Annotated in this window: 46 protein-coding genes (1 of these 46 running past the window's edge); 30 read left to right on the forward strand and 16 right to left on the reverse strand. The window is 70.0% G+C overall.

Features of this window, described 5'->3' with window-relative positions:
• A partial coding sequence (locus tag SPR02S_RS40750; RefSeq protein ID WP_019062791.1) for an MFS transporter occupies positions 1-1,370 on the reverse strand: 1,370 nt, incomplete at its 3' end.
• A gap of 110 nt (positions 1,371-1,480) precedes the next feature.
• On the opposite strand from SPR02S_RS40750, the gene SPR02S_RS40755 reads away from it, so the two are divergent.
• The 6 genes from SPR02S_RS40755 to SPR02S_RS40780 all read left to right on the forward strand — a co-directional run bounded on the left by SPR02S_RS40755 (position 1,481) and on the right by SPR02S_RS40780 (position 7,385).
• Entirely contained in the window at positions 1,481-2,284 is an 804-nt protein-coding gene (locus SPR02S_RS40755) for an SAM-dependent methyltransferase (RefSeq protein ID WP_019062792.1), read from the forward strand.
• Between the two features lie 225 nt (positions 2,285-2,509).
• Positions 2,510-3,523: a substrate-binding domain-containing protein gene (locus SPR02S_RS40760; RefSeq protein WP_019062793.1), complete on the forward strand. Its 1,014-nt coding sequence runs from the start codon at positions 2,510-2,512 to the stop codon at positions 3,521-3,523.
• Positions 3,524-3,562: 39 nt separating this feature from the next.
• The gene (locus tag SPR02S_RS40765) at positions 3,563-5,977 is read left to right on the forward strand and encodes a sensor histidine kinase (protein WP_019062794.1); all 2,415 of its coding nucleotides are present in this window, start codon (positions 3,563-3,565) and stop codon (positions 5,975-5,977) included.
• An 11-nt stretch (positions 5,978-5,988) separates the two neighbouring features.
• Entirely contained in the window at positions 5,989-6,420 is a 432-nt protein-coding gene (locus tag SPR02S_RS40770) for a roadblock/LC7 domain-containing protein (protein WP_019062795.1), read from the forward strand.
• A 1-nt stretch (position 6,421) separates the two neighbouring features.
• Positions 6,422-6,781, forward strand: a complete 360-nt coding sequence (locus SPR02S_RS40775) for a DUF742 domain-containing protein (RefSeq protein ID WP_019062796.1) — start codon at positions 6,422-6,424, stop codon at positions 6,779-6,781.
• Positions 6,768-7,385, forward strand: a complete 618-nt coding sequence (locus SPR02S_RS40780) for a GTP-binding protein (protein ID WP_019062797.1) — start codon at positions 6,768-6,770, stop codon at positions 7,383-7,385. Before SPR02S_RS40775 ends, SPR02S_RS40780 begins: the two co-directional genes overlap by 14 nt.
• Here SPR02S_RS40780 and SPR02S_RS40785 read toward each other — a convergent pair.
• Positions 7,366-8,874, reverse strand: a complete 1,509-nt coding sequence (locus SPR02S_RS40785; protein WP_019062798.1) for a M81 family metallopeptidase — start codon at positions 8,872-8,874, stop codon at positions 7,366-7,368. The genes SPR02S_RS40780 and SPR02S_RS40785 overlap by 20 nt on opposite strands.
• Positions 8,875-9,010: 136 nt before the next feature.
• Positions 9,011-10,210, reverse strand: a complete 1,200-nt coding sequence (locus SPR02S_RS40790) for an ROK family transcriptional regulator (protein ID WP_019062799.1) — start codon at positions 10,208-10,210, stop codon at positions 9,011-9,013.
• 180 nt (positions 10,211-10,390) lie between these two features.
• Between SPR02S_RS40790 and SPR02S_RS40795 the strand changes: the two genes are divergently transcribed.
• The 6 genes from SPR02S_RS40795 to SPR02S_RS40820 all read left to right on the forward strand — a co-directional run bounded on the left by SPR02S_RS40795 (position 10,391) and on the right by SPR02S_RS40820 (position 18,137).
• Positions 10,391-12,148: a peptide ABC transporter substrate-binding protein gene (locus SPR02S_RS40795; protein WP_019062800.1), complete on the forward strand. Its 1,758-nt coding sequence runs from the start codon at positions 10,391-10,393 to the stop codon at positions 12,146-12,148.
• A 3-nt stretch (positions 12,149-12,151) separates the two neighbouring features.
• A complete protein-coding gene (locus SPR02S_RS40800) occupies positions 12,152-13,111 on the forward strand; it encodes an ABC transporter permease (protein ID WP_019062801.1) in 960 nt (319 codons plus the stop codon).
• A gap of 26 nt (positions 13,112-13,137) precedes the next feature.
• Positions 13,138-13,986 carry an ABC transporter permease gene (locus tag SPR02S_RS40805; RefSeq protein ID WP_052347127.1) on the forward strand — a complete coding sequence of 283 codons (849 nt, stop codon included), beginning with the start codon at positions 13,138-13,140 and terminating at the stop codon, positions 13,984-13,986.
• Positions 13,983-15,653: a dipeptide ABC transporter ATP-binding protein gene (locus SPR02S_RS40810; RefSeq protein ID WP_019062803.1), complete on the forward strand. Its 1,671-nt coding sequence runs from the start codon at positions 13,983-13,985 to the stop codon at positions 15,651-15,653. Before SPR02S_RS40805 ends, SPR02S_RS40810 begins: the two co-directional genes overlap by 4 nt.
• Positions 15,650-16,585: an ROK family protein gene (locus tag SPR02S_RS40815; RefSeq protein WP_019062804.1), complete on the forward strand. Its 936-nt coding sequence runs from the start codon at positions 15,650-15,652 to the stop codon at positions 16,583-16,585. The genes SPR02S_RS40810 and SPR02S_RS40815 overlap by 4 nt, the downstream gene beginning before the upstream one ends.
• Positions 16,586-16,739: 154 nt before the next feature.
• Positions 16,740-18,137, forward strand: coding sequence for a glycoside hydrolase family 43 protein (locus SPR02S_RS40820; RefSeq protein WP_019062805.1), 1,398 nt, complete (start codon positions 16,740-16,742; stop codon positions 18,135-18,137).
• Between the two features lie 56 nt (positions 18,138-18,193).
• Here the strand turns inward: SPR02S_RS40820 and SPR02S_RS40825 are convergent, their stop codons facing one another.
• Positions 18,194-19,156 carry an ABC transporter substrate-binding protein gene (locus SPR02S_RS40825; protein WP_019062806.1) on the reverse strand — a complete coding sequence of 321 codons (963 nt, stop codon included), beginning with the start codon at positions 19,154-19,156 and terminating at the stop codon, positions 18,194-18,196.
• A 364-nt stretch (positions 19,157-19,520) separates the two neighbouring features.
• Between SPR02S_RS40825 and SPR02S_RS40830 the strand changes: the two genes are divergently transcribed.
• From SPR02S_RS40830 to SPR02S_RS40845, 4 genes are read left to right on the forward strand one after another with little or no spacing between them, the layout of a single operon-like run.
• Entirely contained in the window at positions 19,521-22,025 is a 2,505-nt protein-coding gene (locus SPR02S_RS40830; RefSeq protein WP_019062807.1) for a sensor histidine kinase, read from the forward strand.
• A complete protein-coding gene (locus SPR02S_RS40835; protein WP_019062808.1) occupies positions 22,022-22,498 on the forward strand; it encodes a roadblock/LC7 domain-containing protein in 477 nt (158 codons plus the stop codon). Before SPR02S_RS40830 ends, SPR02S_RS40835 begins: the two co-directional genes overlap by 4 nt.
• Before the next feature lie 36 nt (positions 22,499-22,534).
• Positions 22,535-22,990 (forward strand): DUF742 domain-containing protein, encoded by a 456-nt coding sequence (locus tag SPR02S_RS40840; RefSeq protein WP_019062809.1) that lies wholly within the window; start codon positions 22,535-22,537, stop codon positions 22,988-22,990.
• Positions 22,977-23,576: a GTP-binding protein gene (locus SPR02S_RS40845; RefSeq protein ID WP_019062810.1), complete on the forward strand. Its 600-nt coding sequence runs from the start codon at positions 22,977-22,979 to the stop codon at positions 23,574-23,576. The genes SPR02S_RS40840 and SPR02S_RS40845 overlap by 14 nt, the downstream gene beginning before the upstream one ends.
• Positions 23,577-23,642: 66 nt before the next feature.
• Here SPR02S_RS40845 and SPR02S_RS40850 read toward each other — a convergent pair whose 3' ends face one another.
• The 3 genes from SPR02S_RS40850 to SPR02S_RS40860 are packed head-to-tail and all read right to left on the reverse strand — an operon-like array spanning position 23,643 to position 26,145.
• On the reverse strand, positions 23,643-24,311 hold the full coding sequence (locus SPR02S_RS40850; protein WP_019062811.1) for an ABC transporter permease: 669 nt from the start codon (positions 24,309-24,311) through the stop codon (positions 23,643-23,645).
• The gene (locus tag SPR02S_RS40855) at positions 24,308-25,018 is read right to left on the reverse strand and encodes an ABC transporter permease (RefSeq protein ID WP_019062812.1); all 711 of its coding nucleotides are present in this window, start codon (positions 25,016-25,018) and stop codon (positions 24,308-24,310) included. The genes SPR02S_RS40850 and SPR02S_RS40855 overlap by 4 nt, the downstream gene beginning before the upstream one ends.
• Positions 25,015-26,145, reverse strand: a complete 1,131-nt coding sequence (locus SPR02S_RS40860; protein WP_078623151.1) for an ABC transporter ATP-binding protein — start codon at positions 26,143-26,145, stop codon at positions 25,015-25,017. The genes SPR02S_RS40855 and SPR02S_RS40860 overlap by 4 nt, the downstream gene beginning before the upstream one ends.
• A gap of 189 nt (positions 26,146-26,334) precedes the next feature.
• On the opposite strand from SPR02S_RS40860, the gene SPR02S_RS40865 reads away from it, so the two are divergent.
• The 3 genes from SPR02S_RS40865 to SPR02S_RS40875 all read left to right on the forward strand — a co-directional run bounded on the left by SPR02S_RS40865 (position 26,335) and on the right by SPR02S_RS40875 (position 29,769).
• Positions 26,335-26,577 carry a hypothetical protein gene (locus SPR02S_RS40865; RefSeq protein WP_019062814.1) on the forward strand — a complete coding sequence of 81 codons (243 nt, stop codon included), beginning with the start codon at positions 26,335-26,337 and terminating at the stop codon, positions 26,575-26,577.
• A 166-nt stretch (positions 26,578-26,743) separates the two neighbouring features.
• Complete coding sequence (locus SPR02S_RS40870) at positions 26,744-27,586, forward strand: dolichyl-phosphate beta-glucosyltransferase (RefSeq protein ID WP_019062815.1); 843 nt, start codon at positions 26,744-26,746, stop codon at positions 27,584-27,586.
• Positions 27,583-29,769, forward strand: a complete 2,187-nt coding sequence (locus SPR02S_RS40875) for an ArnT family glycosyltransferase (RefSeq protein WP_019062816.1) — start codon at positions 27,583-27,585, stop codon at positions 29,767-29,769. The genes SPR02S_RS40870 and SPR02S_RS40875 overlap by 4 nt, the downstream gene beginning before the upstream one ends.
• Before the next feature lie 101 nt (positions 29,770-29,870).
• Here SPR02S_RS40875 and SPR02S_RS40880 read toward each other — a convergent pair whose 3' ends face one another.
• The 3 genes from SPR02S_RS40880 to SPR02S_RS60980 form a co-directional block, all read right to left on the reverse strand.
• Positions 29,871-30,605 (reverse strand): FAD:protein FMN transferase, encoded by a 735-nt coding sequence (locus tag SPR02S_RS40880; protein WP_026151314.1) that lies wholly within the window; start codon positions 30,603-30,605, stop codon positions 29,871-29,873.
• A 1-nt stretch (position 30,606) separates the two neighbouring features.
• Entirely contained in the window at positions 30,607-31,062 is a 456-nt protein-coding gene (locus SPR02S_RS40885) for an FMN-binding protein (protein WP_026151315.1), read from the reverse strand.
• 84 nt (positions 31,063-31,146) lie between these two features.
• The gene (locus SPR02S_RS60980; protein ID WP_019062820.1) at positions 31,147-31,305 is read right to left on the reverse strand and encodes an Arc family DNA-binding protein; all 159 of its coding nucleotides are present in this window, start codon (positions 31,303-31,305) and stop codon (positions 31,147-31,149) included.
• 60 nt (positions 31,306-31,365) lie between these two features.
• Here SPR02S_RS60980 and SPR02S_RS40895 point away from each other — a divergent pair, with 60 nt between their 5' ends.
• Entirely contained in the window at positions 31,366-32,556 is a 1,191-nt protein-coding gene (locus SPR02S_RS40895; RefSeq protein WP_019062821.1) for an RNA-guided endonuclease InsQ/TnpB family protein, read from the forward strand.
• A 28-nt stretch (positions 32,557-32,584) separates the two neighbouring features.
• On the opposite strand, the gene SPR02S_RS40900 is transcribed toward SPR02S_RS40895, so the two are convergent.
• Positions 32,585-33,922, reverse strand: a complete 1,338-nt coding sequence (locus SPR02S_RS40900; RefSeq protein ID WP_026151316.1) for a ferredoxin reductase family protein — start codon at positions 33,920-33,922, stop codon at positions 32,585-32,587.
• 150 nt (positions 33,923-34,072) lie between these two features.
• Here SPR02S_RS40900 and SPR02S_RS40905 point away from each other — a divergent pair, with 150 nt between their 5' ends.
• Positions 34,073-34,762 (forward strand): response regulator transcription factor, encoded by a 690-nt coding sequence (locus SPR02S_RS40905; protein ID WP_026151317.1) that lies wholly within the window; start codon positions 34,073-34,075, stop codon positions 34,760-34,762.
• The gene (locus tag SPR02S_RS40910; protein WP_019062824.1) at positions 34,759-36,201 is read left to right on the forward strand and encodes a sensor histidine kinase; all 1,443 of its coding nucleotides are present in this window, start codon (positions 34,759-34,761) and stop codon (positions 36,199-36,201) included. The genes SPR02S_RS40905 and SPR02S_RS40910 overlap by 4 nt, the downstream gene beginning before the upstream one ends.
• 177 nt (positions 36,202-36,378) lie before the next feature.
• On the opposite strand, the gene SPR02S_RS40915 is transcribed toward SPR02S_RS40910, so the two are convergent.
• Positions 36,379-36,984 (reverse strand): GOLPH3/VPS74 family protein, encoded by a 606-nt coding sequence (locus tag SPR02S_RS40915; protein WP_019062825.1) that lies wholly within the window; start codon positions 36,982-36,984, stop codon positions 36,379-36,381.
• A 369-nt stretch (positions 36,985-37,353) separates the two neighbouring features.
• Between SPR02S_RS40915 and SPR02S_RS40920 the strand changes: the two genes are divergently transcribed.
• Genes SPR02S_RS40920 through SPR02S_RS40945 form a run of 6 tightly spaced genes read left to right on the forward strand, consistent with a single transcriptional unit; the run spans position 37,354 to position 52,295 of the window.
• Positions 37,354-44,307, forward strand: a complete 6,954-nt coding sequence (locus SPR02S_RS40920; protein ID WP_026151318.1) for a type I polyketide synthase — start codon at positions 37,354-37,356, stop codon at positions 44,305-44,307.
• A 2-nt stretch (positions 44,308-44,309) separates the two neighbouring features.
• Entirely contained in the window at positions 44,310-48,878 is a 4,569-nt protein-coding gene (locus SPR02S_RS40925; protein ID WP_026151319.1) for a type I polyketide synthase, read from the forward strand.
• Positions 48,875-49,177: an acyl carrier protein gene (locus SPR02S_RS40930; RefSeq protein WP_019062828.1), complete on the forward strand. Its 303-nt coding sequence runs from the start codon at positions 48,875-48,877 to the stop codon at positions 49,175-49,177. The genes SPR02S_RS40925 and SPR02S_RS40930 overlap by 4 nt, the downstream gene beginning before the upstream one ends.
• Before the next feature lie 3 nt (positions 49,178-49,180).
• Positions 49,181-50,020, forward strand: a complete 840-nt coding sequence (locus tag SPR02S_RS40935; RefSeq protein ID WP_019062829.1) for an alpha/beta fold hydrolase — start codon at positions 49,181-49,183, stop codon at positions 50,018-50,020.
• On the forward strand, positions 50,017-51,216 hold the full coding sequence (locus tag SPR02S_RS40940) for a glycosyltransferase (protein ID WP_019062830.1): 1,200 nt from the start codon (positions 50,017-50,019) through the stop codon (positions 51,214-51,216). Before SPR02S_RS40935 ends, SPR02S_RS40940 begins: the two co-directional genes overlap by 4 nt.
• Positions 51,213-52,295: a class I SAM-dependent methyltransferase gene (locus tag SPR02S_RS40945; protein ID WP_019062831.1), complete on the forward strand. Its 1,083-nt coding sequence runs from the start codon at positions 51,213-51,215 to the stop codon at positions 52,293-52,295. Before SPR02S_RS40940 ends, SPR02S_RS40945 begins: the two co-directional genes overlap by 4 nt.
• A gap of 32 nt (positions 52,296-52,327) precedes the next feature.
• On the opposite strand, the gene SPR02S_RS40950 is transcribed toward SPR02S_RS40945, so the two are convergent.
• From SPR02S_RS40950 to SPR02S_RS40960, 3 genes are all read right to left on the reverse strand, one after another.
• On the reverse strand, positions 52,328-52,924 hold the full coding sequence (locus tag SPR02S_RS40950; RefSeq protein ID WP_019062832.1) for a P-loop nucleotide/nucleoside kinase family protein: 597 nt from the start codon (positions 52,922-52,924) through the stop codon (positions 52,328-52,330).
• Positions 52,921-54,216, reverse strand: coding sequence for an MFS transporter (locus SPR02S_RS40955; RefSeq protein ID WP_019062833.1), 1,296 nt, complete (start codon positions 54,214-54,216; stop codon positions 52,921-52,923). Before SPR02S_RS40955 ends, SPR02S_RS40950 begins: the two co-directional genes overlap by 4 nt.
• 111 nt (positions 54,217-54,327) lie before the next feature.
• Positions 54,328-54,975 carry a bifunctional 4-hydroxy-2-oxoglutarate aldolase/2-dehydro-3-deoxy-phosphogluconate aldolase gene (locus SPR02S_RS40960; protein ID WP_019062834.1) on the reverse strand — a complete coding sequence of 216 codons (648 nt, stop codon included), beginning with the start codon at positions 54,973-54,975 and terminating at the stop codon, positions 54,328-54,330.
• 143 nt (positions 54,976-55,118) lie between these two features.
• Here SPR02S_RS40960 and SPR02S_RS40965 point away from each other — a divergent pair, with 143 nt between their 5' ends.
• Positions 55,119-55,904, forward strand: a complete 786-nt coding sequence (locus SPR02S_RS40965) for a DeoR/GlpR family DNA-binding transcription regulator (RefSeq protein WP_019062835.1) — start codon at positions 55,119-55,121, stop codon at positions 55,902-55,904.
• A gap of 208 nt (positions 55,905-56,112) precedes the next feature.
• Here SPR02S_RS40965 and SPR02S_RS40970 read toward each other — a convergent pair whose 3' ends face one another.
• A complete protein-coding gene (locus SPR02S_RS40970) occupies positions 56,113-56,877 on the reverse strand; it encodes a sugar isomerase domain-containing protein (RefSeq protein WP_019062836.1) in 765 nt (254 codons plus the stop codon).
• A 118-nt stretch (positions 56,878-56,995) separates the two neighbouring features.
• Between SPR02S_RS40970 and SPR02S_RS40975 the strand changes: the two genes are divergently transcribed.
• Positions 56,996-57,671, forward strand: the 5' portion of a protein-coding gene (locus tag SPR02S_RS40975; protein ID WP_019062837.1) for a MurR/RpiR family transcriptional regulator. Its footprint extends 209 nt past the window's final position; 676 of the gene's 885 nt are visible here — the first part of the coding sequence; its start codon is at positions 56,996-56,998; its stop codon lies beyond the right edge, outside the window.

Below are 57,671 nucleotides of genomic sequence, written 5' to 3' on the forward strand. Positions count from 1 at the left end.
GCGACCTGCACGGCGTACAACGACCCCGACGCGCCCCCTGACCCGTCCTTCGCGCCCGCCAGATACACGCTGCCGAGGATCGCGACCCCCAAGGTCGCCCCGAGCTGCTGGACGGCGTTCAGCAACCCCGCCGCCGACCCCAACTCCTGTACCCGGAGCGGCTTGAGCGCGTGGGTGAAGAACGCGGGGGTGAAGAGTCCGGCACCGAGGCCGACCACGGCGAGCGCGGGGAGCAGCCAGGTGGGAAAGGCGCCGGGGGCCGCACAGCGGTACGCGGTGATCGCGCCCAGCATTCCGGTCAGCAGGACCCCGAGTCCGACGAGCATCACCCGCTGCCCGTACCGCCGTACGAGATGCGCGCCCGCCGCCCAGGACGAGACCGCCAGCCCGACCGACCAGGGGGCAAGGCTCAGGCCCGCCCTCAACACGCCTGCGCCCAGGCCGAGTTGGAGTTGGAGCACCACGACCGTCATGAGTCCGTTCGTCACCGCGAAGAAGGACGTGGAGGCCACGAGGGCGGCGGTGAAGCCGGGGCGGGCGAACAGGCACGGTTCCACCAGTGGGCTGCGTCCGGCGGCCGCCACACCGCGCTGGTGCAGTGCGAAGGCGGTCAGGGTCAGCAGGCCTGCGGTCATCGCTCCCCAACTCCCGGCGGACAGGCGGGAGATGTCCGCGCCGATCAGCGGGAAGACCAGAAGTCCCGTGCCGGTCATGGCCAGGAGGGTGCCCATGACGTCGAGCGTGGGGCGTTTCGGGGCGCGGTTCTCCGGCAGTCGGGGGGACAGGGCGAGGACGACCAGGGCGACCGGGATGTTGACCAGGAACACCGCGCGCCAGGAGGAGTTGAACAGGTCGGCGTGGGTGAGGACACCGCCGAGCACCGGACCGCAGACCGCCGCGAGGCCCATCACCGGGCCGATGCTGCCCAGCGCGCGGGACATTTCGTCGCCGGAGAACATCGCCTTGATCAGCCCGATGGTCTGCGGGATCACCAGAGCCGCCGACGCTCCCTGGACGGCGCGGAAGGCGATGAGGAAGCCCACGCCCGGCGCCAGCGCGCACGCGAGGGACGCGACAGCGAATCCCGCGACGCCCAGCACGAACAGCCGTCGCCTGCCCGCGATGTCGCCGAGCCGACCCCCGCTGATCAGCAGCACCGCGAACGGCAGGGTGTACGCGGTGGTGAACCACTGGATGCCGGACACCGGCCCGCCCAGATCGGCGTGGATCGCGGGCGCGGCCACCTGCACGACCGTCGCGTCGAGCAGGTTCATCGCCTCGGCGAGAAGCAGGGCGACGAGTGCGGACCAGCGCCTGGGGTAGGACCCGTCGGGAGTGAACGGCCTTGGGAGCGTGCGGAGTTGTCTCATGGCCGAAGCGTGGAATCACGGGGGCACCCTTCCCAGCCAGGCCCCCGGGATCGAGGATTTCCTCCATCCATGGCACCCCTGACGGCGAAATCTCACACAAGGAGCCCACGTTGCCCGAGTCCAGCCGCATCGACACCGACACCGCCCACTCCGCGCGGATCTACGACTACATCCTGGGCGGTACGGACAACTACCCGGCAGACCGGGAGGCCGGCGACGCGATGATCCGGGAGTGGCCGGCCATGCCGGTGCACATGCGGGCCAACCGCGACTTCATGCACCGTGCCGTGCGGTACCTCGCCGGGGAGGCGGGGATACGGCAGTTCCTCGACGTCGGCACCGGTATCCCGACCTCGCCGAACATCCACGAGATCGCGCAGACGGCGGCCGCGGACTCCCGGGTCGTCTACGTCGACAACGACCCGCTCGTACTCGCCCTGTCCCAGGGCCTGTTGGACAGCACGCCCGAGGGCCGGACCGCGTATGTCGAGGCGGACATGCTGGACCCGGCGGCGATTCTGCGCACCCCGCAGTTCCGCGAGACGCTCGATCTCGGTGCGCCGGTCGCGCTGACCGTGATCGCGATCGTGCACTTCGTGCTGGACGAGGACGACGCCGTGGGCATCGTGCGCCGGCTCCTCGAACCCCTGCCCTCCGGCAGCTACTTGGCGATGTCGATCGGTACGGCGGAGTTCGCGCCGGACGAGGTGGGCCGGGTCGCCCGTGAGTACGCGGCGCGCGGGATGCCGATGCGGCTGCGTACCCATCCGGAGGCCGAGGAGTTCTTCGCGGGGCTCGAACTCGTCGGGCCGGGTATCGTCCAGGTCCACAAGTGGCGTCCGGACGGCACGGACACCGAACCGATCAGGGACGAGGACATCGCCATGTACGGAGCGGTGGCCCGCAAGCCATAACCTTCCGTTCTCCCGTACGTAACCTCCCCAACCTCCTTACGACGTCGAGATGATCACAATGCGGCAGCAACAACTCACTCCATGTCGCTGCTCACTTGACTACCAGCGGTCACACACGATTGGCTCCGGGCCAGCGGGAGTAACCCGGTCGGCGCACCTCTTACGGCTCCGGGCGCGCTCTCCCCGTCCCCGAGCTCGGCCGCACAGCGAGGTGCCGCACCGCCCATGAACACTCCGCCCCCACCTCACGCCTCCCTCCGTCTCATACGCGGCACGGCGCTGACCTTCGCCGCGGCCACCTGCCTGCTGCTCTCCGGCTGCTCCGGGACCGGCGGTTCCGGGTCCGGCACGGACACGGCCGGTGCCGCGAGCACCGGCCGGCTCAAGATCGCGCTGGTCACCCACGCGAGCAAGGGCGACGCCTTCTGGCTGCTGGTGCAGAAGGGCGCCGAGGCCGCCGCGGCCAAGGACGGCGTCGACCTGACGTACACGAGCGACCCCGACGCCACCGGACAGGCCGAACTCGTACGGGACGCGGTCCGGGACAAGGTCGACGGCATCGCGGTGACACTCGCCAAACCGGACGCGATGAAGGCGCCGATCGCCCAGGCCAAGGCCTCGGACATTCCGGTGGTCGGCCTCAACTCCGGTATCGACTCCTGGCAGTCGGAGGGCGTCCTGGAGTTCTTCGGGCAGGACGAGAGCGTCGCGGGCCGCGCCGTCGGCCAGAAACTGGACGCCCTCAAGGCCAAGCACGCCCTGTGCGTGATCCACGAGCGGGGCAATGTCGCCCTGGAGGCGCGCTGCGCGGGCGTCAAGAAGGCGTTCACCGGCGAGACCGACATCCTCTACGTGGACGGCACCGACATGGGCGCCGTGTCCACGGGGGTCACGGACCGGCTGAAGCAGGACCCCAGCATCGACGAAGTGGTCACGCTGGGCGCCGATTTCGCACTGGCCGCGGTCAAGTCCGTGAAGGCGGCGGGCAGCAGTGCCAAGGTCGCGACCTTCGATCTCAACCAGGACCTGGTCAAAGCCGTGCAGAGCGGGAACATTCAGTTCGCCGTCGATCAACAGCCTTATCTGCAGGGCTATCTGGCCGTGGACTCGTTGTGGCTGTACAAGACCAACGGCAACATCAGTGGCGGCGGGGCGGCTCCCGTGCTCACCGGCCCGGCGTTCGTGACGAAGACGAACGTCGGCGCGGTCGCGAGGTTCGCGGCCAACGGAACGCGCTGACCGGACACTTCGTACGAGGATGTAGCGAGGACGACCACGATGTCTCCACGGACAGGTGCCCGGCGCCGCGTCGGTTCCATACGTCTTTCCCTGATCCTGCTCGCCCTGGTACCCAGCGTCACGCTGGCCGCCATGTGGGGCGTGACGACGACCCAGATGTTCACGGAGGGGCTACGGCTGCGCTCGCAGACGGAGTTGAGCCGGTCGACCGGCGCCATGGGCACCGAGGCCGCGCTCGCGCTCCAGAAGGAGCGCAGTCTCTCGGCGGCGTGGATGGCGGATCCGCACGGCTCCCAGGCCGCGTTGGAGGCCCAGCGCGCGGTGACGGACAAGGCGGTGGCCCAACTCGTGGGCCAGACGGACGCGATCAAGAAGGCGCCCTCCCGCATCAGGGACCGGATGTACTCGGTCGTCGCGTCGGTGGACAGCCTGGAGTACTACCGCAGCCAGGTGGACAAGCCCACCGACATCACGCCCCAGCAGGTGCTGGACCAGTACACGTCGATCATCGACGACCAGATCCAGGCCTTCCAGGAGCTGTCCCAGGTCGACGACGGCGACCTCACCTCGCAGGCGGAGCCGCTCGTCGCGCTGGAGCACGGGGCGGAGTTGGTCTCCCAGGAGGACGCGCAGCTGACCCTGGCCTGGCCCTCCGGGCACGTCGACAACGCGGCGTGGGAGCAGTTCGCCGAGTTGGTGCACGCCCGGCGCTGGCTGGTGGACGACCAGATCGCCACCGGGTTCCAGGGCGCCACCAAGACGAAGATCGAGCACGTACTGCAGAGCGTCGAGTGGAGCACCCTGGAGTCCACGGAGGACGCGGTGCTCAAGGCCGGTACGGCGGGCAAGGCGGATCCGGACGACGGCACGGCCGGCCGGATCACCCTGCCCGCCGAGCAGAAGCAGTGGAACGCGGCACTGACCGAAGTCGGCGACCAGTACACGACGTTGATTCGGCAGCAGACGTCCGGACTCCTCGACCGCAGCTCCGCCAAGGCGCACAGCCTGCTCCTCACCGCCGCCACGCTGAGCGCGGTCGGACTCGGCGCCCTGCTGGTGTGCGTCGTCATGTCCTGGCGGATCACCCGCTCCCTGTCCCGCCGGCTGCGCGGCCTGAAGATGGCCACCCTGAGCCTCGCCGAGGACCGACTGCCCGACGTGGTCGCCCGGTTGAACCGGGGCGAGAAGATCGACGTCGAGTCGGCGACCCCTCCCCTGGACTACGGCAACGACGAACTCGGCCAGGTGGCCCAGGCGTTCAACACCGCGCAGCGCACCGCCGTGCACACCGCGGTCGAACTCGCCGACACCCGAAGGGGATTCCAGAAGGTCATCCTCGGCATCGCCCGGCAGAGCCAGAACCTGGTCAACCTCCAGCTCACCAAGCTCGACCAGCTGGAGCGCCGGCACGACGACCCCGAGGTCCTGCGCGGCCTGTACGAACTGGACTCCACGGCAAGCCAGTTGCGTCGCTACGAGGAGAACCTCGTCGTCATCAGCGGCGAGCAGCCGCGCCGCAGCTGGACCGAGCCGGTCGCCCTGATCGACATCCTGCGCAGTGCCGTGGGTGAGGTCGCCGAGTACCAGCGGGTGGAGGTGCACACCGAGGAGGAAGTGTGCCTGGCGCCGCCCGCGGTCGCGGACGTGATCCACCTGCTGGCCGAGCTGATCGACAACGCGACCGTGTACTCCCCCGCGCCCAGCCCGGTCGGGGTACGGGCCGCGATGGTCGCCAAGGGGCTGGTGATCGAGGTCGAGGACCGCGGGCTGGGCATGTCGGAGGAGGACTACGCCTCACTCAACGAACAGCTCGCGGTGGCCCCGCAGTTCGACGTGGTCGCGCTCGCCGACGACCTGCGGCTCGGCATGTTCGTGATCGCGCGGCTCGCCACCCGGCACGGCATCGCGGTGACGCTGCGCTCCTCGCCGTACGGCGGCACAACGGCGATCGTGCTGATCCCGCACGAGGTCGTCGTACCCGAGGTTCCCGAGACACTCGACCGGTCCGCTCCGGGGGCCTTGAAGGACACCGGCGTCGCCGAGCGGGTCGTGGCGGAAGAGGGAGTGCGGGCGGACGAGTCGGCCGTCCGGGTGGCAACCGCCTTGGCGGGGCGGGCAGTTGACACGCCGAGTCCCGCGTCCGAGGACCGTCCGGTGATCCCTCCGGCACGGTCGCCCGAGGCCGAGTCGGTGACGGCAGGGCTCGGCGGGCTCACCCCCTTGCCGCGGCGGGTGCCACAGACCAGTCTGGCCAGTGAGTTGCGGGAGGAGGCCGGGGCGGTCGAGGAGGACCTGGAGCTGGAAGACTTCACCGCGGAGCGTGCGGCTTCCTCGCTGGCCGGGTTCCAGCGTGGCACGTTCCAGGCGCGAGACTCCATCGACGACGACGCGCCTTCGCAGTACGACCGGGAGGAAGCAGCAGCCTCCCCGAATCCGCCCGCCGACCGCTCATGAAGGACTCCGCCATGACACGACCCGTCCCCGCCACGCACACCCAGCTCGACCAGTTGCTCACCGGACTCGTGGACCGGGTGGCCGAGGTGAACCAGGCCGTCGTGCTCTCCGAGGACGGCCTGGTCGTCAGCAAGTCCACCGGGTTCCTGCGCGACGACGCCGAGCGGCTCGCGGCCACCGCATCCGGGCTGATGAGCCTCAGCAAGGGGGTCAGCATGGACTTCCGGGGCGGTCCGGTGCGCCAGGCGCTGATCGAGATGGCGAACAGCTATCTGATCCTCACCGCGGCGGGCCCCGGCGCCCACCTGGTCGTCCTGACCGGTCCGGGCGCGGATGTCGGGGTCGTGGCGTACCAGATGAACATGCTGGTGAAGAAGATAGGCGAGCATCTCAGCGCCGCACCCCGGGCGGGCGTCGGCCCCGCGGCCGGCTCCGGCGAGTGAGGTGAGCGGTGGCGACGCGGCGGGACGGCTTGTAAGGCCGTTCACGCTGACCGGTGGCAGAACCCGGCCCAGCCGCGCCGATTTCACCCTCATCACGACGGTGACCGCGGTCGATCCGGTGCCCGCACGGGCGCCCCGGCCGCAGCCGGAGCAGGCCCGCATTCTGCGGCTGTGCGCCGAACCGCTGGCGGTCGCGGAGGTCGCCGCTCTTGTCGACCTTCCGGTGAGCGTGGTAGTGATCATGCTCTGCGACCTGCTGGAGGCCGGCCTGATCACGGCCCGGCCGCCGCACCCGGTCTCCCGTACCAGCCCGGACATGGACCTGCTGCAGAAAGTGAGGGAGGGCCTTGGCCGGCTCTGACACCATCGCTCCGGCACCCGCGCCGCCCGAGACGGTCAAGATCCTGATCGCGGGGGGTTTCGGCGTCGGCAAGACCACCATGGTCGGTTCGGTGAGCGAGATCGCCCCGCTGCGCACCGAGGAACCGCTGACCGTGGCGGGCCTCGCCGTCGACGACCTCGACGGCATCGAGGAGAAACGGGCCACCACCGTGGCCCTGGACTTCGGCCGCATCACCATCGGCCAGGACCTGGTGCTCTACCTGTTCGGCACCCCGGGCCAGCAGCGCTTCTGGTTCATGTGGAACGACCTGGCCCTCGGCGCGCTCGGCGCGGTGGTCCTGATCGACGTCCGCCGCCCGAAGTCCAGCTTCGCGGCCGTCGACTTCTTCGAACGCCGGGGCATCCCGTTCGTGGTGGGCGTGAACGGCTTCTACGGCGAGCACCCGTACCCCGCGGAGGCGGTGCGCGAGGCGCTGGCCCTCCCGGAGGACGTCCGGGTGCTGCTGTGCGACGCGCGCGAGCGCGACTCGTGCCGGAACGTACTGATCGCGCTGCTCGACCAGTTGATCGCCGCCGCCATCGAGGACGGCGGGGGCGGCAAACTCACTCGTCCGCCCCGCTGAGCGGTTCGTCCGAGGGGCTGACGACCCGGGCCGTGAGGTCCGGGTCGGGCATGTCCCGGTCGAAGGGGAACAGGGGCCGCCGGATGCGATGATGCCCGAGCCTGGTGAGGTCCTGGTCGACTCCGCCCGGGGTGAGGGCCATCTTCCAGTCGGCGGCCATGGCGAAGAGTTCGGGTTCGAGGTAGCCGATCTTGACGAGCACGAGATCGGCGGAGCGCGGGTCCAACTCCAGGTCGGTGAAGTCGTGTTCGTGGTGGTACGGCTTCCGGAGGCGCGTCAGGATCACGTACACGCTGCCCACCTTGAGCACGACCTCGGTCTCCGCGTCCCGGTCGCCGTGCCGGATCGAGTGCACGACCCCGGTGAGGGGGAGCGGGCCCGCGTGGCGGTCGTCGACTTCGGCGCCCGCCGTGACGGTGACGGTGGCGCCGATGCCGGCGCGCTCCGCTGTGGCTACGGCGGACGGTCCGGGCAGCGACGCGTAGATGACCGTGGGGCCGCTCTCGTCCTTGAACTCCGGGCGCTCCAGGACCTGTTGGAGGCCCCAGGTGACGTCTCCCGCGCCGCCTGCGGTCGGGTTGTCGCCGGTGTCGCTGATGAAGTACGGGCGGGCGAAGGAGGCCAGGGCCTCGTCCAGGCAGTCGTCGAGAGTGCCGGTCGGGGCTACGAACTCGAAGTCGTGCCTTGCTTCCCAGAAGCCGCGGGCCAACTGTTCGGCGCCTGCTCGGACTTGGGGTTCTGACGGGCCGGTGACGACGACTGCGGCTCGGTTGCGGGGCTCGTCCGCCCAGGCGTAGCCGACCCAGATGGCGGCGTCGGTGACTCCGGCTTCCGCCTCGACCTCTTCTACGGCCGCGTAGACGCTCTTCGCCGGTTCGATGCGGGTGGAGGTCTGTTCGCCTGCGAGCAGTACGGGGACCGGGATCCAGGCTTTGACCGGGCGGGGGGCGCCGCTCTTTAGGAGTTCTACGAGGTTGCGGGCGGCGCGTTCCTTTGTGTCCATGGCGTCCTCGTGCGGGGCCATGCGGTAGCAGGTGATCAGGTCGCTTTGGTGGACCAGGTCGCGGGAGACGTTGCCGTGCAGGTCCATGGAGGTCGACACGAGGGTGTCCGGTCCGATGGTTGCCCGAATGCGGGCGAGTAGTTGGGCTTCGGCGTCGTCCATGCCCTCTACTGTCATCGCGCCGTGGATGTCGTACCAGAGGCCGTCCAGGGGGCCCAACTCGGCTAGACGTGCGATGAGTTCGTCGGAGAGTTCGGTGAATGCGGTGGCCGTTACGGTGCCGCCGGGGAGAGCCTTGCCGACGAGGGCGCCTTGCCAGGCTGCGGCTTCTCGGAGTGGGGTGCCGGGGGCCAGGAAGGGGTAGCGGGTGAGGACTTCGGGGCCTCGTTGGGGGTGGAAGGCGGGGGCTTCTGTGCGGGCCGGGGAGAAGGTTGAGGATTCGATGCCCAGGCCGGCGATTGCGATTGTGGGGCGGGGTGAAGGCATGGGGGCTCCAGGTTGTGTGTCGGGTGCGGGTGCGTGGGGGCTGGTCGCGCAGTTCCCCGCGCCCCTAAAGGCGGTGGGTCATCGCGGCCCCGATGAACACGACAGCGTCATCGCGGCCCCGGTGAGAACGACAGGGTCATCGCGCTCCCGATTGGTCAGTGACCGTCTGGAGTGCTTGCGCCAGTGCCCTCTGTAGGGCGAACTGACCCGCACCCACCAAGCCCGCATCCGCACCCAGGCTCGCCCGCTCGATCGCCAGGTGTTCTGTGACCAGGGGGTGGCAGCCCTCGTAGAGCTGGCTGCGGACTGCCGCTACGAAGGGTTCCAGGGTGGAGAGGATGCCGCCCAGATACACGGCGTCGGGGTTGAAGAAGTTGACGTTGGCTGCCAGGACCTGGCCGAGGTAGCGGCCGGCCTGGCGGACTGCTCGGGTTGCCTCGGGGTGGGCGTCGGTGGCGAGGCGTACGACGTCTTCCGTTGATGTCACGTCCAGGCCGTGGCCGCGCAGGATGCGGACCAGGGCGGCGCCGGAGGCGACGGTTTCCAGGCAGCCGGTGTTGCCGCAGGAGCAGGGGGTGTCCTGGGCGGCCTCGACGCGGACGTGGGTGATCTCGCCCGCCGCGCCGGTGCCGCCGCGGTAGAGGCGGCCGTCGGCGATGACGCCCGCGCCGATGCCGGTGCCGACCTTGACCATGATCGACTGGCGGCGCTCGGCGGGCTGGACGGTGTGTTCGCCCACGGCCATGCAGTTGGCGTCGTTCTCGACGGCGGCCGGTACCTCGAAGCGGTCGGCGAGCCAGTCGCGGATGGGGAACTTGTTCCAGCCGGGCATCCGGGCCGGGAGCGTGACGATCCCGGAGGCGATGTCGACCGGGCCGGGGAGGGACAGGCCCACGCCCCGGAGTCGTTCGCGTCCGTGCCTGTCGGCGAGTGCGGTGAGTGTCTCGGCGAGGCCCGGGAGCGCGGCCTCGGGGCCGTCCGCCGTGGGGAAGGGCACGGTCGAGACGTCAGTGAGGCCGCCGCCGGGGAGTACGACCCCTACGTGCGCGTGCTTGCCGCCCAGCTCGGCCGCGACCGCGAAGCCGTCGCTGCCGCCCAGCCGCAGCACCTTGCGCGGTCGGCCGCCGGTGGAGGAGCGGGTGCCGTGCTCGGCGACCAGGCCCAGGGACACCAGCTGGCCCACCGCGAGGGAGATCGTCGAGGGTGCGGCGCCGAGCAGTTCCGCGAGTTCGGTGCGGGTGGCGGCCTGCCCGGAGGCGAGGAGTTCGAGGACGTGCTCGGCCAGTGAGGAGACGCCTGAGCTGCTCTTCCGGCGGTGGGCACTTTTTTCAGGCATAGAGGAAGTTACTTCCGGATCGGCGATCGAGGCGACGAGCGTAAGTCACTCCGATGCCCTCTCACCTTTTTTCAGAACAGCAGAAACAGGCTTTTTACAGCGGCACGCCTGTTTCTTCGACACCGGGGGCCGTTGACTGTCCTCACTCCCGCCTCCGCCCCTCTTTTTCCGAGGAGAACCATGTCCCCTGTTCGCCAGAGACTCCTCGCAGGTGCCTCCCTGACCACGGCCTCGCTGCTGCTCGCGGGCTGTTCCGGGTCGAGCGGTACGTCGTCGTCCGGGTCGCACGACTCGATCAACTACGCGCTGCCCGCGAACTTCACGCCGAACTGGATCCTCCCGATCGGCACCGCGGCCCACCTCAACAGCAACAACAACGCCATCGCGAGCACGCTGTGGGAGCCGCTGATCGCCTACGACGGCTCGACCGGCAGCATGGGCTGGAACAAGAAGGGCTCGGTGGCGACCGCCGCCGCCTTCGCGGCCGACAACAAGAGCGTCACGATCACCCTCGGCGACCGGCACTGGAGCGACGGGAAGCCGATCACCTCCGCCGACGTGAAGTTCTGGTTCGACCTCATCAAGGCGAACAAGTCCCAGTGGGCGGGCTACAACCCGGGCAAGGCGCCGGACAACTGGACGGCCTTCAAGACCGTGGACGCCCGCCACTTCACGATCACCTTCGACAAGGCCTACAACCCGCAGTGGATGCTGGCCAACGAGTTGAGCCAGATCAACCCGCTCCCCCAGCATGTGTGGGACAAGGCGGGGGACGCCGAGAAGGACTGGGCGTACCTCAACAACGCCGCCAAGAACATCAGCGGTTACGCGACGAACGCCCTCTGGAAGACGGTCAGCGGCCCCTACGCCGTCAAGTCCTTCTCCACCGCCGGCAAGGTCGTCCTGACCGCCAACTCGAAGTACGACGGCGGCGAGAAGCCCGCCATCCCCACCGTGAACCTCCTCCCCTTCACCACGGCGGACGCCGAGAAGAACGCGCTGCGGTCGGGGAGCGTCGACTACGGCTACATCGAGGCGACCGACCTCGACCAGAAAGCGAGCTTCACCGCGCAGGGCTACACGGTGAAGCCGTGGTCGGGCTGGGCGATCACCTACATGCCGTACAACTTCAACAACCCTTCCATCGGTGCCGTGTTCAAGCAGCTCTATGCCCGGCAGGCCGTGCAGCGGTCGATCGACCAGGGCAGTCTGGCGAAGGTCATCTTCAACGGCACGGCGGTGCCCGGGTACGGGCCGATTCCGCAGGCGCAGAGCTCGTCGTTCCTGTCGGCCACGCAGAAGAGCAACCCGTATCCGTTCTCGACCTCGGCCGCCAAGTCCCTCCTCAGCAGCCATGGTTGGAGCGAGCAGGGCGGGGTCATGACCTGCACCAGCCCGGGCACCGGTGCCGCGCAGTGCGGTGCGGGGGTCGCCAAGGGGACCAAGTTCCAGATGCAGGTGCTGTCGCAGTCCGGTTCGACGGTCACCGACAACATGATGAGCGCGATCCAGTCCTCGCTCGCGAAGACCGGCATCAAGTTCTCCATCAAGACCGCGCCCGTCAACTCCGTGCTGTCGCAGACCCCGCAGTGCACGGCCTCGCAGTCGATCTGCAAGTGGCAGCTGTCCTTCTTCGGTACGGCGGGCAGTTGGTACTTCCCGGCCTTCCCGACCGGCGACTCCCTGTTCCAGTCCAAGGGCGGCGCGAACTTCGGCAACTACTCCAACGCCGATGTCGACAAGCTCATCTCCGCGTCCACGACGTCGAGTTCGACGCAGGAGATCCAGGAGTACAGCGCGGCCCTCGCCAAGGATCTGCCGGTGATCTGGCTGCCCGAGCCGGACTACCAGATCTCCGTCGTCAAGAACGGCCTCGGCGGCTTCTCGCAGGACCCGCTCGCCAACTTCCACCCGGCACAGTGGAAGTGGACCAGCTGAGGCATGGACACCCTCCTGTATCTGACCCGGCGCATCGCCCAGGCGCTGGTCGTGATCCTCATCGTGACGGTCGTGGTGTTCGGCCTGCTGCACGCGCTGCCCGGGGGTCCCGCGCGCGGGATCCTCGGCCCGCAGGCCACGCCCCAGCAGATCACGCTCTTCAACCACGACCAGGGGCTCGACCGGCCGCTGCCCGTCCAATACCTGTACTACCTGCGGCAGTTGCTGCACGGTGACCTCGGCACGTCGTACACCCTCAACGAGGCGGTGTCCCGGCTCATCGAGCAACGGCTGCCGAAAACCCTGGTGTTGACCGTGTTGTCCGCGGTTCTCGGGCTGGTGCTCGCCATTCCGTTGGGCATGTGGCAGGCCGTGCGGCGGAACAAGCCGGCCGACTATGTCATCACCACGTTGAGCTTCGTCGCGTATTCGACTCCCGTGTATTTCCTGGGACTTGTGCTGGTGCTGGTCTTCACACAGGTGTTGCGGTGGTTTCCTTCTCAGGCGCCGCAGGGGGACACGGTGGCTCAAGTCTTCGCGGATCCGGTGGCGTTGGTGCTGCCCGTGGTGACCGGGGCGGCTTCCATGGTCGCCGTGTTCAGTCGGTATATGCGGGCCGCGACGTTGGAGAACCTGTCCGAGGACTATGTGCGGACTGCTCGGGCGGGGGGTTCTCGGCAGCGGGCGATTCTCTTCAAGCACGTGTTCCGGAACTCGTTGACGCCGGTGATTGCGATGCTGGGGTATTACGTGCCGGTGCTGTTCGGTGGGGCGTTGGTTGTTGAACAGCTGTTCAACTACCCAGGGATGGGGCTGTTGTTCTGGGGTGCGGCTCAGTCTTCGGATTACCCGGTGCTGTTGGGGTGTGTGTTGGTGATCTCCGTGGCGACTGTGGTGGGTTCGTTGCTCGCGGATGTCGTGCAGCGAGTCGTGGATCCTCGGGTCAAGGGGGGTCTGGCGTGAGTGTTCAGAGTGCGCGCCGGTGGGGGCTGGTCGCGCAGTTCCCCGCGCCCCTAAAAGCGCGCTTCGCGCGCAACAAACTCGCTGTTGCCGGACTCCTAGTAGTGGTCCTCTTCTTCCTGTTCTGCTTCGTGGGGCCCCTTCTCTACTCCACCGATCAGATCCACACCGACCTCACGCAGGTCAACCTCCACCCCAGCGGAGCGCATTGGCTCGGTACCGATGCTGTCGGGCATGACGAGTTGGGGCGGCTCATGTACGGCGGGAAGGTCTCGTTGCTCGTCGGGCTTGCCGCCGGGGTGCTTGCCACCGTGATCGGGACTCTCTGGGGATCGATCGCCGGGTATGCGGGCGGTTGGGTCGATGCCGTGATGATGCGGGTCGTGGACGCGGGGATCGCGATTCCGGCGCTGTTCATCCTGCTGGTCGTGTCTGCCATCACCACGCCCGGTGTGCCGGGGCTGATCGTGATTCTGGGGCTGGTGTCCTGGCTCGTGCCCTCGCGGTTGGTGCGGGCGGAGACGTTGACGTTGAAGAGACGCGACTATGTGCTGACCCTGCGCGCCATCGGCGGGACCCACGGGCGGGCCATCGCTCGGCACATCCTGCCCAACTCGGTGTCGACCATCGTCGTCGCCGCCACCTTCCAGGTCGCCGACGCGATTCTGCTCGTCGCCTATGTGTCCTATCTGGGGCTGGGAGTTCAGCCGCCGTCGACCGACTGGGGCGGCATGCTCTCGGCCGGGCTGACGGCCGCGTACTCGGGACGCTGGTGGCTGATCGTGCCGCCGGGCCTCGCGATCATCCTCGTGGTGTGCGCGTTCAACGCGATCGGCGACGGGCTGCGCGATGCCTTCGATGTGAGGGGACGGGGATGAACAGCATCCTGGAGATAGCGAATCTGGGCGTCGTCTTTTCCACCGAGAGCGGTGATGTGCCTGCCGTGCGTGGGGTGTCGCTGCGGGTGGAGCCCGGGGAGACGCTCGCCCTCGTCGGTGAGTCCGGGTCCGGGAAGTCGACCGTGGCCCTTGCCGCGCTCGGGCTGTTGCCCGGTAACGCCCGTGCTTCCGGGGGCGTTTCGGTCGGCGGTACGGATGTCATGGGGGCCAGTGAGGCCGAACTCGCGCGCCTGCGGGGGCGTACGGCTTCGATGGTGTTCCAGGAGCCGGCCACCGCGCTTGATCCGCTGACCCGAATCGGTAAGCAGATAGCGGAAGTTGTGCGGAATCACCGGGACGTGTCGCGGCAGGAGGCCGCCGCGGAGGCAGCCGAGTTGCTGCGTCGGGTCGGGATTCCCGAGCCTGAACGGCGGGCCTCCGCCTTTCCGTTCCAGTTGTCCGGTGGGCAGCGGCAGCGGGTTGTCATCGCCATGGCCATCGCCAATTCGCCCGGGTTGCTGGTCGCCGATGAGCCGACCACCGCGCTGGACGTCACCGTGCAGGCCGAAATCCTCGATCTGCTGCGGGCGTTGGCCGCCGACTCCGGGACCGGCGTGCTGCTGGTCACGCACAACATGGGGGTCGTCGCCGACTTCGCCGATCGGGTCGCCGTGATGTTGGAGGGGGAGATCGTGGAGACGGGGGCGGTGGAGGACGTGCTGTTGCGGCCCACTCATGAGTACACGCGGCGGTTGCTGGCGGCTGTGCCCCGGCTCGCCGTGACCGTGACCGGGAGCGGGGGCGGGAGCGGGAGTGTCGTGGGCGAGGAGGCCGAGGGGGCGCCCGTGGTCGAACTGCGGGATGTCTCCGTGCAGTTCGGGCGTGGGCCCCGTGCCGTGCGTGCGTTGGAGGAGGTGTCGCTCACCGTGCGGGCGGGCGAGACCGTGGGGCTCGTCGGTGAGTCCGGGTCCGGGAAGTCGACCGCCGCGCGGGTCGCTCTTGGGTTGGTCGCGCCGGAGTCGGGAGGCGTCTCGCTCTTCGGGGCCGATCTGCGCAAGGCGCGGGGGCGGGCGCGGCGGGCCCTGTTGGCAGGGGTCGGTGTGGTGTTGCAGGATCCGGTGGCCTCGTTGGACGCGCGGATGAGTGTCGCGGAGTGTGTGGCCGAGCCGTTGCGGGTGCACCGGCGTGGGATGGGGGCCGGCGAGCGGCGGGAGCGGGTTGCCGAGGTGCTCGAACTGGTGCGGCTGCCACGGGAGTTGGCGCGGCGTGGGCCGCGTGAGCTGTCCGGTGGGCAGCGGCAGCGGGTGAGTCTGGCGCGGGCGCTGGTCCTCGAACCGCGGCTGCTGGTCGCGGACGAGCCGACGAGTGCGCTGGATGTGAGTGTGCAGCAGACGGTGCTGGAAGTGATCACCGAGTTGCAGGCGGAGCTCGGGTTCGCGTGTCTCTTCGTGTCGCACGACCTTGCCGTGGTGCAGCAGTTCGCGGGGCGTGTCGTCGTGATGCGGGGCGGACGCGTCGAGGAACAGGGGCCGACCATGAGCACGCTGCTGCACCCGGGGACCGCGTACACGCGCCGGCTCATCGCCGCCGTGCCCGTGCCCGATCCGGTGCTCCAACGGGAGCGCAGGGAGCGCCGGTTGGCGTTGGGGACGGGGGCCGGCGCGTGACGGACTCTCCCGAGGTGATCGTCGGCGTCGACATCGGCGGGACGACCACCCAGGTCGTGCTGTGCACGGACCGACTCGACGTCCTGGACCGCACGGAGGTGCCGACCCCGGCGAGCGAGGGCGGGGCGGCCATGCTCGCCGCCGCGCTCTCCGCGCTACGGCTGCTGCTGGACCGTACGCCCGCCCGGTTGCTCGGGGTCGGGGTCGGCGCGGCGGGGCTCGTGGATGTGCGGGCCGGGCGGATCCTCGTGGCCAGCGACTCCTTTCGCGACTGGGCCGGGTTCGAGGTGACGGCGACCGTCCAACAGGCCCTGGGCGTACCGGCGTTCCTCGACAACGACGTGAACGCGTTTCTGCGCGGTGAGGTCGCCAAGGGTGCGGTCGCGGGCGAGGAGAACGTGCTCGGGATGACGCTCGGCACGGGGGTGGGTGGCGCGCTGTGGCTGGATGGCGCCCTTTACGACGGGCCGCGCGGGGCGGCGGGCGAGATCGGGCATGTGCCCGGGTTCGGTGAACTGCCGTGTACGTGTGGGGGAAGAGGGCATCTGGAGACGCTTGCGTCGGGGCGGTCGGTCGCGGCGCGGTACAAGGAGCGGACGGGTGTGAACCGTACCGCCCGCGCGGTCGCCGAGGCGGCCCACGGCGGCGACCCGGACGCGCTCGCCGTGTACCGGGACGCGGGCCGCGGTGTCGCCCGTGCGCTGCTGATCACGGCGGGGCTGCTGGATGTCACGACGTGTGTGATCGGCGGGGGTGTCAGCCGGTCCTGGGATCTGGTCGAGTCCGCCGTACAGGAGACGTTGGCGCTGGAGCCGCCGGTGAGTGGTCATCCGGTGCGGGTGCTGCCGGCCCGGCTGGGCGGTGACGCGGTGGCGGTCGGGGCGGCGGCCCGGGCGCGGGCGGAACTCCTGATCCACACAGGAGCCTCTTAGCGGGCGCCTACGTGAACGGTGAGAACCGGCCAAGCACGACCGTGTGATTGACGCGCACGCCCCCCATCTCTACCTTCTGATCGACTTACCGAACCTCGTTCGGGATGTCGAACGATATGAATCAATGGGCCGCCCGTATCCCCCTGGAGAACACATGGCCGTTCCTCCTCTCCCCCACCCCTCCCGCCGCCTGTTCCTCGGCATGGCCGCGACCGTCCCCCTCGCGGCCACCGGCGCGCTCACCCTAGGCGCCGGCAGCGCCCAGGCGGCCACCAACTCGGCTTACGTCATGTGCTACTTCACCGAGTCGCCGACGTTCCTGGGCGCCAACTACGGTCTGCACCTGGCCGTCAGCCCCGACGGTCTGGAGTGGACCCCGCTCAACCAGAACGCCCCCGTCGCCACCCCCACCGCCGGCTCCCTCGGCCTGCGCGACCCGTTCATCCTGCGCAAGCAGGACGGCACGTTCGTGGTCCTCGCGACCGACCTCAACGGCACCGACTGGTCGTACGTCAGCCAGTACCTCCACGTCTGGGACTCCCCCGACCTGCGCACCTTCACCGGCTACCGGCGGATGAAGGTGCACAGCCTGGACACCCACGCCTGGGCACCGGAGTCCTTCTGGGACGCGGGGCGCGGGCAGTACGGCGTGATCTACTCGGCCGTCAACGACAGCGGCCACAACGTCATCATGGTCAATTACACGAGTGACTTCGTGACGGCCAGTGATCCGCAGGTGTTCTTCGACCCCGGTTACGACGTCATCGACGGCGACCTCGCCGTGGGAGTGAACGGCGTCAACTACCTCTACTTCAAGAAGAGTTCGACGCTGGTCGGCGCGAAGTCCACGTCACTGGACCCGGGCAGCTTCACCGAGTTCAGCACGGCGGTCTCGCACAACGGCACCGAGGCGCCGACGCTGGTCAAGTCCCTTACGTCGAGCTCGACTTGGTACCTGTGGGGTGACACCTGGGACCCGAACGGCGTCTTCTACGCCTGGCAGACCAGCAGTCTCGCTGCCGGCACCTGGACTGCCGTCGACCAGAAGCTCTACACGCAGCCGCTCAACTCCAAGCACTGCGGCATCGAGCCGATCACCACGGCCGAGTACAACAACCTCATCGCCAAGTGGGGCACGCCCGCCTGGAACCGGCTCAAGTCCTACAACTATCCGGCCCGTTACGTCCGGCACTCCAATTTCATCGGCCGGATCGACGAGTACGCCTTCGACCCGTACACCGACTCGCAGTGGACCCTGGTACCGGGTCTCGCGGACAGCGCAGGTGTGTCCTTCCAGTCGGTCAACTACCCGACCCGTTATCTGCGGCACTACAACTACGCGCTCCAACTCGACGTGAACGACGGCACGTCGACGTTCGCCGGGGACGCCACGTTCTACCGGACGGCGGGGCTCGCGAACTCGTCCTGGGCGTCCTTCCGGTCGTACAACAACCCGACCCGGTACATCCGGCACTCCAACTACGTCCTGCGCATCGACCCGATCTCGACCGCCACGGAACAGCAGGACGCGACCTTCCACATCGGGTACTGAGCACGACGCGGGTGCCTCCCGGAGAAACGGAGGCACCCGCGTCGGCCGGAGAAGTCCTAGTCCAGGCCGGCCGTCTTCAGCCAGGCCTTCGCCACGTCCAGCGGGTCCTTGTTCTGCGAGCCCACCTGGGTGTCGAGGTCCAGCAGGGTCGCCGTGTCGAGCTTCGCGGAGACCGCGTTGAGGGCGGCGACACCGGCCGCGGAGAGGCCGCTCTTGTAGACCAGGGGCTGCACGTTCTCGAAGCCGAAGAGCCGCTTCGGGTCCTGGAGCGTGACGTGCTTCTCCTTGGCGATGGTCGGGTCCGTGCTGAAGAGGTCCGCCGCCTGCACGGTGTTCTTCTTCAGCGCGGCAGCGGTCAGCGGGCCGCCCGCGTCCAGCGCCTTGAAGGACTTGAACTCCAGGCCGTAGACGGACTTCAGGCCCACCAGGCCCTGCTGCCGGGTCTGGAACTCCGGCGAGGCACCTATGACCAGGTCCTTCGCGATGGACTTGAGGTCCGCGATGGAGGAGTCGGACGTGAGGTTGTACTTCTTCGCGGTCTCCGCGTTGAGGGTGACCGTGTCCTTGTCCTCGGCGGCAGCCGGGTCGAGCAGCGTCAGCTTGGTGTCGAGCTTGGCGTCGATCGCGGCCGTGGTCGCGGCGAGGGTCGCCGGGGTGGCCTTCGGGTCGAGGTAGGCCAGCAGCGCGCCGTTGTACTCGGGCAGCACGGTGATCGTGCCGTTCTTCAGCAGGCCGTAGGTCGTCTCACGGCTGCCGATGTTCGGCTTGTAAGTGACCTTGACGCCCTTGGCCTTGAGAGCCTCGCCGTAGATGTCGGCGATCAGGATGCTCTCGGCGAAGTTGTTGGAACCGACGACGACCGTGTCGCCGCCGGCCTTGCCGCCCGAGAGCGGGTCGTCGGACTTGCTGTCGGAGGACGAACCACATCCCGTGACAAGCGCAGCCGTCGCGGCGAGCGCGATGGCGGCCGCGCCGGGGTACCTAGTGCTGGACCAGCTGTTCTTCGCTTTAGAAGTCACAATTCCCGTTCCGGGTTTGGATGTTGGCACAGGCGTGCAGGCATGGCTGTGGCGTCCACGCGCGGGGCGTGAACACCGCACTCCGCTGATCCAATCCAGCCGGTTCTTGGTCAGTCAAGAGAACTCTGGTCACCGATTGGCCTCAATGGGTGCCCAATTGTGAAGGCAACGTAAACAGACCGGTCATGAACACAGGCGCTTTGTGATTGATTCTTGACGTAGGGCGACGCACTTGATCGTTCAAAGAGACGGTAGTCTCCCCGGAGTTGGCGTCGGTCACAGCGGTGTGCGGGGGCCGCTGGGATCAAAAACAGTCACGTGTGTCGCTGCGCGTACCGTGACAACACCCCACGAAGGAGGCCTGGTGTCCATACGGGGCTTCGCAGACCGTTGGCCCTTCAGGCGCAAGCTCAATCTGCTCGTCGGCGTACCCCTCGCGGTGGTCGCGGTGCTGCTGGCGTATCTCATCTCGGATGAGGTCGGGCAGTCGACGGACGCGAGCGACGCGGCCCAACTGGTGCGTGACAGCGGGCAGGTCGCCCAGCTGGTGAACCTCGTGGAGGCGGAGCACCAGCAGGCCATCCTGCTCTCCGTCCGCTTCGAGGCCACCAACGACGGCGGCACACCTTCACAGACCGCCTACCGCAAGGCCCAGATGGCCGTGGACAAGCAGGTCGAGAAGGTGCGCGACACCTTCGGCGACCGGCTGCCGGCCAGCGAGGCCCAGGCCCTGAGGGAGATCAACGGCCTGCAGACCCTGCGTGACACCGTCGCGCAGAGCTATCTGCCCGCCGACAACATCGACCCGGCGTACACCAGCGCCTCCGACGGTCTGATCGACGGGCTCGACCTCGAACACAACGCGAACCTCGCCACCACCTTCACCGGCAACCTGCTGGACTCCGTGCTGCGGGCCGATGCCGCCCACAGCTCGTTCGAGACCAGCGTGTTCTCGGCGACGACCGGTGACAGCAACGCGCTCATCGAGTTCAACAACGCCGTCGGCTCCTACGACCTCTACACCTACCAGGCGGCCAGGTTCGCCCGGTTCGCCACCGAGGACCAGGCCGACCAGCTCGCCGGGATCGAGCACACCCCGGCGCAGCGGCTGATCGCCGAGGCCTACGCCGAGTTGCAGATCGACCCCAGCGGGCTCCAGGCCGAGACGCCCGGCGCGGTCCGCAAGGCCTTCGCGGACGCCATGAGCGACTACCCCTCCTACCCGCAACAGGCCGCGGGCCGGCTGAAGATCACCGGCTCGCTCATCGACCAGATCGCCGTCCGCGCCGACAGCGCGTCCTCCTCCGCCTTCTGGCGCGCCGGACTGCTGCTGAGCCTCTCGCTGCTCGGCTTCGTGCTGTGGCTCGTCTTCGTGGTGATCGTGCGCCGCTCGGTGGTCCGCCCCGTGCAGGCGCTCACCGTTGCCGCGAAGCAGGTCGCCGACGTCGCGGGCCGTGAACTCGCCCGCGTGGCCGACGACGACGCCGAGGACGACGGGCCACCGCTGCTGCGGGACATGCCGGTCACCGCGAAGGACGAGATCGGCGACCTCGCCGAGGCCTTCAACCATGTGCAGACCACGGCCGCCGCGCTGCTGGCCCGCCAGGTGGTCAGCCGCCGCAACGTCGCCGAGATGTTCGGCAACGTCGGCCGCCGCGTCAGCAACCTGACGACCCGTCAACTCGCCCTGATCGACGCGGTGGAGCGCGGCGAGACGGACCCGGCGCTGCTGGAGCGCCTCTACTCCATCGACCACATCGCCGTCCGCCTGCGCCGCAACGCGGACAGCCTGATGCTGCTCGCCGGCATCCGCGAGACCGTGCTGGACGGCGGTCCCACCGAACTCACCAACGTCGTACGGGCCGCGCTCGGCCAGATCGAGGGCTTCCAGCGGGTGGGCCTGCGGGCCGACACCGAGGTCATGGTGGAGCCCGACATCATCGGCGACCTCACGCTGATGGTGGCCGAACTCCTGGAGAACGCGGTCTCGTTCTCGCCGGCGGGCAGCCCCGTCGAGGTGGTCGTACGGACCGACGGCGACGACGCGCTGATCGTGGTCGCCGACCACGGACTCGGGATGAGCGCCGACCGGATCGCCGAGGAGAACGCCCGGCTGATCCGCCGCGAGCGTCTCGACCTGGTGCCGACGAAGGTGCTGGGCCTGTTCGTGGTCGGCACGCTCGCCCGCCGCTGGGACATCGACGTCACCCTCGCCCGCACGCCGGGCGGCGGTGTGACGTCCGAGATCACCATCCCGGCGACGCTGCTGCTGCGCATGAGCGCGCTGGCCTCCGGCGGTCCGGCGGGAGCACACGCGGGGCCGGACAAGGCGCTCACGTCCACCGCCGCGGGGTCGGGTGCCGTCAACTCGGCCCAGGACCACGCCCGTCCGGCCCCTTCCTGGGCCGCCTCGGACTCCGGTCCACGGCCGTCGATCACCCTGAGCAGGCCCGAGCCGAGCACACCCGAGCACATGCACGCCGATGACGAGCCCACCCCGCTCCCCCGCAGGGTCTCCCGGTACGAGACGGCACCGAGGCCCGCCGCGGCGGCCCCGCCCGTCACCACCCACCACGCCCCGGCGGACGAGTCCGCCACCGCCCCCGACGACGCCGCCGGAGGCTCCCGGCCGCTACGGCGCCGGGTCCGGGGCGCCACCCTACGTACGGGCGCCGACGACGCCGCCCAGCAAGCCGCCCGGCAGGCTCCCCGGCCCGCCGACGCGGACGCCGTCCGCTCGGCCCTCGAAGAGTTCGAGGCAGCCGTGGAGCAAGCGCATCGCGACAGCGACACCCTCACGGGCCTGCGCCCCCCGGACGCGAACCACCCGCACGACCAGAACCACCTCCCGAAAGGAGCGGAGCAGTGAGTACGTCGACAGGTGACACTCCCACGGGGGGCACCACGCCGGCCGATCTGCAGGCAGCGGCGGCCGATTTCAACTGGCTGCTCAACCGTTTCGCGACAGAGACCGCGGGCGTCGTCGACGCCATCGCGGTGTCCTCCGACGGCCTGCTGATCGCCGTGGCGGAACTGCGTGAGCACGCCCACTCCGAGCGCCTCGGGGCCATCGTCTCCGGCATCACCAGCCTGGCCGCCGGCGCCTCCGGCAACTACGGTCTCGGCGGCCTGAACAAGGTCATCATCGACCTGGAGGGCGGCCACGTCCTCGTCTCCGCGATCGGCAGCGGCGCCGTCCTCGGCGTCGTCACCGACAAGGAGGCCAAGCTCGGCAACATCGCCTACGAGATGACGCTGTTCGCCAACCGTGCCGGTTCCGCGCTCAACCCCCAGCTGGTGCTCCAGCTGAAGAACAGCGTCGGCGCCGCTTCGGCTCGGTGACCGGTCCCCGACCGGTCGAGAGAGGAACAGCCACTCATGCCCGACGGCCGCACTCCGAGCGGTGCCGGCGCGGACGGGGCCACACCCCCGGGTCGCGATCCGGTGCGCAAGCCTTCCGCCGTACGGCCGTTCCTGGTCACCGCCGGCCGGGTGGCGGGCGCGGACGCCGCCGCCTCCGGGCGGCCGATCCCGGTCGAGACCCAGGTGGTGGCCACGGCCGCCGGTCTTGAGGTGCTCGACCGGCTCTCCTTCGAGCAGCACGACATCGTGGCCGAGTGCCGGCAGCCGCAGTCCCTCGCGGAGATCGCGGCCCGGCTGCGGCTGCACCTGAACGTGGTGCGGGTCCTCGCCGAAGACCTGCGTGCCGCCGGGCAGTTGACGGTGCACGTGCCCAACTCCGACATCACCCATGACGCAACCGTCCTGCGAAGGGTCATCGATGGCCTCCGCGCCATCCCCAACTCCCGGGGAGTACTCCGTGACACCGACTGAACCGGTCGCCCGCGGTGCGGCTGCGCAGACCGTCGTACGACCGCCGCTGCCGGTGAAGATGGTCGTCGCGGGCGGCTTCGGCGTGGGCAAGACCACCACCGTGGGCGCGATCTCCGAGATCGAGCCGCTCACCACCGAGGCCGCGATCACCGAGGTCGCGGCGGGCGTGGACGACCTGTCCCACACCCCGCGCAAGACCACCACCACGGTCGCGATGGACTTCGGCTGCATCACCATCGACCCGACCCTGAAGCTGTACCTCTTCGGTACGCCCGGGCAGGACCGGTTCGGCTTCATGTGGGACGACATCGTGGAGGGCGCGGTCGGCGGTCTCGTCATCGTCGACACCCGCCGGCTCGACGACTGCTACGCCGCGGTCGACTACTTCGAGCACAAGCAGATCCCGTTCGCGGTCGCCCTGAACGCCTTCGACGGCAAGATCGAGCACTCCCTGGACGAGGTCCGCTGGGCGCTCGACGTCAACGAGCGGGTCCCGGTGATCGCGTTCGACGCACGCGAACGCGGCTCGGTGCGGGACGCGCTGCTGGTCGTACTGGAGCTGGCGCTGGCGCGCACGGAGAACTGAGAGCGGCGGAAGGGGAGTTGGGGGGAGGGCCGGTGGCCGCTCCCCCCAACTGTGCGTTCAGCGGGCTCAGTTGCTCCTACGAACCCCCGGCGACACCGCGAGCCGTGCGATGCCCCAGAAGAGTCCGAGCGTCACCAGTGCCATCCCGGCGACGAGGGTGGCACCGCCGACGACCTTCTCGTAGTTCCGCTGGTAGAGGCCGTCGATGATGTAGCGGCCGAGGCCGCCGAGGCTGACGTAGGCCGCGATGGTGGCCGTGGAGACGATCTGGATGGCCGCCGAGCGCAGGCCGCTGAGGATCAGCGGGAGGGCGACCGGGAGTTCCACCTGGAAGAGGATGTTCGCCTCGTTCATGCCCATGCCGCGGGCCGCGTCGACCGGTGACGGGTCGACGGAGCGCATCGCCTCGTAGGTGGTGACCAGGATCGGCGGTACGGCGAGGACGACCAGCGGGATCATCACCGGGACCAGGCCGAAGCCGATCAGCACGAACATCAGCACCAGCAGGCCGAAGCTGGGCAGGGCGCGGGCGGCGGTGGCGATGAGCGAGAGGGTGTTGCCGCCGCGCCCGGTGTGGCCCGTCAGCAGGCCGACGGGGAGGCCGATGACGGCGGCGATGGCGAGCGCGATCAGCGAGTACCGGACGTGCTCGGCGAGGCGGGTGGGGATGCCGTCGTAGCCGTGCCAGTGGGTGCTGTCGCTGAAGAACAGGTTGATGTAGTGGAGTACGTTCACCGGGCTGCGTCCTCCAGTACGAGTTCGGCCGGTTCCGGCCGGTCCTCGGCGGGGCGGGCCTTGCGGGTGCCGCGCGGCATCCAGGGCGTGAGGAGCAGGCGTACGCCGACCAGGACGGCGTCCACGACGATGGCGAGGACGGCCGTGGTGATCACGGAGAGCCAGATCAGCCGCGGTTGGTGGTAGATCTGGCCGTCGTTCAGGAGATTGCCGAGCGCGCCCTGGTTGCCGATCAGCATGCCGACGCTGACGAGGGAGATGCTGGACACGGTTGCCACCCGCAGCCCGGCGATGATCGCGGGCACGGCGATCGGCAACTGCACCTGGAGGTACCGGCGTACGGGCCCGAGGCCCATCGCGGTGGCCGCGTCCAGGGTCTCCTGGGGCACCGAGCGGACGCCGTCCACGATGGCCGGGACGAACACCACGAGGCTGTAGACGCCGAGCGGGATCATCACGGTGGTCTCGGTCTGGCCGGTGTAGTCGATGAGGACAACGAAGAACGCCAGCGAGGGAATCGCGTAGAGCACGGTCGTCACCCAGAGCACCGGCGGGTACAACCAGCGCAGCCGCACGCAGAGTTGGGCGATGGGCAGCGCGACCACGAGCCCGACGAGGACCGGGATCACGGCCTCGCGCAGGTGCAGGCCGATCAGACCGAGGTAGCTGTTCTGGAGGTCGCTGGGGATGCGGAACCAGTCGTTCATCCGGCGACCTTCGCGCCGCTGCGACCCGCCGCGTGCGCGCTCCGGATCGCCTCGCCCACGGCCCCCTGCGAGACGACGCCGACCACGCGCCCGGTGCCGTCCACGCCGACCGCCCATCCGGTGGGCGACAGCACCGCTCCGTCGAGCGCGGCCCGCAGCGAGTCCTTGCCGGCCTCGAACGGGCGGCCGTAGGCGAGGAGTTGAGCGGTGTCGACGGCTCCGGCGGTGAGCGCGCCCGGCTCGCTCCAGCCCAGCGGCTTGCCGTCCAGGTCGGTGACGAGGAGGTACGGCACGTCGGGGGTGGTGCGTTCGGCGATCTGCTCGGCGGTGGAGTCGACGGCGATGATCGGGGAGGTCTTGAGGTCGAGACCGGCCGAGGAGAAGAAGGAGAGCCGGCGGATGCCGCGGTCGGCGCCGAGGAAGTCCTCGACGAAGGCGTCCGCGGGGTCGGACAACAGCTCGGCGGGCGGGGCGAATTGGGCGAGCTTGCCGCCGGTGCGCAGCACCGCGACCATCGTGCCGAGCTTGATGGCCTCGTCGATGTCGTGGGTGACGAAGACGATCGTCTTGCCCAACTCTTCCTGGAGCCGCAGGAGTTCGTCCTGGAGTCCCTTGCGGACCACGGGGTCGACGGCCGAGAACGGCTCGTCCATCAGCAGCACCGGCGGGTCGGCGGCCAGCGCACGGGCGACGCCGACGCGCTGCTGCTGTCCGCCGGAGAGCTGGTACGGGTACCGCTTGGCGAGGGCGGCGTCGAGGCCGACCCGTGCCATGAGTTCGGTGGCCCGCGCCCTGGCCTTCTCCTTGCCCCAGCCGAGCATGCGGGGCACGGTCGCGATGTTGTCGACGATCGTCCGGTGCTGGAAGAGCCCGGCGTTCTGGATGACGTAACCCATCGACCGGCGCAGCGTGTTGACCGGCTGCTTGGTGATGTCCGCGCCGTCCAGGGAGATCGTGCCCTCGCTGGGGTCGATCATCCGGTTGATCATGCGCAGGGTGGTCGTCTTGCCGCAGCCGGAGGGGCCGACGAGGACGGTGATCGAGCGGTCCGGTATGTCCAAGGACAGTTGGTCGACCGCCACCGTGCCGTCCGGGTACCGCTTGGTGACTGAATCTATCCGTATCAAAACGCCGAATACCCTTCGGGTTTGGCAGAAACTGCCCGTTCTCGGCCACGGTCGCAGGCCACTGGGGGCAGAGTCTAGACCGCGAGTGTTGCGGGAACTTGGCGGGATCCGGCTCGGAGTGACCGATCGTGATCGGTGGTCGGCGGCCGGAAAGCGCTGTTGACCGGCCGGTAGCCGCGTACGACCTTGATGGTCCAGGCCGACCACGCCTCCTTCCTGCGCTCGCACGGCGATCCCACCGAGTCCGCCGAGCTGACGGCCTCGGTGGCCCACGGCGACCGGGCCGCCGGGGCCCGGCTGATCGAGCAGGCGCTGCGGGGCACGACGAACGCCGTGGGTGCCGACCATCCGCTCGTACGGGCCTGCGAGGACGCGCTGGCGACCGGAGCGGAGGAACCACCCGACTGGGACTTCGAACCCCAGCCCATCTGAAGACGCCCTTCGAAGCCCCCGGCACCCCGTCCGAACTGCCTTTCCGGGCCCCAGCATTGGGGCCCGGCCTGAGGGCGCTGTGCACAACCTGTGAGTCCGCTGATTCTCATCGGCCGCTCAGTGAAGGCTCAGTGACCGCACAGACAGCACCCGGATCGTCACCGTCATGAACGAACAGAACGCGGGAGGCGTCCGGCAGCGGTCGGTCGAGATCGTGGTGCCGGTGTACAACGAGGCGCACGTCCTCGCCGGCAGCATCGGCCGTCTCCACGCATACCTCGAAACGTCCTTCCCGTTCCCGTTCACGATCACCGTGGCGGACAACGCGAGCACCGACGCCACCTGGCAGGAGGCGCTCGACCTCACCCAGCGGCTGCCGCACGTGCACGCCGTGCACCTCGACGCCAAGGGCCGGGGCCGCGCGCTGAAGCAGGTGTGGAGCCGGTCGGAGGCGGACGTCGTCGCGTACATGGACGTCGACCTGTCCACCGGTCTGGAGGGCTTCCTCCCGCTGGTCGCTCCGCTTCTCTCCGGCCACAGCGACGTGGCCATCGGCAGCCGGCTGCACCGGCAGTCGGCGGTCCAGCGCGGTGCCAAGCGCGAGTTCATCTCCCGCTCCTACAACCTTCTCCTCAAGGCTGGCCTCGCCGCCCGCTTCTCGGACGCGCAGTGCGGCTTCAAGGCCGTCCGTACCGAGGTGTTCCGGGCGCTCGCCCCGCACATCGAGGACACCGCCTGGTTCTTCGACACCGAACTGCTCGTCCTCGCCCAGCGCAACAAGCTCCGTATCCACGAGGTCCCGGTCGACTGGATCGACGACCCGGACAGCCGTGTCGACATCGTCCGCACCGCTCTCGACGACCTCAAGGGCATGCGCCGGATGTTCAAGAAGTCCGTCACCGGCCGCGCCCGCATCGCCGCCGTACCCCGTCGCACCCGCACCACCACCCCTGTCCTGCCCGTCGGGGCGCCCGCCTCTTCCGCGGAACACCTGGAGTACGCGTCATGACGACCCTCGCCCCGCCCCCCAGTCAGGAAGACGCCCGGCGCTCGCACCGGGCGGCCCCGCCCGCCGACGGCGGTGTCTCGGCCCGCGCCAGAAGGCTCTTCACGGGCCCGGAGGAGGACCCGCGCTGGGCCCGCCCGGCCCTGTGGGGCATCCTGCTGCTGGCCACGGCGCTCTACGCCTGGAACCTGACCTCGATCACCGGCAACACCTTCTACGACGCGGCCGTCTACAGCGGCACCAAGAGCTGGAAGGCGTTCTTCTTCGGCGCGCTCGACTCCGGCAGCTTCATCACGGTCGACAAACCACCGTTCGCCCTCTGGGTGATGGGCCTCTCCGCCCGCGTATTCGGTTACGGCACCTGGCAGTTGATGCTCCCGATGATCGCGGCCGGCACCGGCTCGGTCGCCCTCCTGTACCGGCAGATCAAGCGGGACTTCGGTCCGATCGCGGGCACGATCTCCGCACTGGTCCTCACCCTCACCCCGATCACGGTGGCCATCACCCGCGACACCAACCCGGACCCGATCCTCGTCCTGCTGATGATGCTCGGCGCCGCGGCCCTCATGAAGGCCGTCCGCAACGGGAAGTTGATGCCGCTGGTGTGGTCGGCGGTCGCGATCGGCTTCGCGTTCAACACCAAGATGATGCAGGCGTACGTCGTCCTGCCCGTGTTCTTCCTCGTCTACCTCTGGGCGACGAACGTCTCCCTCGGCAAGCGCATCCGCAACCTCGCCGTCGCCACCGTCGCGCTGATCGTCTCCAGCGCCTGGTGGATGGTGATCGTCGACCTGATCCCGGCCTCCTCCCGCCCCTACATCGGCGGCTCCACCGACAACACGGTGTGGGACCTGGTCATCGGCTACAACGGCTTCGGCCGCATCTTCGGCGCCAGCTCCTCGGTCGGCTCGCAGGGCAACGGGGCCTCTTTCGGCGGCAGTTCGGGCCTGTACCGGATGTTCAACGAGATCATGGGCGGCCAGATCTCCTGGCTGATCCCCTTCGCCGCGATCGCGCTCATCGGCGGTCTGGTGCTGCGTGGCCGCGCTCCCCGTACGGACGCCAAGCGCGCGGCGCTGATGCTCTGGGGCGGCTGGTTCGTCCTCCACTTCCTGACCTTCTCGCTCGCCGAGGGCACCTTCCACCCGTACTACGTCACCGCCATGGCGCCCGGTATCGCGGCCCTGGCCGGTGCAGGCGGGGTGCTGCTGTACCGCGCCTTCCGTGAGGGCTCGGCGGCCAAGTGGGCCTGGGTGCTGCCGGCGGCGATCGCGGCCAGCTCCGTCTGGGCGGTCGTCCTGCTCCAGCGGGTCTCCGGCTCCGGCACGGTGTACACGGTCGCGGAGATCGTCGTCGCCGTGGCGGGCATCGCCTCCGTACTCGGCCTGCTGGTCGGCCGGTTCACCAAGCGCCACCGCCTGATGGGCTTCGCGGCGCTGGCCGCAGTCGTCGCCCTGCTCGCCGGTCCCGCGGCCTACTCGGTCTCGGCGGCGACCTCCTCGACCAACGGCACCAACCCGACGGCCGGTCCCAGCACCGGCGGCGGAATGGGCGGCGGCGGTGGCGGTATGGGCGGCGCGCCGAGCGGCGGCACCACGGGCAAGTCGGGCAGCGCGCCCAGCGGTTCGGGCTCCGGTTCCGGCAAGATGGGTACACCTCCGTCCGGTACGGCTCCCTCGGGCAGCGGTTCCTCGACCGGCAAGACCGGGACGACCGAGGCAGGCACCGAGTCCGGCTCGACCTCCAAGTCCACGTCCGAGTCCGGTACTCAGCAGGCCGGCGGCGGTATGGGCGGCGGCTCCCAGGTCTCGTCCGAGATGATCACGTACCTCAAGAAGCACCAGGACGGCGCGACTTGGCTGCTGGCGGTGTCCACCGACCAGACGGCGTCCTCGATCATCCTGGAGTCCGGTCAGCCGGTGATCTCCATGGGCGGCTGGTCCGGCAGCGACAACGCGATGACCCTCGCCAAGCTCAAGTCCCTGGTGAAGTCAGGCAAGTTGCACTACATCATCGTCAGCAGCGACGGCGGCCAGGGCACCAACTCCGCGATCGCCACCTGGGTCAAGGCCCACGGCACGGCGGTCAAGTCCTCGGCGTACAGCAGCAGTTCCTCTACGACCTCGACCTCGTCGTCGTCGACGAGCAGCGGCCTGTACCGCCTGGACGCCTCCGACGTCAGCTGATCCATTCCCCCGCACCACTCCCCGAGCCACATTTCCCGACAGGAAGGGCCGCCGGTAAACCGGCGGCCCTTCCGCATGTCGTGGGTGAAACAGCCGTAACTCTAAGCAGCCACCGCAGTCGCGACCGGAAATCCCTGCGTACGGCGGACCCGGCGCTCCGCGTCGACCGCGAACACCTCGCAGCCGGGCCGGGCGGCGGCCCAGTCGACGCCCTCCGGGCCCATCGCGAAGGCCGCGGTGGCCGTGGCGTCCGCCTCCGTGAGCGAGGCGGCCACGACGGAGATGCTGAGGAGGCCGGTCGCCGGAGTGCCGGTGCGGCCGTCGACGATGTGGTCGCCGCGCTCGTAGCGCGCCGAGGTCGCCACCGCCCCGTCGGTCAACTCCAGGACCGTGCACAGCTGGTCGGCGTGCTCGGGGTGCCGTATGCCCACCCGCCACGGACCGCCGGCCACGACCACGTCGCCACCGGCGTTGAGGATGAAGCGCCGGGCGCCGGCGGCGGTGAGGAGTTCCGCCGCCCGCTGCACCGACCAGCCCTTGACCACCGCGCAGGGGTCGAGGGGCCGGCCGGGCAGCCGGACGTCGAAGGCGCCGCCGGTCGCGACCCGGTACTGCTCACAGAGGTCGAGGACCTCGGTCAAGTCGGCGCTGAGGTCCCGGAGTTGGAGCTCGCCGCGGTCATAGCGGCAGACCTCGCTGTCCGGGCGGAACGGGCTGAAGCGGGCGTCGACCTCGCGCAGCCAGGCGAAGAGCGCGTCCGCGGTCTCCTCCCCGATGCCCTCGTCGTCGACGCGCAACGACACCGGAAAGCCCATCACATGCTCAACTCGCTGCATTTCAGGCGCCCTTGGCGTCAATGGCAGCCTGGAGCGACTGGACGTAGGCGTCGCTGGTGATCGTGGCGCCGGACACCGTGTCGATCTTCGAACTCTGCGCCTTGAGGGTCTCCTCGATCAGCACCGGGACGGCCGCGGTGGTCTGCGGGTGGTTCGGCTGCTGGAGCATGCTGACGGCGCTGATCTTGTCGCCCTCGAAGGTCACCTGGACCTGCACGGTGCCCTTGTCGGTGTTGATCGCGGTGCCCTGGACGACCTTCTTCGAGGACGTGGACGGCGTCGACGAGGACCCGGACGACGACGAGGACGGGGACGACGAAGTGGCCGTAGGAGTCGGTGTCGAGACCGCCTCCGTGGTGGTCGTCGTGGTCGTCGTCGTCCCGATGGACGGCTCGTAGCGCCACACGGGGATCAGACCCGCGACGGACAGCACCAGGACAGGTATGACTCGCTTCACCGGGTACCTCCGAGGATGCCCCGACCTTCAGGCCGGGGAGGAATCGCGCTCCTGCGAAGCAGGGCAGGGAAAGCCGAATCACTGTCAGGGCGATTCGGCGTCCGCAACGGTGGCGTCGCGCTCACCCTCCAGCCGGTAGACGATCTCGGAGTTGAGAGACCTGCGGGCGGACTTGGCCTGGGCGGTGAGCCACCGGTGCAGTTCCGCGGGGAGTCTGAGCGTGATCTTTGTTTCTTCATCCATGCCCCTAGCGTAGTTGTAGAGTGGTGGCATGACGACCCTGGAGGAAGCCGAGGATGCCGGATGCGCCGGTACACCTATCGGCTCCGCCTGTCGTCGACCGCCCGCACCGCACTGGAGGCGGAGTGGGCGCGCTGCCGGTGGATCTGGAACGAGTGCTGCGCCCGCTCCAAGAAGGCGTACGCCGACGAGGAGAAGTGCGGTCCGGCCCGCCTCGACAAGATGCTGACCGAGGCCCGCACCGCGAACGCCTGGCTGCGCGAAGGCAGTTCGGTACCGCAGCAGCAGACGATCCGCGACTTCGCCAAGTCCCGCGCCAAGGCCCTGAAGGACATCAAGGCCCGGCTGCCGCAGCACCAGCGGGCCGGGATGCCGAAACGCAAGAAGAAGCACGCGACCGACCCAACGCTGAACTACACGCAACGCGGGTTCCGTCTCAAGGACGGACGGCTGCACCTCGCGGGCGGGATCGTGCTGAGTGTTGTGTGGTCGCGGGACTTGCCCAAACCGCCGTCCTCCGTCCGCGTCTACCGCGACAGCCTCGGCCACTGGTACGCATCGTTCGTCGTGGCGACCACCACCGAGGCACTGCCCGCCACCGGCCGGGTGATCGGCATCGACTGGGGAGTGAAGGAAACCGCGACCACCACCAGTGACGCCCACGACCTCCCGCATCCCCAGTACGGCAAGACCACCACCGCCCGCCTCGCCCGCTGCCAGAAGCAGATGGCCCGCCGCTGTGCCCCCAGAGGCAAGCCGCAGTCCAAGGGCTACCGGCAGGTTCAGGCCCAGGCCTCGAAGGTCCACAAGAAGGTCGCCCGGCAACGGCAGGACACCGCCCGCAAGTGGGCCAAAACTGTCGTCCGCGATTTCGACCAGCTCGCGGTCGAAGACTTCCGCCCGAAGTTCTTGGCGAAGTCCACGATGGCCCGCAAGGCGGCGGACGCCGCGATCAGCACGACGAAGACGGCCCTGCTGGACATGAGCCGCAAGCACGGCCGGACCGTGCACCTCGTACACCCCGCGCACACCACCATGGACTGCGCACAGTGCGGAGCGAGAACCAAGCACGCACTACCTCTTTCAGAACGTACCTACACCTGTACCGCGTGCGGAGCTGTGTCCCCCAGGGACAAGAATTCCGCCCGCGTGATGCTGGTCCGGGCTGGTCTCAACCCGGCTGGTGCTGATCGTGTAAGAGCTGCCGGACCGCCGGTCCACAGCCAACGTGAGCCAGGAATCCCCCACCTGTAGAGGTGGGGGAGGTTTCAAGATATGTCTCTCATCCCGCCAGGCTGAAGCGTTCGAAGTGGATCTGCTGCTTGGGCACGCCCATGTCGCCGAGGCTGCGCAGCACCGCGTTCATCATCGGCGGCGGTCCGCAGAGGAAGACGTCGCGGTCGGCGATGTCCGGTACGAGGCGGGCGAGTTCGCGGGGGGCGAGCTTGTCGGGGACGGGCGGGCCGGTGAGCAGGTGCAGTTCGGCGCCCTTGGCCCGGGCCAGCTCGGCCAGTTCGCCGTAGAGGACGGCGTCGCGTTCGGCGGAGACGCGGTAGATGACGACCGCGTGACCCTCCAGGTCCTCCAGCAGGGCGCGGATCGGGGTGACGCCGACGCCGCCCGCGATGAGCACGGACTCCGTCTTCCTGCGGTGCAGGGTGGTGAAGGCGCCGTAGGGGCCCTCGGCGAAGACGCGGGTGCCGACCTTCAGGTGGCGCAGGGCCGCCGTGCCGTCACCGGCGGTCTTGGCGGTGAGGCGGAGTCGGGTGCCGTCGGGGGCGGCCGAGAGGGAGAAGGGGTTGGCCTGCCACCAGCGGTCCTTCGTCAGGAAGCGCCAGAGGAAGAACTGGCCTGCCTGCGCCGGGAGTTGGTGAAGGTCTCGGCCCGTGATGTAGATCGAGACGACGTTGTCGGACTCGGGGACCACCGCCTCCACCCGGAACTGGTGGCGGAAGTTGCGCCACAGGGGCAGGACCAGCCGGCCCAGGGCCACCGAGCCGAGCGCGACGCCCCACACCGCGTACCAGTACGTCGTGGCGGCGGGCGACGCCGTGAACGTCGTACCGACCGCGACCTGGTGGGTGAAGGCGAGGACCACCGCGACGTAGGTGTAGAGGTGGATGAAGTGCCAGGTCTCGTAGGCGAGTCGGCGTCGCGCGTAGCGGGCGGAGGTCGCGCCGATGACGAGGATCAGGGCGAAGGCGACGAGCGCGCGCAGGATGCCCTCGGTGGTCTCGGCCAGGTCGACGACCTCGCCGACGGGCCCGGTGTCGGTGCCCTCCGCGTAGCCGAAGGCGATGAAGACGAGGTGCCCGAGCAGCGTCCAGAGCAGGGCGAAGCCCGTCCAGCGGTGCCAGGAGGTCATCCGGTCCATGCCGATGCGGCGGTCGAGCCAGGGCAGGCGGGCCACCAGCAGCAGCTGGAAGGCCATGACGAGCGCGCCGTAGAGGCCGAGGAGGCGGCCGATGACGATCAGCGTGTTCGACGCGAATCCGGCCTGGGCGAAGAAGACGGTCACCACGGCGACGTTCGCGGCCAGCACGGCGTACAGGCCCGTGCGGGCCACCACCCTGGGGCGTATCGCCGTGGGGGGCGCAGGGGGTGATTGGACGGTCGTCACGGACGGCAGCTCCTTGATCGGGTCCTGGGAGACGAGCTTGACCTCGGGGGGCTGTCGTTTTCCTGTCGGCCACCTTTCAAGTGCTTATCGATGCGGGTGTGGCGGTGCCGCGGGTCTGGCGTCCACCGGTGCGTGAAGCACTATGAGCAGGTGGAAAAAGTACGACTCCTCGTCGTGGACGACGACCCGCCGATCGCCGACCTTGTCGCGACGGTCGCCCGGTACGAGGGCTGGGAGGCCGCGTGCGCGTACTCCGGTGAGGAGGCGCTGACCGTGGCCGCCGAGTTCGCACCGGACATCGTGGTGCTCGACCTGATGCTGCCCGGCCTGGACGGTTTCGGTGTGCTGGACCGGCTGCGGCGGTCCGGGACGATGGTGCCGGTGGTGTTCCTCACCGCGCGGGACGCGGTCGCGGACCGGGTCGCGGGGCTGACCCGGGGCGGTGACGACTACCTGGTCAAGCCGTTCGCGGTGGAGGAGCTGATGGCCCGGCTGCGGACCGTGCTGCGGCGCAGCGCCGGGCCCGGTTTCGCGCGCTCGGTGCTGCGGGTCGCGGACCTGACGATGGACGAGGACACGCGCGAGGTGCGGCGCGGTGACCACCTCATCACGCTCACCCCGACCGAGTACGAGGTGCTGCGCTATCTGATGCGCAAGTCGCCGACCGTGCTCACCAAGGCGCAGATCCTCGACCATGTGTGGGAGTACGGCTTCGGCGGCCGCTCCAATGTGGTGGAGCTGGTGGTCAGCCGCCTGCGCCGCAAGCTCGACGAGGGGCACGATCCGTTGATCCACACCGTGCGCGGCTTCGGCTATGTGATCCGGCAGGCCGCCGAATGATCCGACGACTGCGCCACAACTGGCGCCGGGTACGCCTGGGCACCCGGCTCGCACTGGGCGTGGGAGTCCTGTCCCTGATCGTGTTCGCGGTCGTCGGCACGGCCTTGACGATGTATATGCAGGACTATCTGCGACGCCAGGTAAGCGACCAGATGAAGCTCGTCCAGGTCGTCCAGTCCAAGGACGCCCAGGTCCACGGAATCGTCCAGGACAAGCCGTACTACGGCTGGTACACGGCGGTCTACGACGTCAAGGGGACGACCGCGACACTGCGCGAGCCCTCCGATGTACCGGACGACACCAGCGCGCTCACCGCCCTCGCCAAGACGATGGCGCACTCCACCACGGAGATCTCCCGCACGGTGACGATCGACGGCGAGGGCACCTACCGGCTGCGGGCCTGCCAGGTCGACCCGGGTGTGGTCCTGGTGAGCGCGGCCCCGCTGGCGGACGTGCAGGGCACGGTACGGCAGCTCGTCACGGTCCAGGTGGTGGCGTTCGCGCTGGCGCTGCTGGTGCTGGTGGTCATAGGGCGGAACCTGCTGCGGCGCGGGCTGCGGCCGCTCAGCGACATGGCGACGACGGCCCACGGCATCGCCTCGCACGACCTCACCGAGTCGGCGGCCCGGCTGCCGCTGCGCGCCGAGCGGGGCGACGGCGGGCCCGAGGTGGAGGAGCTGCGCACCGCGTTCAACACGATGCTGGAGCACATCGACGACTCCCTCGCGGTGCGCGCGGAGGCGGAGCAGCGGCTGCGCCGGTTCGTCGCGGACGCCTCGCACGAGCTGCGGACCCCGCTGATGTCGGTGCGCGGCTACGCGGACCTGTTCCAGTACGCGGCGGCGAACGTCCCCGAGGAGCGCGACAAGCACCTGGCCCGGCTGCGCGCCGAGGCCGCCCGCATGGGCATCCTCCTCGACGATCTCCTCCTGCTGGCCCGCCTCGACGCGGCGGACGTGGAGACTCCGCTGCGGCCGGAGGACGCGGACCTCGTGGAACTGGTCCACCAGGCGGCGGACGCCTTCCGCGCGGGGCATCCGGACCGCCCGCTGACGGTCGAGGTCGGGGAGGCTCCGGTACGGCTGCGCGTGGACCCGGTCCGCATCCGGCAGGTGCTGGACAACCTCCTCACCAACGCGGCCGTGCACACCCCGCCCGGCACGGAGGTGTCGGTGACGCTGTCGGGCGCGGCCGGCACGGCGTCGGTGCGGATCGCCGACGCGGGCCCCGGCATCCCGGAGGACGACCGGGCCCGGGTCTTCGACCGCTTCTACCGGGTCGACAAGGCCCGCACCCGGGACCGGGGCGGCAGCGGGCTGGGCCTCGCGGTGGCACGGTCGCTGGCGAAGGCGCACGGCGGCACCGTGGAGCTGACGTCCGAGCCCGGCGCGACGGTCTTCACGGTCACGATCCCGCTGGGGGCGGCTTCGTCCCGGTGACGATCCTGTCCGGGACGGCTTCGTCCCGGTGAACGCGGGTAGCGCGCGCCTTCCTCGCTCTAGGCTCGGCGCCGGGCTTGTGCCACCATTACTGACGTGGCGTCACCTGAGGCTCAGGACACTCAACTGGCTCTGTCTCATCGCCAGTTGCCGCACCTCGAAGCCGGGAAGTCGCCGTCACATCCCGCGCCACACGTTGTCGTACGCCGCGTCCTCGACGCTCTTGCGCTGCCGTACGGCCTCCAGCTCCGTCACCGCGTCATGGACGACGGCGATGACCGTGTCCAGCGACTCGTCGGTGACCTTGGCGGAGTCCTCGTCCGACACCTCACGGATCCCGGCGGCGGCGGCGAGTTGGGCGAGGACGGGTTCGCCCTGGGCCCAGCGGTCCGCCGCGCGGCTGCGGGCCGGGGAGTCGACCAGGGCCGTCTTGCCGGTACGCACCGGGATCCAGCGCCCGCGCTGCCTGGCGACCAGTCCCTCCGCCTCCAGCGCGACGAGATAGGCGGAGGAGAGACTGCGCCCCCGCCGCCACAGCCAGTCCTCGACGGACTCGTACGGCGTCTCCCGCACGAGCGAGGTCGCGGCCTGGTCCAACAGGCCGTCCTCCAAGGGGAGTTGGGGGTTCGGCACGATCAGGTCGCCGTCCAGCGTCACGGCTTCGGCGGCGATGAGGTCGATCACCTCCGCGCCGGCGAGCGCGAGCGAAAGATCACCCGTCTCGACCGGGCGGTCGGGTGCGACATCCATGGCGACGATCATCAGGTCACGCGGTGTGCTCATGGATGCCAACCTAGCGCGGCTTATGCGAGGAGGCATCGACACCCAACGTTTACATAATTCCGTCCCGCCGTCAGTGGTGTTTCGGGACTGTGAGCCTCTGATGAATAGCGGGGGCTTTTGGACCGCTTGCGCCACTGCGGTCCGAGTGGTGTGCCCTCTGAAGGAAATTGGCAGGGTTTTCGGTTGTTTGGGGACTGGTTTCCGGCTGGCCGGATCACTTCCCTGGACCGGTTGCTTACCTTGGCGTTGTTGACCGGTGAGTAACCGGGGGGCTAGCTTTCCATCAGCCATCTCGCGCCTCTGCGATTACATTCGGCGCCCCCGGCCGAAACCCCCCACCGTGCAGTTTCACCGTTTATTCGGAGAATCATGACGCCTGCCGCGCGCGCCGCCGAAACGATCATTGGAATCACTCCGTTCCATGAACCGGATGCCCGACTCGCGGCGGCTGTGAGCCGCGCCGGCGGGCTGGGGGTACTGGACCTGGGAATGGGCGACCGAAGAGCCAGAGAGGCCCTGGCCCGAATCCGACGCTGGTCCCCTGGCCCTTTCGGGGTACGGGTCGGACCCCACTGCCGGATCGGTCCCGCTGACCTCAAGGCAGGCGGTGGAGCCACCCCGCACACCGTCGTCCTCGCCCCGGGCGCTCCCTGGCAGGTGGGCGAGGTCGCGGCGGAGCACCGCGTGCTGGTCGAGGTCACCGACCCGGACCAGGCACTGGCCGCGGCCCGCGCCGGTGCGCACGGACTGATCGCCCGCGGTGCCGAAAGCGGCGGCCGGGTGGGCGAGTTGAGCACCTTCGTGTTACTCCAGCGACTGCTCGCCGAGCCCGGTGTGGACCTCCCGGTCTGGGCCTGCGGCGGCATCGGCCCCCGTACGGCAGCCGCGGCCGTCGCCGGTGGCGCCGCCGGGATCGTCCTGGACAGCCAACTGGCCCTGCTCGCCGAGTCGGGCCTCCCGGAGACCGCGGCTGCGGCACTCCGCTCGATGGACGGCTCCGAGACCACGCTGGTGGCCGGTCACCGGGTGCTCCTACGACGCGGCCCGGACGCCCCGCAGGTGCCCGCCGACCGCGTCTCCGAACTGCTCGGCGCCCGCGACCCGCGCACCCAGCTGCTGCCGGTCGGCCAGGACGGCTTCCTCGCCGCGCGCTTCGCGGAACGCTGGGGCGACACGGGCCGTACGGTGCGCGAACTGACCGCCGCCATAAGGGAGTCGGTACGGGACGAGCGCCCGGCCGACGCACTGCGCGCCGGCTCCCCGATGAGCCGGACCCTCGGCACCCGACTCCCCATCGCTCAGGGCCCGATGACCCGTGTCAGTGACCAGGCGGAGTTCGCCGCGGCCGTCGCCGAGGGCGGTGCCCTGCCGTTCGTCGCACTCGCCCTGTCGAGCGGCGAGCAGTCGCGTGCGGTACTGGCCGAGTCCCGCGCCGCCGTGGGAGACCGCCCCTGGGGTGTCGGGGTGCTCGGCTTCGCGCCCGAGGAGATGCGCAACGCCCAGCTCGAAGCGGTACGGGAGTTGAGGCCGACCCACGCGATCATCGCGGGCGGACGCCCCTCGCAGGCCGAGGCGTTGGAACGGTCCGGGATCTCCACCTTCCTCCATGTGCCCTCCCCGGGGCTGCTCCGGCAGTTCCTGGACGCCGGGGTGCGCAGGTTCGTGTTCGAGGGCTCCGAGTGCGGCGGCCATGTCGGACCGCGCGGCAGCTTCCCGCTGTGGGAGGCCCAACTCGCCGTCCTGGACGACTTCTTGGAGACGGCGCCAGCGGGTACGGCGGAACACATCGAGGTGTTCTTCGCGGGCGGCGTCCACGACGAGCGCTCGGCGGCGATGGTGGCCGCGCTCGCCGCACCGCTCACGGCACGTGGCGCCGCCGTCGGCGTACTGATGGGCACCGCCTACCTGTTCACGGAGGAGGCGGTGACGCGTGGAGCGGTCCAACCCCTGTTCCAGGAGCAGGTGGTCCGGGCCACGCGGACCGCGTTGCTGGAGACCGCGCCGGGTCACGCCACCCGCTGTGTGCCGAGCCCGTTCAGCGACAACTACCTTGAGTTCGAAGCCCAGTTGCGAGAGCAGGGCGTCCCGGACCGGCAGATCTGGGAGAAATTGGAACGGCTCAACGTCGGCCGGCTCCGCATCGCCAGCAAGGGCGTGGAGCGGGACGCGGCCGGTGCGCTGACCTCCGTGGACGAAGAACGCCAGCTCGCCGAGGGGATGTTCATGGCCGGCGAGGTCGCCGTGCTGCGTTCGGCGACCACCACGATCGACGCCCTGCACCGCTCGGTGACCGAGGAGGCCGCCGACTTCCTGGCCGAGAGCGCGCGAACTGTCCGCGCCCGCCTGGGAGTTGGGGAGACCTCCGAACCGGAGGCACCGGCCCCCCTGGACATCGCTGTCATCGGCATGGCGTGCATGTTCCCGCAGGCCCCCGACCTCCCCACCTTCTGGGCGAACATCCTCGGCGGGCGCGACTCCGTCGACGAGGTACCGCAAGACCGCTGGGACCCCGCCGTCCACTACTCGGCCGACAAAGACGGTGCCACCCCGTCGAAGTGGGGCGGCTTCCTGCCGCGCATCCCCTTCGACCCGCTGCGCTACGGCATCCCGCCGACCTCCCTCGGCAGCATCGAACCGGTCCAACTGCTGGCCCTCGAAGCGGCCCGGCGTTCACTGGAGGACGCCGGATACGGCGACCGGGGGCGGGAGTTCGACCGGGCGCGCACCTCCGTGGTGTTCGGCGCGGAGGCGGGCAGCGACCTGTCCAACGCGACGACGCTGCGTGCCGTACTGCCCTCCTACTACGGCAAGATCCCGCAGGGCATCGAAGAGCAACTCCCCACGCTCACCGAGGACTCCTTCCCCGGCATGCTCTCCAACGTCATCTCGGGCCGCATCGCCAACCGGCTCGACCTCGGCGGCGCCAACTTCACCGTCGACGCGGCCTGCGCCTCCTCGCTGGCCGCCGTAGACGTCGCCTGCAAGGAACTCGTGGGCGGCACCAGCGATGTGGTCCTGTGCGGGGGCGCCGACCTCCACAACGGCATCAACGACTACGTCCTCTTCTCCTCCGTGCACGCCCTCTCCCCCACCGGCCGCTCCCGTGCCTTCGACAGCTCGGCCGACGGCATCGCGCTCGGTGAGGGCGTCGCCTGCGTGGTTCTCAAGCGGCTCGCGGACGCGGAGCGGGACGGCGACCGGATCTACGGCGTCATCAAGGGAGTCGGGAGTTCCAGCGACGGCCGCTCCCTGGGCCTGACGGCACCGCGCCCCGAGGGCCAACGGGCCGCGCTGGAGCGGGCGTACCGCAACGCGGGCGTCTCCCCCGCCGAGGTCGGTCTGGTCGAGGCGCACGGCACCGGGACGGTCGTCGGCGACCGCACCGAACTCTCCATCCTCAGCGAGGTGTTCACCGAGTCCGGTGCGGAGACGGGCAGTTGTGCGCTCGGCTCGGTCAAGTCGCAGATCGGGCACACGAAGTGCGCCGCGGGACTCGCCGGTCTCATCAAGACCGTGCTGTCCCTCTACACCGGCGTCAAGCCGCCCACCCTGCACATGAAGCAGCCCAACTCGGCCTGGCAGCAGGACAGCAGCCCGTTCGTCTTCCACGCCCGGCCACGGCCATGGGCGGCTCCGGCCGAGGAACGCGTCGCGGGCCTCAGCGCGTTCGGCTTCGGCGGCACCAACTTCCACACGGTGATCCAGGCCCACGGCGACGCCGTACCGCCCGCGCACGGTATGGACGCGTGGCCCGCCGAGCTGTTCACCTTCCGGGGAGCGGACCGGGCGGCGGCGCGGCGGGGCGTCGAGGAGATCCTGAAGCTCGCGGAGACGGGTTCCTGGAAACTGCGCGACCTCGCACTGAGCGCGTCGCGACGCTCGGACGCCCGGCAGGAGCCGGTGCAGGTGGCGGTCGTGGCGCGGGACGCGGAGGAGCTGGTTGGACAACTGCGGCGGGCGCTGGCCGGTGAGCATGATCCGGTCGGCGGGATTCACCTGGCGGAGGCGGGCCCCGAGGCAAACGCCGGCGCCGGCTCGGACACAGGTGCCGCCACCTCCGCTCCCACCGGTGCCGGCAAGGTCGCCTTCCTCTTCCCCGGCCAAGGCAGTCAGCGCCCCGGCATGCTCGCCGACGTCTTCATCGCGTTCCCCGAATTGCAGCACTACCTGCACCTCGGCCGCGCCCACGCCGACGCGCTCTACCCGCCCACCGCCTTCGACGACACCGCCCGCGACCGCCAGCAGGCCGGTCTCACCGACACCCGGGTCGCCCAACCCGCCCTGGGCATCGCCGGGTTGGCCGCCCACGCCCTGCTCACCGAGGCGGGCGTACGGCCCGACATGGCGGCCGGGCACAGCTACGGCGAGCTGGTCGCCCTGTGCGCGGCGGGCGCGATCGCGCCGGAGGCGCTGCTGGAGCTGAGCGCCGAGCGCGCGGCGGCGATCCTCGAAGCCACCGGCGCGGACGACCCGGGAACCATGGCCGCGGTGGCGGCCGGTGCCGAGGACGTCGAGCAGGCCCTGAAGACGGCGGGCGCACCGGACACGGTGGTCGTCGCCAACCACAACTCGCCCCGTCAGACGGTGATTTCGGGCCCCACGGAGGCCGTCGCCACAGCCGTACGCCTGCTGCGCGACGCCGGTCTCGGCGCCAAGCGCATCCCCGTCGCCTGCGCCTTCCACAGTCCCCTGGTGGCGGGGGCGGGTGCACGGTTCGCGGAGGCCCTCGCCCAACGGCCTGTGCTCACACCGGAGTTCCCGGTGTGGTCGAACCGCACGGCAGCCCCCTACGGCGAGGATGCCGACGCGGTCCGGGCCGAACTCGCCGCGCAGATAGGCTCCCCGGTCGGCTTCGTCGCGCAGATCGAGGCGATGTACGAAGCGGGGGCGCGGATCTTCGTGGAGGCCGGTCCCGGCTCCGTGCTGACGCGGCTGGTCGACCAGATCCTCGGTGACCGCCCGCACCGCACGGTCGCGTGCGAGCCCCGGCAGGACAGCGGGCTGCGCGGCTGGCTCGACGCACTGGCCCAACTGGCCGTCGCCGGGCTGCCGGTGCGGACCGGATGGCTGTTCAACGGGCGCGACGCCGTCGACGCGGCCCGGACCCCCGTGCCCTCGCGACCCGGCTGGACGGTCGACGGACAGCTGGTCCGTACCGCCGCCGGAGCACTCCTGCCCGGTGCCCTCGCACCGGCCCGACGCGTTGTGGAGACGACTGTGACGACGAACCCTCAGGACGGTGCCCCCGTCGAGGCGAACAGGGACGCGCTCATCTCCGAATTCCTGCGCACCAGCCGGGAGATGGTCGCCGCGCAACGGGACGTGCTGATGACGTACTTCGGCGCGGTGCAGGGGACGGTGCCTCAAGGAACCTGGGTTCCGGCACCGGCGCCCGCCGTGATCGAGGCGCTGCCGCAGACACCCGCCCTGCCGGCGGCTGTCGAGACTCCGGCCGCTCAACAGCCCGCCGCGCAACCGGAGTCGGCCCCCGAGGCCGTCACCGAGGCCGACGTGCTCCGGGTCGTCCTGGAGATCATCAGCGAACGCACCGGCTATCCCGTCGACATGATCGAGCCCGACCTCGACCTGGAGGCGGACCTCAGCATCGACTCCATCAAGCGCGCCGAGATCGCCGGCGAACTGGCCCAACGTCTCGGCATCGGCGGCGGGATGGACGTCGCCTCGCTCGACGACGCCGAGTTGGAGGACCTGGCGAAGGCCCGTACGGCGGCCTCCGTCACGAGCTGGCTGTCGGCACGGCTGACGGAACCCGCGGCGGCGGAGGAAACGCCCCCGAGTGCCAACGCCCCTCAGGACACTTCCCCGAGCGCCCCGCAGGACCAGGTCACCGGCTCCGCGCCCAAGCGACTCCAACTGCGCCCGGTGCTGCTGCCGCACCAGGACAGCGACAACCCGACGGACCCGGCGTCCGTACTGAGCGGCCGACGCTTCGTCCTCTACGGCGACGGTGACAGCGACGCCACGGAGACGGTCGCGGCACGCCTCTCCTCGTACGGCGCCGACACGGTGACCGTAGCCCCGGAGCATCAACTCACCGATGCGGACGGCCAGGTGGACGCCGTCCTGTATCTCGCGCCGCTCACCGCATCGTCCCCGGTGCTGCCCGACGCGTTCCCCGTGTTCCAGGCCGCCCTGCGGTGCGGCCCGCGCCAACTCCTCGCGGTACAGGGCGCGGACGGCGGATCCGCGGGGCTGCACGGCCTGTTCCGTACAGTGGCGCGCGAGTATCCGGACACCACCGCCCGGGTAGTCGAGGTGACGGACACCGCACCGGCGGCCGTGGCCGACGCGCTGATCGCCGAACTGCTGGCACCCGACAGCGAGCCGGTGGTGCTCCGAACCCCCGTCGGACGGCACGGACTTGAGCTGACGGAGACACCGCTCGGCGCGCTCGCGACGAACGGTGCCGGACCGGCCGGTGACGGAGTCGCCGAAGCCTCCGCCATCGGGCTCGACCGCGATTCGGTGGTGCTGCTGGTGGGCGGCGCGCGGGGTATCACCGCGAAGTTCGCTGTCGCACTCGCCGCGGCCTCCCGGTGCCGTATCGAACTCCTGGGCAGGACGGCCGCACCCGCAGGCCCCGAGGACCCGGCGACCGCGGGCGCCCGCACCCCGGCCGAACTGCGCGCCGCCCTCGCCGCCAAGGGCGGTGGACTCAACCCCGCCGAGATCAACCGCACCGCCGAACTCCTGCTCGCCCAGCGGGAGATCACCGCGACCCTGGACGAACTCGCGGCCCTCGGCAGCCAGGCCCGCTACCACTCCGTCGACTTCCGTGAACCGGACGCCGCGCTCCAGGCGGTCAAGGAGATCCACGCCGAACACGGCCGCCTCGACGGTGTCGTCTACGCGGCCGGCGTCATCGAGGACCGGCTGATCGCCGAGAAGACCACCGCGTCCTTCCAGCGGGTCTACGGCACGAAGACCCACGGCGCCGAGACGCTGCTGTCGGCGCTGGAGGAACTCCCCAACGGCCCTGCTTTCGCCGTCCTGTTCGGCTCCATCTCGGCTGTCCTCGGCAACCGGGGCCAGGTCGACTACGCCGCCGCCAACGACGCGCTGCAGAGTCTGGGCACCGCCTGGTCCGCCCGCACCGGGCACCGTGCGCTGACCGTGCACTGGGGTCCGTGGGCGCCCACCGGTGGCCATCACGGCATGGTCACCCCGGAGTTGGGACGCGAGTACGCCCGGCGCGGTATCTCGCTGATCGACCCCGAGGAGGGCACCGCGGCCCTGCTGCGCGAGCTCGCCTGGGGCGACGAGTCAGCAGGGGCCGTCGTCTACACCGCTTCGGGCTGGTAGCCATGACGGACCGTCAAGTGCCGGTCGCCATCGTGGGCATGTCGGTGCTGCTCCCCGGCGCCGCCGACCTCGACGCGTACTGGCGGAATCTGCTGGGCGGCACGGACGCCATCAGCGAGGTGCCGGACGGGCGTTGGGACGCGGACTACTACCGGCCGGACTCCGCGAGCGGTCCGGCCGTGGCCGACCAGGTGTACTGCCGGCGCGGTGGTTTCGTGGACGAGTTGGCCGAGGTCGAGGTCACCCGGTTCGGCATCATGCCGAACTCGGTGCCCGGCACCGAACCCGACCAGCTCATCGCCCTCCACGTGGCGGCCGCAGCCCTCGCCGACGCGGGCGGCGAGTCCCGGCTGCCCGACCGGCGGCGCGTCGGTGTCGTGCTCGGCCGGGGCGGCTATCTCACCCCGGGTCTGGTCCGGCTCGACCAGCGGGTCCGTACGGCGGGCCAACTCGTCCGGACCCTGGGCGAGTTGCTGCCCGACCTGGACCCCGGCCAACTCGACCGCATCCGCACGGCGTTCACCGACCGGCTCGGCCCCGACAGTCCCGAGTCGGTCATCGGCCTGGTCCCCAACCTCGCGGCGTCCCGCGTCGCCAACCGCCTCGACCTGCGCGGCCCGGCGTACACGGTGGACGCGGCCTGCGCGTCCTCGCTCATCGCCGTCGATCAGGCGGTCACCGAACTAGCCGCCGGGCGCTGCGACTTGATGCTCGCCGGAGGCGTCCACCACTGCCACGACATCACGCTGTGGAGCGTGTTCTCCCAGCTGCGCGCGCTCTCCCCGAGCCAGCGCATCCGCCCCTTCCACCGCGACGCCGACGGCATCCTGATCGGCGAGGGTACGGGAGTCGTCGTCCTCAAGCGCCTCGCCGACGCCGAACGCGACGGCGACCGGATCTACGCCGTCATCCGCGGCACCGGTGTGTCCAGCGACGGCCGCGCCGCGAGTCTCGTCAACCCCGACTCGACCGGCCAGACCCACGCCGTACGCCAGGCCTGGCAGGCGGCGGGACTGGACCCCGCGCTGCCCGATTCCATCGGCCTCCTTGAGGCACACGGCACGGCGACGCCCGCCGGTGACTCGGCCGAACTCGCCACGCTGGCCGAAGTGTTCGGGGACACCGGCACCTCCCACGGCCAAGCGGTCATCGGCTCGGTGAAGTCGATGATCGGCCACACGATGCCGGCCGCCGGAGTCGCCGGCCTGGTCAAGGCCGCCCTCGCCGTCCACCACGGCATGCTGCTGCCGACCCTGCACTGCGACGACCCGCATCCGGCGCTCGCGGCGACCCGGTTCCGCCCGCTGGAGCAGGCGGCCCCCTGGGAGACGACTCCCGAACAGCCGGTGCGCCGGGCGGCGGTCAACGCGTTCGGCTTCGGCGGCATCAACGCGCACGTGGTGCTGGAGGAAGCCCCGGGAGCGCGCGCAGCGCGTTCGGCGGCGGTGGTCGTCGACGAACCGGAACGCACCAACACCCCCGCGCGCACAGCCTCCGTGGCCGAACCGGAACGCGTGCTGATCCTCGCCGCCGACAGCCCCGAGGCCCTCGCCGCGCTGCTGGACGCGGACGATTCCACTCTCCTGGCCGCAGACAACACCCGTGTCACCTCGGGCCGTTCACGCCTCGGCATCGTCGCCCCCGACGCCAAACGGCTGGCGCTCGCCCGCCGGACGGTCGCCAAGGGCCGGGCCTGGCAGGGCCGCAGCGATGTGTGGTTCACGCCGAGCCCGCTGATCGGTCCCGGTGCGGGAAAGCTCGCGTTCGTCTTCCCGGGCCTGGAGGGCGACTTCACGCCCCGGGTCGATGACGTGGCCGCGCACTTCGGGCTGCGCGAGAACCGGTCGTCAACCCCCGCACAGGTAGGCGATGTTGGCCGCCACGGCTTCGATGTGGTCGGCGTGGGACGGCTGTTGGACGCAGCGCTGCGCAAGATGGGTGTCGTCCCGGACGCGGTCGCCGGGCACAGTGTCGGCGAGTGGACCGCGATGACCGCCGCCGGGGTGTACTCGCCGGACGAGGTCAGCGACTTCATGGAGGCGTTCGACCCCGACTCGGTGACGGTCCCCGGCCTCGCCTTCGGGGCGATCGGGGCCCCGGCCGAGCGCGTGCTGTCGGCGCTCGCCGACGAGTGGCCGGACGCCGGAATCGTCCTCTCGCACGACAACGCACCGGGCCAGTCGATGGTGTGCGGACCGGACAAGGGCGTGGACGAGTTCGTGCGGTCCTTCCGCGCGCAAGGCGTCCTGAGTCAGGTACTCCCGTTCCAATCCGGCTTCCACACACCCATGTTGAAGCCCTACCTCGCCCCGATCGAAGAGGCCACGAACCGCTTCCGCCTCCACCCGCCCACGGTCCCCCTGTGGTCGGGGACGACCGCCTCGCCGTTCCCTTCGGACGAGAAAGCGGTACGCGAACTCTTCATCCGCCACCTCCTGGAACCCGTCCGCTTCCGCCAGCTCGTCGAGGCCATGTACACCGCCGGCCACCGCACGTTCGTCCAGGTCGGCACCGGCCAACTCGGCTCCCTCATCGACGCGACCCTGAGCGGACGCGATCACCTGGTGGTGGCCGCCAACTCGCCCCACCGCTCCGGCCTGGCCCAACTCCGGCGCGTGGCCGTGGCGTTGTGGTCGGCGGGCGCGGCGGTGGACCCGATGACACTGGCCCCGCAGAATCCGGCTCCACGACGGGAACGGCCCCCGGTACGGCTCGACATGGACGGCGCGCTCGTGTCCCTGGACTCGCCGACCTTGGTGAAGCTGCGGGCGGAACTACGCACACCGGCCGCCGCGACCGCACCGACCCTCGCCGCCCTCTCCCCCCTCGACGCCCTCACCGACCGCTTCCCGGCCGCCGCCGAACTGCACGCCCTCATGCGCGACACCGCCGACACGGCCGCCCAACTCATCAGCGCGGGCAGCCGTCGTAACGCACCGATCGCCACCACACCCGCCCCCGCGCCCCGGGTGTCCGCTCCCGTCCCGCCACCCCAACTCCCCACTCCCCCAAGGGAATGGCAGACCACGGTCCACGTCTCCCCCGAGTCCATGCCCTACCTCATGGACCACTGCTTCTTCCCACAGCGCCCCAACTGGCCGGACGTGGCCGACCGTTGGCCGGTCGTCCCCGCGACCACGATCGTCCAGCACATCATCGAGGCGGCGGAACGGGCCGTCCCGGGCATGCGCGCGGTCGCCGTGCACGACGCGAGGTTCGACCGCTGGCTGACGGCGACACCGTCGATCGACGTACCGGTACGGGTGGTGGCGGACACCCCCGACCGACTCGCCGTCTCCTTCGGCCCGCACGCCCGCGGAGTGGTCGAACTCGCCCCCGCCCACGCCGTATCACCCCCACCGCACCCCGACCCGGACCCAACCACCGAACGCGTCCCCGACCACACCGCGGCCCATCTCTACGACGAGCGCTGGATGTTCCACGGCCCGGCGTTCCAGGGCGTCACCGAACTCACCGCGATCGGCGACCGCCACGTACGCGGCGTCATCACCACACCGCCCGCCCCCGGCGCCCTGCTCGACAACGTGGGCCAGATCCTGGGCTATTGGATCATGGCGACCCGCACGGAACGCACCGTCGTCTTCCCGGTCGGCATGCGCGAGATGCGTTTCTACGGCCCCCATCCGCGCCCTGGCACGGAGGTGGAGTGCCTGGTGCGGATCACCTCGCTGACCGACACCGCACTCGAAGCGGACGTACAACTCACGGTCGACGGCGAGGTGTGGGCGGAGTTGACCGGCTGGCAGGACCGGCGCTTCGACAACGACCCGCAGACCAAGCCCGTTGAGCGCTTCCCCGAGCGCAACACTCTGTCCGAGGCCCGGCCTGGCGGCCGGACCCTGCTGAACGAGCGCTGGCCCGACCTCGCTTCCCGTGACCTCATCATGCGCAACTCCCTGAGCAGCGTGGAGCGTTCGCAGTACGCCGAGCATCCGCCGCGCGGTCGTCGGCAGTGGCTGTTGGGCCGGATCGCGGTGAAGGATGCCGTACGGCAGTGGCTGTGGAGCCATGGCGAGGGGCCGGTCTTTCCGGCGGAGATCCGGGTTCACAACGACGAGTCGGGCCGCCCGTACGTCACCGGACTGCACGGCCGGGCCCTGCCCCCGCTGGACGTCTCGCTGGCCCATCGTGCCGAGGCGGCGGTCGCGATCGTTCGGCCGCATGTTCCTGGTCCCGGCCCCGGGATCGACATCGAGGAGGTCGTAGAACGCCCCGCCTCCACCCTCACCACCGCACTCGGCGAGGAGGAACTGGCGCTCCTGCGAGCCCAGTTGGCCGCCACCGGTGAGTCCGAGGCGCTGTGGTTCGCCCGTTTCTGGGCGGCGAAGGAGGCGGTCGCCAAGGCGGAGGGCACCGGCTTCCGGGGACGGCCGCGTGACTTCGCCGTCTTCCAAGTGGTCTCCGGATCACGGCTGTTGGTGTCGGGGCGCCTGGAACGCGCCTACACCGTGCACTACGAGCCGGCCGGCAATCCCCCCAATCTGCCGGACAGGACCTACGTCGTGGCCTGGACGACGGGACCCGCGCACGAAGAGGAGTACGACCGATGACCCCCACCACCGAGGACACCGTCCTCGCCGACCTCACCGGCATGCTGACCGCGCTGCTGGAGGACGAGTACGGCGTCGACGACGTCGAGGTCACCATGACGACGACCTTCAACCGCGATCTGGAGCTGGAGAGCATCGACCTGGTGACCCTGGCCGGACTGCTCCAGGAGCACTACGGCACGAAGGTCAACTTCGCCGAGTTCCTGGCCGGGATGGAGTTCGACGAGATCATCGAACTCACCGTCGGCCGGCTCGTGGAGTATGTCGTGCAGAGCCTCAAGGCAGCCGAGGCGGGCTGAGCCATGGCGATGGTAGACACCGGTCAACTCCGGTTGCACGTACAGCGGATGAGCCCGCCCGACGGTCGCCCGGTGACCGCCACGGCGGTGCTCGTGCACGGTCTGCTCACCGACAGCCTGGCCAGCTACTACTTCACGATCGCGCCGCCGTTCGCACTGGCCGGCGTCGATGTCGTCATGTACGACCTGCGCGGCCACGGCCGCAGCGGGCGCCCTGCCACCGGTTACACCCTGGACGACAACATCGACGACCTGGAGGCGCTGCTCGACCGCATCGAGGTGACTGGACCGGTCCATCTGGTCGGCAACTCCTACGGCGGGACAGTGGCGTTCGGCTACGCGGCCCGCCACCCCGAGCGGGCCGCCAGCGTCTCCCTCATCGAGTCGGAACCGGCGACCACCGCCTGGGCACCGAAACTCGGCGGCATCCTGGACCGTGTGCTGCACGAGCTGGCGCACAACGAGGACGACGCGATCGCCTGGATCAGCGCGAACCGCGGCCACAACACCGCGCGCCTCGCGAAGGGCGCCGCCCGGCTGGCCCGGGAGACCTCCCTCTCCCAAGACATTCCGGCCAGCAGTGTGTTGACGGAGGATCAGATCGGCGCGGTGCACTGCCCGGTACTCGGCATCTACGGCGGCGACTCTGACCTCGCCCTGCTCGCACCCTGGCTGGAGTCCGTACTCCCCGACTGCCGGACCGTCGTCGTCCCCGGCCACGAGCACTCCGTACTGGTCGAGGCGGCGGGCACGGTCGGCGGGCACATCCTCTCCTTGATCCAGGGGGCGAGGAGCCAGGAAACAAGTACGCCGGCGTCCGCACCAGCGGCGGCGGTCCGGTGAGCCGGTTCCTGTTCGTCGTCCCTCCGCTGATCGGCCACATCAACCCGGCGTCGGGCGTGGCGGCCGAACTGGCGTCGCGGGGACACGAGTTGGCGTGGGTCTGCCCCGACCCCGGTCTCGTGCGGCGGCTCGCGGGCGAGTCCGCGCGGGTGTTCCCGTGCGCCGGACCGGTACCGGGTGAGGGCGAAGGTGTACGCCCGCCCGACATCCGTGGCCCCGAGGCCCTGAAGTTCCTGTGGGAGGCCTTTCTCGCGCCGCTCGCCGAGCAGATGGCACCCGGAGTCGCCGCGGCCGTCGAGGAGTTCGGTCCGGACGCGGTCGTCGCCGACCAACAGGCCCTGGCCGGTGGCCTGGTGGCGGAGCGGCTGGGCGTGCCGTGGGCGACCTCGGCCACCACCTCCGCCGAGTTCACGGACGTACTGGCAGGGATGCCCAAAGTCGCCCTCTGGCTGGACGAGTTGCTGCACGGACTCCGCGCCGAGATCGGTGACCCGACAGGCACCGCCGACCCACGCTTCTCCCCGCACCTGGTGCTCGCGTTCAGCACCCCCGAACTCGTGGGCCCCGAAGCACGGCAGGGCGAGCAGATCCGCTGGGTCGGCCCGTCGATCGCGCCCCGCCCGGCCGCGCCGGACTTCCCCTGGGACTGGCTGGACCCGGCGCGTTCCCTGGTCCTGGTCAGCCTCGGCACGGCCAACACCGATGTGGGCGCCCGTTTCCTCACCGAGTGCGTGACGGCGCTGCGGGCGCGAACGGACCGCGTACAGGCGGTGATCGCGGACCCGGGCGGCGCGTTGGGCACGCCGGACGAACAGGACAAGGACCTCCTCGTCCTGCCCTCCATCCCCCAACTCCCGCTCCTCGAAAGGGCGGACGCGGTCGTCTCGCACGCCGGGCACAACACGGTCTGCGAGGCGCTGTGGCACGGCGTCCCCCTCGTCGTGGCGCCGATCCGCGACGACCAGCCGGTGATCGCCGGGCAGGTCACCGGCGCGGGCGCGGGCATCCGCGTCCGCTTCGGCCGGGTCACCGCACCGAAACTGGGCGCCGCGATCGACGCCGTCCTCCACGAACCCGACCACCGCGCCGCGGCCGGCCGCATCCGTACGGCGTTCCGCGCGGCCGGAGGCACCCGCGCGGCGGCGACCCATCTGGAGCTGCTGGCCACCGGCGCGTCCCTCAAGGAGACCCCGTGAGCAACGAGGACGACCCCAAGCCCCCGAGCCGCAATGACCAGGTGGCGGCCCTGCGCCCCACCTACCAGGCCGACCTGGCCGACGGCCTCGACCGCTTCTTCGAGCCCCGCCGCGAGACCTGCCCCTGGTGCGACTCGCCCCGTCTGAAGACCCGGCTGCGCACGAAGGACCTGATCCAGCACAAGCCGGGCACCTTCGTCCTGGACCGCTGCGAGGACTGCCGGCACACCTTCCAGAACCCCCGACTGAGCCCGGCGGGGCTGGAGTTCTACTACCGGGACTTCTACGACGGCCTGGGCGAGAAGCAGTTGGGCAACACGTTCGCGGCCCGTACGAAGATGTACGAGCAGCGCGCGGAGTCACTGCTCCCGCACTCGCCAACTCCCAAGAACTGGCTGGACGTTGGGACCGGCCACGGTCACTTCTGCGAGTCGGCCCGCACGGTGTATCCCGACACCACCTTCGACGGCCTCGACTTCACGGACGGCGCCGAACTCGCCGAGCAGGCGGGGCGGGTGGAGCGCGGCTATCGGGGCAGCTTCCCCGAGTTGGCCCCGGGACTGTCGGGCCACTACGACGTCGTCAGCATGTTCCACTACCTGGAGCACAGCACGGAGCCCGAGCGCGAACTGGCCGCCGCACACCAGGCCGTACGCCCCGGCGGCCACCTCCTGATCGAGGTCCCGGACCCCGACAGCCGCTACTCCCGCCTCCTCGGGCGCTGGTGGCTGCCGTGGCTCCAGCCGCAGCACCTGCACTTCATCCCGGTCGCGAACCTGCGCCGCCGCCTCACCGACCTGGGCTTCACGGTCGTAGCGGAACAGCACGCGGAGCCGCACGACCCGGTCGATCTCCTGGCCGGCACCTGGCTGGCCCTGGACACGGCCGCGCCCCGGGACAACCTGCCGTGGCTGCCGAAGCCGCCGTCAGGGCTGGCCCGTACGGGCCGCGCGGCGGTGCTGATCGCGGGGATTCCGGCGCTGCTCCTTGGAACGTTCCTGGACCGGTTCGTGGTGAAGCGGCTGTCGCATCGGCTGGGGGTGTCGAACGCCTACCGGCTGGTGGCGCGACGCGACTGAGCCCGGTCAGGGACGGGACTGAGCCTGCCTGGTCAGGGGCGCGGTCCGTCCAGTTCCGCCAGCACGCGGGCGACCGCGTCCGCCGTGACACCGTCGGCGCGGTTGTCGAACACCAGCCGCCGCCCGTCCGCCCATTGGCACTCGTTGGTCTCGGCCGCCTTCCAGAACGTGTCCCAGTCGGCGAGCTTGGACCGGTCCCGGGCGCAGCCCCGGGCCCGGACGCGTTCGCGGGCGGTGTCCTTGTCGACCTGCACCTGGACGACGACCAACTCGACGTCGGACGGCCAGTTGTGACGGTATGTCACTTCGGCGAGGTAGTCCGGCTGGGAGAAGTAGCGGCCGAACGGCGCGTCCAGGACGACCGGGCGGCCCACGCGCAGATTGTCGGCGGCCAGGTCGAGGATGGTCGCGTATTCGAGGTCCATCACCACGGACTGGTAGTACGGGTTGAGGTCCCGCTCGTTCCGGTCCGTGCCGGCGAGTTCGAGGAGCGCCTCGGTAAGGCGGGTGCAGGCGGTGTCCTTGTCGATGTACGCGGCGCCGCTCAGCTCGGCGATCAGCCGGGCCACGCCGGTCTTGCCCGACCCGGCGGGGCCGATCACGACGTGGACGCGTGGGGCGGTGCTCATGCGCGGCGGTCCTTCACGAAGAAGAGGTACGACATTCCGCCGAGCAGCAGGAGCGCTCCGCCGACGAGGAAGACGTACGTGTAGTTGTTGCCGGTCGCGTCCAGGATCGCACCGGTGACGATGGGGGCCATCGCGGCGCCGAGGAAGCCGCCGAAGTTTTGGATCGCTCCAAGCGAGGCCACCTGGTGCGACTCGGCGATGTCGGAGGCCAGCGTCCACAGGCAGCCCATCGGGACCTGGGCGGCGAAGTAGCCGAGGGAGAGCAGGGTGAGCGCGACCGGCGTGCTGTGGACGTACGCCACGGGCAGGACCGCGGCTGCCGCCAGCACGGCACCGCCGACGATCGGGACCTTGCGGGAGACGACCGCGGAGTGTCCCCGGCGGATCAGCCGGCCGGAGAGCCAGCCGCCGAAGAGGACGCCGAGGATGCCGCAGAGGTAGGGCAGGGAGGACAGCCAGCCGGTCTCGGAGAGGCTGAGGCCGCGGGAGGTCTGGAGGTAGCTGGGCAGCCAGGTCAGGTAGACCCACACGGTGTAGAAGATGCCGAAGGCGCCGAGGATCATGAAGTAGGTGTTGCGCTGGCGGAACAGCGCTCCCCAACTGGCGGGCTTCGCCTGCTCGTTCGCGCGGGCCTCCGCCAACTCCTCGCCCCGGATGATCGCTTGCTCGCGCAGGGTGGGGTCCCGGTACACGCGCAGCCAGACCAGCATGACGAGGATGCCGAGCGCGCCCACGGCCACGAACATGCCGCGCCAACCGACCGTCAGGAGAAGGCCGGTGAGGATCGGCGGGGCGATGGCGTTGGCGATCTGCGAACCGGTGTTGACGATCGAGATCGGCAGCGCGCGCTCGTCCTTGTTGAACCAGCGCTCGTTGACCTTGAGGCTCGCCGTGAAGAACGGGGACTCGGCCACCCCGAGGGCGACCCGGGCGGCGTAGAGGACGCCGAAGGAGTGTGCGGCGGCCGTGACCATCGTCATCAGGGACCAGAGCCCGGCGGCCCAGGCGTACATCCGCTTGGGGCCGAAGCGGTCGACAAGGTAGCCGGCGGGGAGGTTGGCGATGGCGTACGGCCAGGAGAAGGCGGCGAGCAGTACGCCCATCTCCGTCGCGTTGAGGCCGAATTCACCGGCGATGGTCGTGTTGGCGACGCTCAGCGTGGCGCGGTCGAGGTAGTTGACGACCCCGCCGATCACGAGGAGGGCGACCAGGACCCAGCGGATGCGGATCGAGGTCCGGCGGGCGGTGTCGCCCAGGTCGAGGGAGTCGGGGGTGAGGGACTGCTGAGCCATGGTGAGCTCCTCTTTGAACCACCGTGCGGGTGCTGGGGAGTTGGGGACGGGTGGTGCGGGGGGATGCGGAGGGTGTGAGCGGTGCGGGAACTGCCTTGCGGGAGCCGGGAGTTACGCCCGCGCTCCCTCGATGGCCCGCAGCATCGTCGTGGCGGCGTCCGTGACATGGCGGTAATTGCCGTCCGCGCGGGCCGCCTTGGTGACGAAGCTGCCGACGCCGACCGCGACGACTCCGGCGTCGAACCATTCCTTGACGTTGTCGGCGGTGACGCCGCCCGCGGGCATGAGCGGGGCCTGCGGGAGCGGGGCGCGGACCGTGCGGACGTAGGCCGGGCCGCCGAACTCGGCGGGGAAGAGCTTCACTATGTCGGCGCCGGCCTGCATGGTGTCGACGATCTCGGTCGGCGTGAAGGCGCCGCTGACCGTGACGGCCTGGTAGCGGTTGGCGGTGGTCAGCATCGCCGGGTTGAGGTTGGGGCTGACCAGCAGACGGGCGCCGGCCGAGAGGCACTCGTACGCGGAGTGCTCGTCCAGGACCGTGCCGGCGCCGATGAGGATGCCGTCGTCGCCGTAGCGCTCGGAGAGCTTGTTGATGACGTCCAGCGCGCCGGGCACGGAGAGGGTGATCTCCAGGGCCCGGACGCCGCCCTCGATCGCCGCTTCCGAGACGGCGAGGGCTTCCTCGGCGCTCTCCAGGCGGACGATGAGCAGGGCGCCCGAGCCGGTGATTGATTCCAGGGCGTTAAACTTTGTTACCATGGGAGCACACGTTAGAACATGAATTCACACGTTGTCACGCCCCTTCTCACACGAAGTTAGGCTGACCCCGGCGAACCGCCGCACCACCCACCGGTCCAGTCACCGGTGCACCCACCGCTCGACCCCGGCTTCGAGGAGACGCATTGAGCAGGGCACCCCTGATCCCCGAGCAACGCCATCAGGAGCTGTTGCGGCTGCTGAGGGGCAGCGGGGTGCTGAGCATCCACGACCTGACCGCGGCGCTGAACGTCTCGCACATGACCGTGCGCCGGGACATCACCGCGCTGGAGAAGAGCGGTCAGGTGGTCTCGGTGCAGGGCGGGGTACGGCTCGCGGACTGGACCGGGCATGTGCCGCCCCGCGAGCGGGCCTCACGCGCGGCGCTGGAGATGCCCCGCAAGCAGGCCATCGCCCAGCGGGCCGCCGAGCTCGTCGAGGACGGCATGACGGTGTTCCTCGACGCGGGGACGACCTGTCAGTCGGTCGTGCCGTTCCTGGTCGGCCGCAAGGACCTCACCGTCGTCACCAACGACTTCCACGCCGTCCTCGCCCTGTGCGAACTGCCGTCCGTGCAGACGGTCCACACCGGTGGCGAGGTCGATGTGTCGAGCGGTTCGAGCAGCGGGCCCCTGGCTGCCAGGACGGTCGGAGCGCTGAACCTCGACCTCGCCTTCCTCAGCGCCGGTTCCTGGGACCTGGCCCACGGCATCACGAGCTTCTCGATGGACAAGGTGCTGCTCAAGCAGGCGGTGATGGAGGCGGCCGGCTCGGTCGCGCTGCTCGCCGACAGCACGAAGTGGGGCACGGTGGAACGGTTCAACGTGACGAAGCTGGACCGGCTCGACACCGTCGTGACCGACGACGGCCTGCCGTCCGCCGTGATCGACCGCATCGCGGAGGAGGGCCCGACGGTGCTCCGTACGGGCTGAGTGAGTACTGGGTGAGTACTGGCCGAGTACCGGCTAACCCCCATTGAATGATGCATTCACCGCGTCTAGCATCACTCGGTGATTCCAGCAATTCCCGTCTGACTCTCGCGAGGTACAGCGCGCGTGACGACGAGCGGCCGCGGCCCGGTTCCGGGGGCTCCGGCCGCTCGTCTCCACTGCACCTCTACGACGGCACCTCTACGACAACTCAGCTCGCGGTACGGCGAATTCGCCCCTCGTACCGCTTCTCCAGCTCCAGGTTGCCCTCGAAGCCGCCGGGCACATTGGCCGAGACGTACACCGGCGGGCGCTCCCCCGAGGCGAGCAACTGCGCCGCCGCCTCCGCGACCGAGAGCTGCACGAGCATCGCGCCGGTGAGCGTGGACAGGGCGCAAACGGCACCGCCCGCGGGGAGTTCGAGGAGTGCGTCGCCGCGCGGGGCCGCGTTGTCGAGGACGACGTCGGCGAGGTCGACGAGTTTCTTGCCGCTCGGGTGACCGGCCGGAACGGCGCGGGTGTGGGCGAGCGAGGTGATGGCCAGAAGCCGGTGCCCGCGCTCCTTCACGCGCAGGGCCATCTCCACGATCACCTTGTTCACACCGGAGTTGGAGATGATGACGAAGAGATCCTCGGGGCGGGGCGCCGCGAGGTCGTAGAGGCGCTCGGCGACCCCGGCCTGCCGCTCAAGGAGCGGGTCGTCGAGGACGCTCGGGGCGTCACCGCCGTAGAGGACGAGGTCGGCGATGCTCAGGCGGTTGGTGGGCACCAAACCCCCGGCTCTGCCCGCGAGTTCGAGGACCATGGCCTGGGAGTGGCCGGTGCCGAAGGCCTGGATGACGCCGTCCGTGCGGACGCAGTCCGCGATCAGTTCGGCGGCTCTCGACACGGTGTCCCGGCTGGACTCGGTGATGTGCTGGAGGACGGCCAGGCTCTCGCGCGCGAAGGTCTCGGCGCTTACGGACTCGGCGGACACGCGATTCTCCCCACCGGTGGATCAAACCACCTATTCCTTCTAGATCAATGAATCAATAAATCACATGCGGTCCTGGTATTCAATCGATGGCCTCTGGGGTGGCTGATACCTTCTCCACATGCCCCCGACAGACGTCACCACCCTGATCCGCACCGAGCTGCCCCGGCTGGCCGGCTCACTGCGGAAGGTCGGCGAGCTGATCCTGGAGGATCCGGCCGCCGTCACCCACTGCTCGGCCGCCGAGTTGGGCCGCCGCACCGGCACTTCACAGGCCACGGTGACCCGGTTCTGCCGGGCGGTCGGTCTCGACTCGTACCAGCATCTGCTGATCGAGCTGGCCCAGGAGCGCGGTCGCGGCGAGGTCTCCGACTGGGGCACCGCCGAGATCGGCCCGGACATCTCCCCGGACGACGATCTCGAACGGGTCGTGCAGGTCGTGGGCAGCGCGGACCTCCGCGCGGTGCAGCAGACCATCGACCGGATCGACCTCGACGCGGTGGAGCGCGCGGCCACGGCCGCCGCCCGCGCCCGGCGGATCGACGTCTACGGCATCGGCGGCAGCGGGGCGGTCGCCCAGGAGACCGAGACCCGGCTGTTCCGCATCGGCTGCGCGGTGCGCGGCTGGACCGAGGTGCACGCCGCCACCACCTCCGCCGCCCTGCTCACCCCGGCGGACGTGGCCATCGGCATCTCCCACTCCGGCTCGACCCGCGAGACCATCGAGCCCTTCGAACTCGCCAAGGAGCGCGGCGCGACCACGATCGCCCTGACCTCCGACCCGCGGTCCGCGCTCG

The organism is Streptomyces prunicolor NBRC 13075, from assembly GCF_000367365.1.
GTDB classification, from domain to species: Bacteria; Actinomycetota; Actinomycetes; order Streptomycetales; family Streptomycetaceae; genus Streptomyces; species Streptomyces prunicolor.

Bases quoted from the DNA above. Each gene is read 5' to 3' on its own strand.
- SPR02S_RS40760 (WP_019062793.1), top strand. From the start codon at position 2,510: ATGAACACTCCGCCCCCACCTCACGCCTCCCTCCGTCTCATACGCGGC.
- SPR02S_RS40765 (WP_019062794.1), top strand. From the start codon at position 3,563: ATGTCTCCACGGACAGGTGCCCGGCGCCGCGTCGGTTCCATACGTCTT.
- SPR02S_RS40770 (WP_019062795.1), top strand. From the start codon at position 5,989: ATGACACGACCCGTCCCCGCCACGCACACCCAGCTCGACCAGTTGCTC.
- SPR02S_RS40785 (WP_019062798.1), bottom strand. From the start codon at position 8,874: ATGCCTTCACCCCGCCCCACAATCGCAATCGCCGGCCTGGGCATCGAA.
- SPR02S_RS40790 (WP_019062799.1), bottom strand. From the start codon at position 10,210: ATGCCTGAAAAAAGTGCCCACCGCCGGAAGAGCAGCTCAGGCGTCTCC.
- SPR02S_RS40795 (WP_019062800.1), top strand. From the start codon at position 10,391: ATGTCCCCTGTTCGCCAGAGACTCCTCGCAGGTGCCTCCCTGACCACG.
- SPR02S_RS40800 (WP_019062801.1), top strand. From the start codon at position 12,152: ATGGACACCCTCCTGTATCTGACCCGGCGCATCGCCCAGGCGCTGGTC.
- SPR02S_RS40810 (WP_019062803.1), top strand. From the start codon at position 13,983: ATGAACAGCATCCTGGAGATAGCGAATCTGGGCGTCGTCTTTTCCACC.
- SPR02S_RS40820 (WP_019062805.1), top strand. From the start codon at position 16,740: ATGGCCGTTCCTCCTCTCCCCCACCCCTCCCGCCGCCTGTTCCTCGGC.
- SPR02S_RS40840 (WP_019062809.1), top strand. From the start codon at position 22,535: ATGCCCGACGGCCGCACTCCGAGCGGTGCCGGCGCGGACGGGGCCACA.
- SPR02S_RS40855 (WP_019062812.1), bottom strand. From the start codon at position 25,018: ATGAACGACTGGTTCCGCATCCCCAGCGACCTCCAGAACAGCTACCTC.
- SPR02S_RS40865 (WP_019062814.1), top strand. From the start codon at position 26,335: ATGGTCCAGGCCGACCACGCCTCCTTCCTGCGCTCGCACGGCGATCCC.
- SPR02S_RS40870 (WP_019062815.1), top strand. From the start codon at position 26,744: ATGAACGAACAGAACGCGGGAGGCGTCCGGCAGCGGTCGGTCGAGATC.
- SPR02S_RS40875 (WP_019062816.1), top strand. From the start codon at position 27,583: ATGACGACCCTCGCCCCGCCCCCCAGTCAGGAAGACGCCCGGCGCTCG.
- SPR02S_RS40880 (WP_026151314.1), bottom strand. From the start codon at position 30,605: ATGCAGCGAGTTGAGCATGTGATGGGCTTTCCGGTGTCGTTGCGCGTC.
- SPR02S_RS60980 (WP_019062820.1), bottom strand. From the start codon at position 31,305: ATGGATGAAGAAACAAAGATCACGCTCAGACTCCCCGCGGAACTGCAC.
- SPR02S_RS40895 (WP_019062821.1), top strand. From the start codon at position 31,366: ATGCGCCGGTACACCTATCGGCTCCGCCTGTCGTCGACCGCCCGCACC.
- SPR02S_RS40910 (WP_019062824.1), top strand. From the start codon at position 34,759: ATGATCCGACGACTGCGCCACAACTGGCGCCGGGTACGCCTGGGCACC.
- SPR02S_RS40915 (WP_019062825.1), bottom strand. From the start codon at position 36,984: ATGAGCACACCGCGTGACCTGATGATCGTCGCCATGGATGTCGCACCC.
- SPR02S_RS40920 (WP_026151318.1), top strand. From the start codon at position 37,354: ATGACGCCTGCCGCGCGCGCCGCCGAAACGATCATTGGAATCACTCCG.
- SPR02S_RS40925 (WP_026151319.1), top strand. From the start codon at position 44,310: ATGACGGACCGTCAAGTGCCGGTCGCCATCGTGGGCATGTCGGTGCTG.
- SPR02S_RS40930 (WP_019062828.1), top strand. From the start codon at position 48,875: ATGACCCCCACCACCGAGGACACCGTCCTCGCCGACCTCACCGGCATG.
- SPR02S_RS40935 (WP_019062829.1), top strand. From the start codon at position 49,181: ATGGCGATGGTAGACACCGGTCAACTCCGGTTGCACGTACAGCGGATG.
- SPR02S_RS40950 (WP_019062832.1), bottom strand. From the start codon at position 52,924: ATGAGCACCGCCCCACGCGTCCACGTCGTGATCGGCCCCGCCGGGTCG.
- SPR02S_RS40955 (WP_019062833.1), bottom strand. From the start codon at position 54,216: ATGGCTCAGCAGTCCCTCACCCCCGACTCCCTCGACCTGGGCGACACC.
- SPR02S_RS40960 (WP_019062834.1), bottom strand. From the start codon at position 54,975: ATGGTAACAAAGTTTAACGCCCTGGAATCAATCACCGGCTCGGGCGCC.